Source organism: Rhodanobacter sp. FW510-R10, from assembly GCF_058781105.1.
Genome location: NZ_JBYSWL010000002.1, coordinates 55,770 through 112,196, shown reverse-complemented (window position 1 = coordinate 112,196; position 56,427 = coordinate 55,770). Strand labels below are relative to the sequence as shown.

The window sequence follows — 56,427 nt, the reverse complement described above, 5'->3', positions numbered from 1 at the left end:
GGCTGGAGCCTTCCTGGACGAGAACGGATCCATCTTCCTTCACCTCGATCTGAGCGTGCTGTCCAGACTGCCTGTTGTACAGCCTGATCATCACTTGCTCCCCGCGGTACCGAAGACCAGGTCGTACAGCGCGTGCACTGTGGCCTGTTCGGCGTCCGTGAGGACGGCGGTGTAGACCGGGCGCAGTGCGTACAGCGGCACATTGAAGCCCGGCTTCTCCAGGTACTCGAACGACGAGGTCAGATCGAGCCAGTCGATCAGGTTGCGCCGGCCGAAGTCCAGCGACAGGCGGTGCGTCAAACCCTTGCCGTCCGCGAAGCCCGACATCGGGTCAGCGGCCTTGTGGATCATGTCCATGAACCTCGCATAGCCGTTCACCACGTCGGCGTCCATCTCCGGATACAACTTGGCGATGAACTCGGCCTCCTTCTCTTTGCTCGCATGTTCCATCACGAACTTGAAGAAGCGGTCCAGCACAGCGATGTTTTGCTGCCGGGTGCCGGCGTATCCCCCCGCCCGGTCCTCCATGAACATGGAGTTGCAGGTTGCGAACACGCAGAAGCCGCGCTTGGCCACGATCACTTCACCCGTTTCCGGGATCGTGTAGCGGCCGCGGTCGATCAGGTCGTTGAGCGCCGCCAATTCAGCCGGCTGCGCCAGGTCGATCTCCTCGATGATGGCCGGATAGCCACCTTCGGCCGCCTGCCACAGCGAGCCCGGTTCGACGACGATGTCCCCGCCCACGAGTGTGCGCGAGTAGACCGAGTCGGCCGAGGTCATGTTCGGCCCCCAGCTCATGCGTGCTGCCGGGATGCCTTGGCGGGCGAGCCGCTGTTCGAGGTAGGTCGACTTGCCGGTGCCCTTGGGCCCCATGATGAGCAGGCCACGGCGCGGTGCCGAGGGAAGGCGCTCCCACTCGCGGTTCAAGCACACCGTAATCATCCGATCCAGGTCGACGTTGTCGAACTGATAGTCGGGATTCAGTGGTGCCAGGTGCGGGTGGGATTCGGTGCCGGTGTAGACGTACACGCCGTTGCCGGCGTAGGCGTCCAGGCCCAGCTTGCCGAGATCGGTGGTGGCGACCTTGTAGCGTCGCTGTTCGATCGCGTTCGCCTCGTACAGCTCGGGGAACTCGGTTTGTTGCGTGGCGAGGACGGCGTCGCTCACCGTGATCGTGTTGAGGGCGGTGTTGTACATGGGTCTCTCCAGAAAAAAAGGAGAGGCCGCCCCCGAGGGGAGCGGTCTCCCCGTTGGGGTGGTCAGACGGCGATAGCCATCTGGTAGGACTGACCGAAGATTCGGTCGATGATTTCGTCGATACCGCGTTCGAGCGGGTCAACGATGGTGGTTTTCAGCCTCACTTCCTTCCGTGCGTCTTCGGCATCGAACCCGAGAGCATCGACGCACTCACGAAAGGACAGCGGCGCCTCCTGATCGGAGAGGATCCACGCGACGGCATCCTCGTTTCCGGCTTCGGCATCGAGAATAGCCTGGCGCAGTACCTTCGCATGCGGCAGTTCCGCACCGTAGGCCTTCCTGATCCACAGACGCGCCTGATTGCGCAGGACGTCCGGGTCTTGCTGGCCAACATCGACCAGTTCGCCCGTTTCCGGGTCGGGAAGCTCCATCTTGAACAGACGGCAGCACTCCTCGAACGAGAAGGTTTCCGCTGGATTGCCGCGGAACATCCAGGCGATGATCTCGGCGGCTCGTACCGACTTCCGCTCGCACATCGCCCGCAAGGTTTGCAGGCTTTCATTCAGGAGGATGGAGTGCAGACGGTACATGCCGTCCTCGCTCCAGGTGTAGCCGTTGACCTCCTCTTCCTTTCGAGCGTGAGCCCGGTAGGCGATCTTCCGCGGCGTTGCGCGGAAGGAGAGCTTGAGGCGGTACTGGCAGCCCTTGACGCGCTTGGTCTTGGGCTTGGATTGGCGATCGCGTTTGGCCCGACCACCGTCACCGAACAGGAGAAGCTGGCAAACCTCTGCCTGCTGCTGCTCGGTGATGGTGGGGGTGCGGCTGCGTCGCGTCCGGACGGAGGCGACGATACGACGGGCGCGCACCACGACAGGCGTGCGCAAGCGTGCAGCCCAGCGGGCCGCAGTCTTGGTGAACATGGGTGGAACTCCTCTGGCGAAAGGCCGAGAGGAGTCCCCGGGCGGGGATCTCGTCCCGGCCGGGTGGGTGGTGTTGCGTGCTGACTGTGACCCTCAGCGTGGGTTTACCTGCAACGCAGGTAGGAACCGTATCGAGATCGCCAGAGGAGTGGGATTCGATGGTGTAGATGTATCACAACTGCGGGCAAAAAAAAACCAGGGGCATGAGCCCCTGGTCGGTTGGTGATGACGCAAATGACTTGCGTCGAAGGTGTCGCCCTCAGGCGGCCGCCTTGATCCCCTGCAGCGCCCCGTTTTCGTCGAAGCACACGATGAAGCTGCGGCCGGCGAAGCGGGGGGACTGGTCGGTGAGTTCGTTGGCACGCTTGAGGCGCATCTCCAGGAGGTGCTCCGGCGATGTCGCCACCAGTTCCGCGTAAGCGGCTTCCAGCTTGGCGACGTCGGCGTCCTCCTCGCTGTCCTGCCATACGTCGGACCCGTCGGTGAACGAGCTCAGCAGGCGGATGCCCTGGAGGATGGCCCCGGGCTTAGTGACGTGGATGACCTTTCGCCACGATTCCTGAGGGTCGGCGAGCACGAGCATGTCCACGTCATGCGCCTCGCCCGTGGCGACGTGCGTGATGCAGATGCGCTCGACGGCCGAACACCGGACGAGGTAGTCGGTCAGTTCAACCAGCTGCGAACGCCCTTCTCCGTCGATCTCTACCTGGAAGGTGTCGTCGTCCTGCACGTCGGTAGCCGTCTTCATCAGCCAGTGGTTCTGGCTGACGTAGGCGGTGGTCTCCCAGGTGAAGCGGTCGCTGGCAGCCGTCCACGCCTGCGCTACTGCACCATCTTCATCGGGAAGGAGTACCACGCCCCTGGCCAGGATTTCCTCTTGGGAGAGGACTCCGTCCAGCACGGGACGCTCGTCTTCGCACGTCGTCCAGCCCGGGCGGCGCTGCTGCCAGTCCACGAACCACTCGCCCAGGGCAAATGGCACGTCGTCGAGCAGCTCCTTGCAGTTCCACGTGGCGCAGTGCACCGCGTGCAGCTTCAGGAAGACCCGGGGCTCCATGGTTGCCTTGATGCGCCGCAGAGTCTCCTGCGCCGCCTCCGTCAGGCCCTCTTTGATGCGCCGGCGGGCGCCGGCGGCATCGACCAGGTGCAAGCGATCGGGGAGCCGTGCGCGGAACGAGCGATCGGCATGGATCACCGTCATGCTCCCCCGGTGACGATCGGCTTCCACCGGTAGCCCTTGGACGTAGATCGTGCCCAGGGCATCGGACAGGCTCAGGCGAACCTTGCCGATGCTTGTGGTGATGAACGAGTCGTCCACGGCGTGCGGTCGCGGCAGAAGCGTGCCGTTGAAGGCTACCGGTACCGGGAACCCCCGTGCCGCATTGGCAAGCAGGTTCGCCACGCGTGCGGACTGATACTCGCGGTTTGCGGGATCCACGCCTTGGGTCTTGAACCCGTACAGCGTCACCGTGGTCCCCGCTTCTTCCCGGGTGACCGGTACGACAGCGACGACGTCGCCGGCGAGCACGTGTTCGGTCATGGCAATGAAGCCCTGGCCGCTGTTGTTGGCCGTCCGCGTGGCGACCCGAATCGAATCGCATGCGTAGACCGCGGCAAGGAAACCCAGACCGAACGGCCGGTCTTCCTCGATCACGTCTGCTGTCCACTCGGATGTTGCCTTGAGCAGCAGCTGCTGCAGGTCCTCGATCCCGTGGCCGTTGTCGGCGACGGACAACGTCTCGCCGTCGAAGGTCACCTCGATGAGCGTAGCGCCAGCCCGGCGGGCGTTCTGGAGCAGCTCGCCGTAGACGCTCGCCGGCGAGAATGCCTCGCGGAGATTCTGGAACAAGGCCCGTTCGTCTGCCTGCAGTCGGATGGTATGGGTCATGATGGATTCCTCGAAGTGAAACGCCACGGCGCAAGGCACGTGGCGTGTGGGGGTGGTTGGTACAGGTAGGTTGCCGACACTTTCGCGCCGGCGAAGTTGTGACGCTTACGCCGCCCGCCGTTGGTAGTTAGGCAGAAGCGCATCGACGTAGCCCAGGTCATTGAGCGTGACCGAAAGTTCCGGGAAAGCGCGGGCCAAGGCATGCACATGGGCAAGCATCTGAATGATGTTGTCCGCGTCATTGTCCTGCGGCGTGAGCCGGATGGCCTTGCGTTCGTAGGAGTAGGGCTCGATGCGTCCCTCATTAGCGAGGGACTGGAAGAACGCCGTCTGGGTCAGTGCGTCATCGGCGCGATCCAGCACGACCTTGGCGTGCAACAGGGGCATCAGGCCGTCCCATCCGCCCGTCGCGTTGGTGAGCAGGCGGCGGTACTTCCGGATGTACTGCTCAGCGATGATGTCTCCTGATGGGCCACGTGTGCCCATGCAGACCCCGCCGCTTTCGGCGGAAGCCGACATGCTCGCGACGCGTTCCATCACGTCATCGTGGCCGCCCAGTACAGCCAGCATCCACGTGCGAGCCAGGACTTCGCGCTCGCGGCCGTCGATGCCCCGCTTCATGGTGGTGACGTTGGAGTCGCCACCTTCGACGAGGACGACGTAGAGCTTGGCCGGAACGTTCTCCGGGAGCTCGACGCCGGCAGCGACGGCGGTGGTATCGACGACGATCGCCGCATGGCGATATTCGAGAAAACTGCTCATGGTGATCTCCTGCAAGGTGATCGCCGAGCACGCCACACCCATGCGGGCAGTGATCGTGCCCGGCGAGGGGTGGTGGAAGGAAGGGTTAGAACAGCGACGCCATGGCAGGCGCCGTGATCTCGGTCAGCCGTTGCTGGCTCACCGGGTCGAGGGTGACGGTGGAGTGGCTCAGGTCTGCGATCTTGACCAGACCGAAGGCGTCCGTTTCGAGGTCGGCTCCGGACGCGGCCTGGCTAAGCGCCATGTCGAGTTCAAAACCATCGCCACGACGGGTCGGGGTCCAGCCACGCGCGGCAAACCATGCCTGGTCGGGGCCGTCCTTTCCGTCGTAGTAGGCAAACGAAGCGTGCAAGCGAAGGCCAGAGAGAACCTCTAGCGCTTCGCGTCCCGTGAGGGCATCGGCCAGCGCCTTGCGGTGCATGGCGATGTAGTCCTCCGGAAGGATCGCATTCCCGGCACCGGCCTCGCCCACCGTGAGGTAGCTACGAACGGTGTCCATGGAGCGATAGCAGAACGTCTGCATCTGTCGGTACTGCGGCAACGCCGCATGGAGCGTCCAGGTGGGTGCCTGCCCGGTCACCTCTTCGAGGAGGAAGCTCAGGCGGACGGCCTGCCCGGGGTAGGCAATGCTGTAGCCCATGCCGGGCCACAGCGCGTCGATCTCGTGCTCGAGATGCTGGACATCCACTCGCAGGTGGAGGTGCCGGCGCTCGATGCGTGGGGTCGTGTTTACGGTGTGCATGACGATTCCTCGGGGTAAGCGCCCGACGGACTCGCTGCCCGACGGGCAGGAGCCCGTGGGCGGGTGGTGGTGTGCCGACTGTGAGCTTCGGCGTAGCTTCGACCTGCAACGCAGGTGGAAAGGTCTTTCCCATGCAGAGCGCCGCATGGGAAAGACCTCTCCCGGGTGGGAGAGGTGCTGGGTCAATCCGTGGCCGGTTCCATCTCGGGGATCTGGCTGACGATCGCGTAGTAGGCCATCCACGCGTTGATCGCCGCCGGCGCCGCCGCGAGGGCCGCATCGGTGTTTGCATACGGGCCGTGCACGAAGGACGGGGCGAACCCCATCGTGCCCTTCTCGCGCGCAACCACGGCCATGTAGAGGCCGTGCGGCCGGTGGTCTTCTTCCAGGTACTGGGCGGTGGTCTTCACCTCCCAGAGCTGATCGCCCGTAGGTTGCCACGTGTCGTGTTGGTGGATCATGGTGAGTCCTCAGTGGACAGCCGCGTTGCCTCGTGGCTGAGTTGGGTTGCTGGGTGGGCGGCGTGTCGGTAGGCTTGGCGCCCCGCATGGAGGCCTGCCTTTTTGAAACGACGCGATGATGGGTTGCTGGAACTGGATGCCGCCGAGCGGACACTATTCGGTGCGTTCGTGCGACCTGACGTCCCTCCGATCCTGTCCGCTCAGGAACTGGCGCGGTGGATCGAAGAAGCGCGATCGGCGATGACACCGGCTACACGGCCCGATCACTTCATCGTGCTCGGGCTCATGGCGCAGCTGGCCGACGAAGCCGGCGTGTCAGTGCTTGCGGGGCGTTGTTAGCACCGGCGCAACTTGCACGCGGCACTCCTCGTACAGTTCCGGGCACTGGCTCATGATCTTGGGCGTGGCCTCCATGATCGCCATTACACGGCGGGCGATGCGGAGATCACTGCGCACCACGTCGATCAGGATGGCCAGGCCACGTTTGATGTCCGGCGTGTCGCCGAAAATCACCAGGATCATGGCCTCGGCCATTTTTCGCGTAACGGCGCCGTCGCTCCACAGCTCGTCCTGCCGCGGCTTGCGTTCGTAACTCATAGGATTTCCTTCTTGAACGACGGATCACTCCCCTGCGGGAGTGACCCGCGTGGGTGGTGGTGGTCGCTCAACCCGCCAGGTGTCGGGATGGGTTCCGTGCAAAGCGCAACTTGCCGTTGACGGCGCGCGTGAGGATCTCGCCCTCAGCGGCCTCGAAATACGACTGCGCCTTCACAGCCGTGGTCTCGCCGCGCAGGACATGCAGCACCTCATCGAGGGCGGCGTGTCGCTGCAACAGCTCGTCGTTATCCAGAGTCGTGAAGGAAGCAAAGTCGAAGTCAGGCGTCATAAGTGACATGGGGTATCTCCAGCTCGGCGTGCCGACCGAGTAAGAAAGATGGAACTCCCCGTGGCACGGCGGGGAGGTTGTGACCCGCCGATGCAGACGCATGCCCGCGCGGGCATGATCGTCCCGGCTGGCAAGGTGGTGAAACGCAATGAGCCGCGGCGAGGCGCCGTGGCAAAAAGAGGTGTTACTGGGTGGCTGTCTCGAAGGACAGGTTCGGCCGTGAGGTGGGCCTCGTCACCAGAGGGTGCTTGCGCACCGCTCGTAAAGCTGTCGTAACGCTATCCAGTCGGCCAGAACCTGTCAATGGGTTTTGGCGTTCCGCGCGACGATGGCTGTCAGCATGCGCTGGAGTTTGACCGGGTCGTCACCAGGGTGATGTTCCACCAGAGCAATCACGCCGGGGAGCTGGCGCATGCGCGGATGCGTGCGCGCCTTGGAAGCGAGATAGTCCGGGTCGTTCGTCATCCCCATCGTCTCGACCAGGATGCGTTTACGATCAGGGAGCCACAAGATGAAGTCGGGGTGGCAGGCGGTGCCATCGGCCAACAGTTCGGGAAACAGTGGCTTCTCCAACTGCACCTTCAGACCCAGCCCGTTCTCGCGCGCCCAGTACGTCATCTGGGCCAGCAAGAGCTCGGCGGTTTCGCGCTCGAGCGCGCTGTCCACCGGCAGGAGTACCGATTTACTCAGGCACGGGTGCGCGTAGGCGTTCACGACGACATAGCGGTTCTCGCCCTTGGGCTTGGCGACCTGCGCGATCGCCCAATACGGCCCTTGCTGCCCCGACGTGCGACCCGGCAGTTTGACGCTGCCTCGCACGCCGACAACGGCGGCGCGGTTCTCCGCGCCGCCCTGCCAGACCAGTTGGCCCTCGTTCGCCGAGACCCTGGCCACCTCGTGCACCACCCCGACGAACAGGCCTTGAGGCCGCAGGTTGGCCGGGAACTTCGCTTCCAAACCGGACATCGTGTGCAAGAGCCTCGGCAAAGCCGGCAGGTACGTGCAGCCAACATCGCGGAAGCGCAGTCCGGGTGCGACCTCGCGCCCACGCAGCGCATCGAGGCCGGCATACGAATCCTTGAGCCGACTGCGAGCGGGCTGGTCGCGCGCGGTCACAATGTCGTCGGGCGATACGACGGTGTAGTCCGCATCGGTCAGTGCGGTGAAGAGAAGACGCGCGATCGCAGGGACGTTGCTGGCGGTGCTGTGCGGCGCTTCGCCGGATGTCTTTGGCGCCGGTGCGGAGACATCGCTGGCCGGCTGGCGCAGGAGCAGCCAAGGCCCGGCCGCGGTACTGGCGACCGCCGTTGGCGCCGGCCCCTCGTGTTTTCCTTCCGCTTGGCTGGCTTCGACCCAGAACGGGCAATCGGCGGCGTGCGGCGTCTCGCCGTGGCGCCACACATGGATCTGTCCTTCCCGAAGGCGCGGCGCCATCAGCGGCGGCGGATCAGCATCCTCGCCGGCACAAGCGCAGGCCAGCCAGTGCTGGTGGTCGCGCAGATCCATCAGCGCCGTCGTGGCCGCCTGCCTCTCGTCATCGGAGGGGTGAGGGTCGTTGCCAAAGCAGCGCACGAGTGCAACGGTCACTGCGCCGGGCAAAGGGCGCAGAACCGCGTGGCGATCATGGACGTTGAGCGTGGTCATGGCATGCCTCGTAAATGACCTGGTTCCAGCACACCGACAGGGTGTGCTCGAAAAAGGCCACTCAAAAGAGTGGCGAAATTGGAGGTTCCAGACAACGGCGTTTTCTGTCGTCGCCTGGGGGTGGTTATCACTGCCGTTTACGCGGCGGGCGGACGATGAGGCCGTCGCGCGCGCCAGAAAGGCAGAAATTTTTGAACTCACATAGACTGCACGGGCTGTTATAGGCATCCAGGCTGCGCTTGGCGAATCGCTTCCGACGGATGTCGTCGGCGACCCACAGGCGAGACTGGATGTACTCCTCGATCTGCTCCGGCGTGCGGGCATCGACCAGGTGGACGGGGGCGATGACCGGGCCTTCGCCGCGCTTGCTGGTCGGCACGGGACGCTTGATCGCGTTCAAGAACCCTAGCTTCTCGACGCGCTCGATCCCGAGCTCTTCGGCATGCGCTTCGACGACCAATTGCTGGCCGGTCAGCTGTCCCGAGGCGATGGCAAACCCTTCCGGGCAATCGGCACTGGGCGTCTTCACGTCCATGATGCCTACCTGCCCTTCCGGTGTCATGACCATCAGGTCGAGGATCGCGGTGTAGACCACGTTCCTCGGAAGCTTCACACGCAGCTCGCGCTGGATGATCGGCTTGCCCTCGCGATCCAGCATGACGCTGAAACCCGAGTCCTTCCACCAATCGACGAAGCGGGTAACCAACAGCTCTCCCGTCTCGACGATGGCTTCCTGGCCCTTCCAGCGCGTGCTGATCTCAACCACGTGCTCGGAGGCCCATGTCGTATACGTCTCCGTGAACGCCGACACGACGTCGACGTCGTGGCCGTACACGTCCCCCACAAGGAAGGCAGACACGGCCTCGTCGAACGCCCTGCCGAAGCCAAGATTCACCGATTCCGCCTGCGACTGCAGGCGATCCCGATAACGGTAGGCGTACGCGGCAGGGCACTTCTCCATCAAGGTGCTGGAGGAGTGCGAGAGGTAAACCACATCCTCGGCCACCGGCAAGGTGGTCACGGATGTCTGCGGCGCAGTTGCTGCGGACATACTCATTCCTCCTCGGCGGTGGTGGTTGGCGTGGGCTTGCGGGTGGTGGTGCACAGCTCCCGATAGGTCACCCGCAGGTGCTCTGCCGAATCGAACTGTGCGGGCAGCGTGACGCCCTTGCTACGCGCGCGGGAGATCGCCTGTCGGACCAGCGCCGGCTGCAACTTGTCCCCGTTCAGAGCGGTGTCGCCCGGTTCGGGATCGGTGGTTGCCGCCGTTGCCGCTGGCGCTGCCGGCTGTGATGCCGCCGGAACCGCCGAGACGGTGGTTGCAGGCGCGGACGACGTGTCCTGGCTTGCCGGTGCATCCTTCGCATCGGCCGGGGCCAAAGCCTCGGCCTCGGCCTCGGCGAGGATCTCCTTTGCCTTCGCAGGCAGGTGTGCCGTGCCGCTTCCGATGGCAACCGCCGAAGCGGTGGTGGCCTTCGTTGCAGCCTTCTGTATCGCGGGAACGGCTACCTCGATCTCGCCCGAGGCACCAGGCAGGCCCAGTGCCTCGTACAGCCGCCCTCGGGCCAACGTCTCGCCTTCCTGGTGGGAAGACAGACTGTTGATGACCTTGAGGTAGCTGGCCGTGGCCAGCGTGCGGTTGTTGGGGTCGATCAGTCGCGCCGTGAACTTCACCGTCGGCTGGTTGGCCATCCGCTGTCCGCCCTGTCCGTCCGGCACAAGCGTGTCCGGATCAGGCAGATCGAAACCGCCGGATTCGGCCACCACGTCAATGCAGTAGCCATCGAGCGGTGAGAACTTCTCCAGCACGTACGGCGTGCGTTGATGCACGCCGAAGGACTGAACAGGTACGCCGTCCCGAAGCACCGGTTGGCCGGCACGATCGTAGATCGCGCGAACCTCGCCCTCAGCGGGTGTGATGCCTGCGAACAGGCCACGGGTAATTTGCATGGTGATCTCCTTGGTCGAGCCCAGGCGAACCTGGTGTCCTTACTCGACTGCGTGTAATGCCCGGACAGGGCGTATGGGTAGAAGGGTTACCAGCTGACCGGCTCGAAGTGCGTCTCGAAGCCGTCCTCCGGAATGCAGGCTGCCCGGTTGCGGGTGGCCTGATCATCCTTGCCGTCGGCGCGCGACGGACGGGATGGCCGCAGTGGTGTGTGCTTGCCGCCGTGCTGCGGCCGAGGGGCCTGAGCACGAGGTTCCGGTGCAGCTTGTCGTTGGCGCGACGGTTCGGGGGGCGGTGCGGCCTCGGCTTTGGGTTCCTCGGGAACCGGCGGCGTGACCTCCTCGGCGGGCGCCTCCACGAGCACGTTCACCGTGTGGGCACGGATGAACTGCCAGTAGCGGCGACCAGCGGGGCCGTCCTCTTCGTCGACGAGTTGCTCACCGACGATCAGGACGCGAGCGCCCTTCTTCAGTTTCTCCTCGAAGTAGGCATGCCCACCTTCGGATGCACTGAATTTGACGTTGAACCAGGTCACCCTGGTGCGGACGTCCCTACCGACGCGGTAGGACTTGCGGCAACCGATGCGAAAACGGCATCGGTACATGGGATTGGCGTCGTCTTGCGACGGTGCCAGGAACTGTGCGTCCTCCTTCAAAAATCCAGACATGGTGTGTGTGTTGGTGTCATTGATCGCGGTCATGGACCACTCCCAATCAGTCGGTGGCTCGTCTTGCGTCGAGCGGATGGTCTCTGCCGTCCCAGTAGAACAGCCCTGGTGACGACGAGAAGGTGATGCGGGAATTGAAGGCTCCCACTGGCCTTTTTGGTGGCGATTGCCACGAAAACCTGATTTCGACAACGTCGCTCCTCCGTCGCGCACGGTGCGCGCATGGAAAAACACCCGGCAGGGGTCACCTACCGGGTGTTTGGGGGTCAAGCGTTGCGCCTCGCGTCATGCGGCAGGCGCCATCGGCACGGTTTCGCGGATGTTCTCCATGAAACCGGCGCGACGCGCCCAGCGCATGATCGCGCCCGGCTCGATGCTCTTTTCCGAACGGCGGATCAGCTCCTCTGCCGTCGGTCGAGCAAGCCCATTGCGGCGCTCGTTGTCTTGCGAAATGACCATGATGTATCTCCGTCGGTTGAGGGGCCAAGTCCCCTCCCAAACGGCCGCAGCGCAGCGGCTTGGGAGGAGACTTGACGCCTCAAGACGAGGGAAAGGGATCAGCCCTGCACCGGGACACACGGCGTACCGTGTGTCCCGGAGTGGGTGGGCTACTTGCTGCAGCTGTCGACTGGCGACACGCCACTGGCTGCGGCATCGACGCGAGCGTCGATGGACGCGGTGTTGCCACGAGCGTAGGCCAGCACGCTAACCGTGCAGGAGACCTGATGATCCGCGAGGTCGCGAGCCGCCTTTGCACCGTGAACAGCTTTTCCCACGAGAGCAACGACGAACAGACCGAACGCAATACCGATGATGTAACGCATGGTGAGCTCCAAGCCCGCTGTGCCGAACGGGAAAAGAAAAAAACCTCCCCGTGGCACGTCGGGAAGGAAAAAAACTTCCCGAGCGCACATGCGTATCCCGAAGGATGACGATGCACCCTCGGGGTAATAGAAGACTGCGCAGACGTCGCCGTGATAAGCGCGCTGCCCGAAGGCATGATCTGCGGAGGTGTTGCGTGCCTGCGGGTGCCGGTGACCAAAGGTCACATCGGGCGATACGCGAGACAGGAGCACACCACGATCCACGCGACACCATCCGGAGCTGTCCGGGGTGCGAGGATCGAAGTACATACGTCGGGGGTCACGTCATTCCCGTGGGAATGGGCGCACGCACGCACACGCATGGCTGGCGAAGGCCAGGCTCTGATGGCAGCTGAGGCTGCTTGGGATCGCGCACGCTGGAAGCAGTGGCGAAAGACGTCGGCACGAAGGCCGTGAGTTGAAGCAGAGACCTGTGTCGAGCACAGGAACGGTCGGGATTAGAGAGTGGACCTCGTCACTCTATCGAGACATGCAAAGCATGCTCGTCAAAACGATGGGGTGAGGTTATGGGCTGGATCGCGTGGCTGTCAAGGGCTTTTGCGCGCGCCGGCGAAAATCGCGCGAAAGGCACGCCGCGACGCCTTCGATCTTGCGTCGCCACCGGAAACGGCGCGGCGTAACGCGGTCAATTTGCCACGGCGCACGGGTAGCGGCTCTCGACAATGGCCCTACCCTAGCCGAGGAGTACACCATGAGTACCGAGCAAGCCCAGGCGGCAGTGCCCGCCGACACCGCACCTGCGCGACCCACGCATGATCGAGCCGCCGCTGCCGCTGCCAAGCGTCGCCGCCGAGAGGACGAAGCCACCTGGCGCCCGGATCACTCGACACCGTTCTGGATGTACAAGCTCAACCTCAAGACGGACAAGGCGGCCTACGTCTACCACATGGCCCTGGTCAAAGCGCAGCAGTCCCTCTACTTCTTCTATCACACGCTTCCCGACAACGTGGACGTGGTGGCCGCTGCGGAGAAGGACATCGAAAGCCGCTTCGAGCTGATCGAGAAGCAGATGGGCGACGAGCTCGCACGCATCAGGGCGCTGGCTGACTCCGTCGCTGCCACGCCGCCGACCGCCTACACCAAGGTCGAAAGCTTCGAGGTTGCCATGTACACACCCGAGGCCCGTCGCTTCGCGAGCATGGTCGAAACCTTTGACACCTTGGTACAGACACTGGACGTGCTCTGGTTCGCCGCGGCGATCAATCGCCGCACGAAGAGCCAGCTGGTGCAGCAGTACCGCAACTTGCTGGTGGCGTTCGCGCGCGAGATCTACGTCAAGAGCCGCCGCGCAAAGAATGCGGTGCGCGAGAATCGCATGCTGCGTGACGCCGAGCGCATCGAGCGGGCCAAGGCCAAGATCGAGGGCGTCAAGCCGGTCGAGGCGGACACCGAGGTCGAGGCCCAGGCACTGGCCGTTGCCTGATGCTCAACGCCGCGCAGGAGCAAGCGGTTCGGATGCAGGGGCATTGCCTGGTCACGGCGTGCCCAGGCTCCGGCAAGACCAAGGTGCTTGAACACCGCGCGGCGCATCTTTTATCCGATCCGGAAGCCAACGTCCTTGGCGTCACCTTCACGGCCGAGTCGGCCGCCGAACTGGAGCACCGGATCCGCCAGCAGGTGCCGCGCGCCGGCAGCCGCCTGGTCACCGGAACCTTCCACGCGCTCAGCCGCAAGATGCTCCTCAAGGCGAACATCCGACTTCGCCTCATCAATGACTTTCAACAGACCGACCTTCTGCGGCGCGCCTACCGCGACACGATGGATCCGAGTCTGCAGATCACCTTCGACGACGCGCGTGCCTATGTCGACCGGATCAAGGCCCAGGTCGATCCGGTGCTGCCAAACCACGACCTTGAACCGTGCGTCGACATCTACCTGCGCTACCAGGAGTTGCTGCGCCAAACCGGCTCGGCCGACTTCGCCGACCTGATGCTTCTGGCAGTGCGCGGCATGCGCGACGGCAGTGTCCCGGCGTACAAGGCCACGTACATGCTGGTGGACGAGTTCCAGGACACCGACGCCGTGCAGTTTGCGTGGATCCGAGAACACATTCGCCAGGGGTCGGCCGTCACTGTCGTCGGCGACGATGACCAGTCGATCTACGAGTGGCGCTTCGGGATGGGCTACCAGGGCATGGAGGATTTCCGGCGCCTGACGCAGGCCTCGCACGTGAGTCTGGACACGACCTACCGTTGCGCGCGGGAGATCATGGAGCCCGCGGCGCGCCTGATCGCCTTCAACACCGAGCGCGTGCACAAGTCGCTCAACACGGCCAACAAAACCAAAGGCTCCGTGCAGGTCAAGCCGTTCGCCGACAAGGAGGAGGAACGCTCGGCCATCGCCCAGGCGATCGTCGCCTCTGGCAAGCCCGGCACGTGGGCCGTGCTCGCACGCACCAACGCGCAACTTGAGTTCGTGGAACAGTTCATCGCAGGCCGACTGCCCGTGATCCGTTCGGGCGGCACCTCGTTCTGGGAGCTGCGCGGGCCAGCGATGTACCTGTCGCTCTGCCGCGCGCTTTGCAACGGTGCCATGGGCGATCTCGATCCGGTCCTCAAGCGCTCCGGTATCTCCGAGAGCCGCATTGAAGCGATGCACGCTGAGTACCGCAGCCGCGAGGCCGGCGCCGTCCAGCGATTCCTCGCCGCCAAGAAGGGCGGCTCCTCCAAGGACCCCGAGGATCGTCTTCGCATCCTCATGAACCAGTGGCGCGCGATGCTGGCCAGCGGCGAGACGAACCTCGCGCTGCACGGCGTGGCCCACTACATGAAGACCAGCGTCCGTCTCTACGAGCGTGACCGCCGGCCCGAAGACCAGGTGAAGGACAACCTGCGCACGGACAACTGCGCGGCCGCGCTGGCGCGCATCCACGGATCGCTCCAGCAGCGCCTGCTCCTGCTCCAGCAGGAATCAAAGAAGGATGGCGAGGCGGTACGCCTGATGACCTTTCATTCGTCGAAGGGGCTGGAGTTCCCGAACGTCTGGATCATGGGCTGCGAGGAAGGAGTGATCCCCTCCAGCAACAGCCCGCTGGAAGAGGAGCGGCGCCTGTTCTACGTGGGTATGACGCGCGCAAAGAGCAGCCTCACCCTGTCCTATGTCATCAACGAGAAGGCACCGGTCTCCCGGTTCCTCAAGGAAGCTGACCTCCTCTGACGACTGGACGGCCGGGCGCCGGATCGGTAGGCCGGCGCCCTTGCTCGAAGTCAGGTCGGCACCACCCGTACCTGCAGGCGATCGTTCCGCGCTATCTCGATCATCGCGCGCGTGCCGGGCGAGGTACCGTCCCAGAACGCGACCAGATGCGAGGCAAGAAAGCTCATGTGCTGATTACGGATCATGCCGGCGGCACGGCCGTACCGATCCCAGTCGGCCGGCTCGCGCATCAAACTCAGCCCTCGATCGACCGCGTACCGCTCGCCCAGGGTGTCGGCGCCGCGCGCTCCGCCGCTGAGTATGATCGTCTCCTGGTCCAGCCGGGCCAACAGCCTGTCCAGCGACCAGGCAAGATGCGCCCCGTCGTTAAACGACCGGCTGCCGGCGACGATCACTCGTGCCGGCAGACCAGGGTCGAGCAAGCGCTGCCACTTGTACGGTAGTCGGCAGTTCGATGGCGAGTCAGCGAAAAGCGGCGCGATTGTCTCGTCGGGATAGCCGGCCAGGCCGCACCCGATCGCGGACACGTCAAACCGAAGGCTCGCATGCTCCCGGGCATAAGCCAGGAAGGCTGCCACCTCCGCGGCGATTGCTTTGACGGGAAGTACATGCAACGCCTCGTCCTTTGTCGGGATCGCGTAGCTTTGACCGGCCGGGCCGCTGCCTTGTCCCATGCGGGCTCCCCGCCAACGCGCCGCGAACGCCGCAGCGCCGCGACCATGCCTACCGGCCCGATTGGAACCGAATACGAGTACGGGATCGGCCCACCCGTGATTCACGGCGGTCGAGGTTGGCCGTGTACTTCCGCCGGCTTTGTCGGAGATCAGGTCGGAGCCTGCCACGGATGCTTCCTGTTGTGGTCTCGTGGGCGACCCACCGCCTGTGGGCGAGTCACTGTTCGCAACGGGAGTGTCAACGTAATGCAGCCTGATGCAAGGCAAAGAACACCACGGAACCGTGATGTCCTTGGTGCACCACCTTCGGCGCTAGGCCCGCTTCGCGAAATGCGCGATCGTCAGCCACAGGGCTGCGCTGATCCCCACGATGATGATCGGCGCCGCCAAAGGGTGGATCCGCATTGGCGAGAGCAACAGCAGGATGGACAGCAGAGGCAGCGCTACCATGGCGTGCCGCGCAGCCACGTAGAGCGTGGGGGACGCCATGCCGAACGTCAGCGCCTTCACCTTGCGCATGACCACGCCGTCCACGGCGCAGGGAATCGCCACCACCAGGGCGAACTTCCACCAAAGCCCCACCACGCAAAGGCGCACGATGAGCTGGTAGAGCAGCGACCAGGCGACGTTGAGGCGCGCCGCCGCCCACTCGCGAACCGGCTTGATGAGACGGTTGATGCCGGCATCGCCTTCGTCATGTTCCACGCCCGGCGTGAAGATCTGATAGGACGCCTCGATCACGCGCGAGTGGACGAACGTCGGGTACCAGACTGCCTTGGCGGCGGCCTCGGCCTCGCCGGCGGCAACTGCGCCCAGCACGGCATGCGTGCCTGCCCGCTCCAGCTGGATCTCCCGCTCGATCCAGCTTTCCTTCACCAGGGCAACGTAGAGGATCGCCCAAATGGTGACGAAGATCAGGCCCCACTTCCACAGGGCCAGTTCTCGTCCGGTGGCTGTCGAACTCACGCGGCTTCTCCCAGTCGGTGCTCGACGACGCGATGGCGCGCGTCGCCACTGACGTAGCGCATGTCGCGCGGATTGAGGACACGGTAGGCAATGGTTGCGGCGAACCGACGTGGGCTATAGAGCTCGTAGGCGTCCCCCTGCAGCACGCGCACGCTCGCCTGGCCATGGCGATCCATCCATTCCAGTAGCGGAAGGTCGGTGGTGGGGTTCCAGCGCTGCTCGTCCGTCCCGATTTCCAGCTCGAGGAGTCGGCTCACGTTCGCCACCAGGTGCGACACAAACACCGCGACAGCGACGTCGCCCTTCATAGCCGAGGCGGCCTGGACTGCATCGCGAAGGCAGTACTCCGCAACGCTCGTTCGGGTGTATGGATAAACGACTCCTGGCGGCACCAGCCAGACGAGGCGCAAGGCCGCCTCGTGGATGGTCGGCATGCGCTCAAAAAGATCGTTGGCCACATCCGTCATGCGCAGAGCGTCCATCAGGGTGTCGAGCATCGCGCGCGCGTCGTCCGGCGGCGTGATTGCGGTCGGGGCGATCTGTTCCTTGCTGAGCATGGGGTCTCCTTACGCGGCCTTCGCAGGCGCGGGATCATCGTTGAGGATGGGAATGCGGCCCTTGAGCAGCTTTCCGCCGCTGACTTGAGCGAAGAACTCGAGGTTGGGCAGGCAACCCAAGAGATCGGGTGACACGATGGGTACCTCGGTTTCCTTCATCGCCTCAGTCAGCTTGTAGCCGAAGGCCCCGGGCGTATCGGACTTCGCGTCGGTCGCCTGCGAGTACTCGATGTGGCGCACCATCGTCTGTGGGAACGTCTCGGCGATGTATTCCTGGGTACCGCCGTCGATCGTGCGCAGCACAATCTTGTTGTTGAGGTTGCCCAGCACCATGCGCGCCTTCGCCTCGCTGCCCACCTTCGCGGAGAAGTCGGCGAAGGTCTGCGTGGCAACGATCAGGCGAATCTGAGAGCCGCCGGCCTTGTTGAGAAGCTGAATCATCTTGTCCGAACACAGCTCGGAAGCTTCGTCGATGATTAGCGTGACGGGGCGCAGCTTTTCCTTGGGGCCGGCCGCGGTGCTCGACGCCGAGGGCTCACCCTTCGCGGTCAGAAACTTGATGAACTCGGCGTTGTCCTCGTAGTTGTAGCGGTCGCCCGACACTGACGTCATATCGGAGATGAACATCGAACCGATGGCCGACGCCACCATGGAGTCGGACAGACTGTCCAGGCCGAGGTAGCAAACCTGGCCGTTGCGGATGATGTTGGCAAAGTTGGTGATGGGCCGGCGATCGTCCAGGTTGCTGGTGTCCGGCGAGAGCAGGTCACCCAGCGTGCCGGCGGTGAGCATCGTAAGCACAGGGGTCAGGCTCGCGGTCATCTTCTGCTGATGCGAGCGATCGTGCTTGAGGTCGCTGAGCAGGCCTTCGATCACACCGCTCGGGGTCAGGCGCTGCACCACGGACAGGTAATAGTTATCGTAGGCCACTGCCAGGCTCTTATCGTCCTTGCTTGCCTTCAAGAACTGCGCGGCCTCCTTGCGCCAGTCCGGGACATGCTTGTCGAAGTGCGCCTCGCACGCTCGCGCCACCAGCCATTCCGGACCGTTGTCGACGAAGCGCTTCAGCAGCCGGAGCGTGGGCTTGGCATTGAGGAGCAACAGGCCTTCGATCAGGTTCGTGAGGATCATCCACGAGTGGGCCGTAAACGGGTCGGCACCGGTCTCGGAGGGAATCAGCGATGCGATGCGCGTTGCCAGCTCGGTGGCGCGATTGAAATTCTTGAGCGGATCGAGGCGCCAGCAGTGCTCTGGGAAGGCTGGGTGGAAGAAGACGAAGTCGTTGCCCTTGTTGTGGCGCAGGCACGCGTGATACGCAGAGGTGGCCAAGCCCTTGTCCCCCTTCGGGTCCCAGATCAGCACGGCCTCATCACGCGCCACCGCCTGGTGGATGATCGTGTCGAGCATGCGGCTCTTGCCTGCGCGAGTGGTGCCCACCAGCAACATGTGACCGGCGGTGTGACCGATCGGGATCTCGATGCGCCGTTCGTTGATCGCACCCAGGCCGTGTATCCAGCCCTGGCCGAGTTCCTCGTCCGACGGCGGGATCAGCTTCGCGGGATCGCGCCGACGGATCGTGTGCGCCATCTGCGCCTCTTCTTGCGTCCACGGGAATCCGTACCCGAGGAAGATGCGATCCTTCCGGGTGGCGATGATCCCGTCCAGTTGGCTGCGCGACATGAAGGACAGCGGCAGGCCTGACAGGTGCTTCTGGATGGCCCGCATGCGTAAAGCGCGCTTTCCGCGCAGGACCGCCATGGCGAAGCAGAACAGCGTGAAGGCGATGAACGCTGGCGCACGCAGGTCCGTGGCCAGCCCCATCAGGGCCGTGATGACCCCCGAGGAGCCCCATGCGGCCGCCGAGTAGTACTCGTAGATCGGGCGGAACGGATCCTCGAAGGTGAAGGCGGCAGCGCTCATCGCGTGATCTCCTGGACGGATACATTGGCCGCGGCAGCCTGCTGGTCGAGCGCTTCGTTGTAGGCGGCGTTCTTCTGCAGGGGGGTGGTCGACAGATCCCCGCCCGCGCCGGGACCGCGACTGTCGACCAGGTAGGCGTTCTCTGCGCCCATGAGGTGCAGCTGAAAGATGGTCGATACCAGACCGTGTTGCTTGGCGAAGTCGCGAGCGAGCTTGCGCCACACGGTGGCCTCGGCCGCCTCGGGCGCGATCATCCGCTCGGCCAGCGTCTTCTGGGCGTACTGGCCAAAGGCCAGACGGAAGTGAGGGCTGTCGGCGGCCTCCAGCGCGGACTTGCTGCGGATCAGCGCGGAGATGTGTGCCCCGATGTATGGGCCGAGCGGGAAGATCGCGGTCGTCGCACCCTGCCCCGTCGGGATCACCAGCGGCAGCAGCAGCCGCAGCGCCTCGGTCACCTGCGTGGAAAACCGAATGGCGTTCACAGTGGCATCGCCGACGCGGATCTCCACCGTGCCGCGTGTCGGCGTGCGTGGATCGCGCACGATCCAGCCCAGCTTGTCCCAGATGGCGTGCAGTTCCGCCGGGGGGATGCCCAAGCCGTCGACCGCCTGGCGGAAGCGCGCGTGCAGATGGCCGTCCTGCTCGAACACGTCTCTACCCTCTTTCAGCTGTCCTTGCTGGACGCGGTTGGCCATGGCAACCAGGTACAGGCCGCCCGGCGAATGACCGCTCTGCTCAAACCAGTCCTGCGCCCGCGCGGCGTTCGCCGGCGGCCAATCCTTGGCGGCCGCATCGGCGCGAGCTTGCTTGAGCTGCTCGTCGCGAAGGTCACCCTCCAGCTGGCGATTGCGCAGCACCATCGGCTCCTCCTGCAGCACCGTCGTGTCCGCCTGGCCTGGCGCCTCCTCCTCGAAGCCGTCCATGGGTTCCTCCGGGAGCGGAATGTTCGCCCCCAGCTCAGCACGATCCTTCTTGGTCCCCTTCTTTTCTGACTTTCCGTTCGCACGCTGGGTCGGACTGCGACGCGGCGCCGGAGAGGCCGATCCGTCCTCGTCGGCGGGGGCCGCGATAGGCTCGTTTGCCGGCGGCGTCGCGTCGGCTGCGGGTGCTTCGTTCACCAACGAAGGCGCGCTGTCGGGGGCGGGCGTCGCACCGGGGCCGACTGCGGCGGAGGTTGCCGCGGTCGGCGCTGGCGCGACGCCAGCTCCCGCGTTGCTGGGTACGGCAGGTGCGGCCGTGCCGCCCAACACGTTGCCCTTGGGGTCCAGCAGCTGCACCGCCAGCGCCGTTGGCGGAACGATCGAGTTCGGAATCAACTCCTCGCGCGTGAACAGCATGCCGGTGACCGGCACCTGGATGGATTGCCCGCGATCGCTGACCGTCACCTGTGCCTGCCAGGTCATGTACGTCGTGCCATCGGGCTGGACGTTGGGTTTGAGGAAGCCGTGGTCGTTCAGGATTTCGAGGATCTTCATCGGCTCGTTCGGAATCGACGTCTCCCCGGCGTCGCGCAGCGCCTGGATGGCCTTGACGGCCACTGCCGGGAACGCCACCAGAAGGCCTTCGGTGGTCCGATAGATCCCGGCGTCGACGTTGTTGACGATCCACTCGCCTATCTCGATCTTGTCGTGGATCGCGCGAACGATGCGTGCGGCCACGCCGCGGGAACCGCCTTGCCCGCTGGAGGCCTGGCGCGTGCGGGCGTCCTGGATGTCTCGGGACACGCTCGCGCTGTCGGCGCTTTTGATGATCGCGGCCAGCGGGTTGCGTGGGTCGGAGCTGCCGGACAAGGCCATCATCATGGCGTCGACCGCTTCCTGACCGTGGTAGTCGCCCAGCCAGACCATCGTGGCCGACGGAATAACCCGGTAGACCAGGGCCGCAGTGAACGCCTCGTGGCGCTTGTGCCGGGCTCCGGGACGCCAGTGGATCTGGTAGTAGTCCAGCCGGTGCTCCTCCAGCCACGTGAACAGCGAGCAGGTGTGCGGGTTCCAGATGAGGTCGCCGGAGCCGTCGATTGCGCCGACGTCGACGAGCGGCTTGCCCATGTCGTGAAGCATCGCGCCAAGCATCGCCGCCATGCGCCAGCGCGGCTCCAGGTGCTTGCGCGTCGATGGCGGGTGGTCGAGGGCGAACACGGTGGACTCGCACTTGAGGGCGGCGTAGAACGCGCACTCGATGCCGTGCCGCAGCAGCCCGCCCTGGCCGCAATGGTGGTGAGCCTCGGAGGCAGGCAGTAGATGGACGTAGGCCGCGTAGGACTCGATCGCCGGCAGCAGCAGCGCCTGGAAGTCCTCGTGGGACATGCTCGATGCGCGCTGCAAGTCGTCGATCAGCGCGCGCTGACTCTCCAGCAGGATCGCCGGTGGCACGGCCGGCACAGCGAGACCCTTGTCCGGGTAACTTGGGATCGGCACGCCGTTGAAGTGTGGCGCATTGGTGGGTGGCGTGAAGGGGGCCACCGGCGAGCCAGCTGACGGCGCCGGGGCGACCGTGTGGACCGCCACCGGGTTGGTGCTGCCGAAGAGCTTCCTGATTGCTTGGAACACGATGTCACCCACGTTAAGCACGTGGGTTCATTGTCCGGCGGCGACTTCTCCGTCCGGTTGCGAAAGGCCCGGTTGTCAGTCGCGGGTTTTGGCATCCGCTCGCAGTTGCAGGAGCAGCACCGGATCTTCAATCTCATATTCGCCGGTTCGACCGGTCGGCGCGACCAGGCCGCGCTTAGCCAGCTTGCGCATTGCGCCTTGCACGCTGCTCGCCTTCACTACTTGGCCCGCCATGCGTTTCGACATGAAGCCCAGACCATCGGCGCCGTACACGCTCGGATGCTTCGGTTCGGCGAGTAGCGCCAGCACCGCGTGGTCGAGCGGCCGCAGTCCCTCGAGGGCGATATGGGCGCCAGCTTTCTCGCGGGCGGCTTGCCACGAGTCCAGCGCTTTGACCACGTTGCCGTCGTTCGCGATCAGGAGAGTCAGCACCAACTCGTTGAGGTACTCAGGCGTGCCGCCCAAGGCGACAAAGGCGTCCCGCAATGCCTTTCGGCTCACGCGCGCACGCGAACGATCGGCAAGGAACGCGAGCCGATCATCGACGAAATCGTTGCCCAGTGCCGGCAGCGGCAGCGCCATTGCCGATTCGAACAACGGAGCGCGCTGAATGCGAAACATCTGGTTCAACCCGTCGCGGGACGAGCCGGTGTAGAAGACGAACAGTGTGCCGGCGAGCTTCTGTAGCGCTGTCCGAAAGGCGGCCACGAAGTTCTCCCGCTTCACGCCGGCGAGCGCCTGCACCTCATCCAGCACCAGCAGGGTTGGCTTCCCGTCCACGACGGCCGCCAGAGCATGCGCGAGACGGTTCTCAAGTGCGTCCTCAGCCTCGAATCCCACGGGAACCATCGTAGACTCGACGTCCGCCACCGGCGTTTTCGCCCGCGTCTTGATTTTGGCCAGCTTGAGCTTGCGGCGCCAACCGGACTGCCGCTTTTCCAACTCGGCTTCCAAGGCTTCCACAAGGGCGAGGTCGGGCACGTCGCGGCGTGCCCACAAGTCGATGTAGATGGTCTGCCAGCCAAGCGTCTCTGCCGCGAACGGAAGCAGCTCGTGCTTCACGAAGGAGGTCTTGCCGTGTCGGCGCGGCGCGAAAAGAGTGACGCCTTGCTTGAGTCCACTTTCATAGACCTTGGCCACGTCCTCCAGCAGCCCGGTGCGCGGAAAATAAGGCAGGTCGACGCTGATACCCATGCTGATTAGCTCCCATTAGACTGGCGACGACTAATTATACACGTCGCGTATAACAGTGACTAAAGAAGAAAAAAGCCGCCCCCGAAGGGACGGCCGCCTTTCCACGGCGAAGGTGCGACGGGAATCAGAAGATGCCGCTCACGCTCTGCGCCAGCCCGCTGATGATGACCGGTTCGGCGTCCTCCCACTTGAGGTTCACCTTGTTGGCGGAGGACAGGACGCGAGTGCGGTAGCGCTTGAAATTGGACGTTTCGTCGTAGCTCACGTGCTCGCCACCGGACGCGCCCTGCGAGAGGTCCTGATCGCCGCTGACGTGCACAGTGGCCTTGGTGCGCTCGGAGATCTGGATGTCGACGATGGCCGAGTAGTAGACGTCCTTGACCATGCTGCCGGCGATGAAGTCGGCTGCACCTGCCGCCAGTCCGATGGCACCGAGGCCGCGACCGCCGATGTTGTTGTTCAGCACAGCCGCCGCCGCAACGCCCGTCAGCGCGCCGTCGAGGGGCGAGCCAAAGCCCCCACCAAAGCCGGCCTGCGAGGCCGTCTGGCTGCTCTGACCGACCTGCAGCACGTTGGCCTGCAGCATGAAGTGCGCCTCGTCCGGATTGGTCACCACGTGGTAGCCGCGACGCTCGATAGCAGACTTGACCTGGGCGTCGAAGTTGAAGCCGGGCTTGTCCGTGGTGTTGCGCACTTCGACATAGATGCTCTTGTCCGCGGTCGGCGTCAGGAACACGCTCTCGGACATCTTGTTCTGCACGACGAGCTCGTGCTTGCTGATCGCCACCTGCGTCGCGGCGCAGCCGCCGAGGATCATGAGCGCGCCGAGCAGCGCAATGGAGCCGAGGATCTTCATGGGTTTCTCCCTGTGGTTGAAAGGTGCAGCTCGCCGTGGCGAGTGGTGGTGGTGTGGGGTGCCCGCGACGCCATCCATGGCCCCGCAGACGATGTGCTTCCAGCCGGCCCTCCGTGGACACCTGTGCCGATGCCTTCGCCGGCATCCGGCCGCAGCTCCTGCCGCGTGCTGGTGCCGTGCCCCTTCCGTGTGGGCGCACTTCCTGCAACATCCCTATCTCGACGGCCAGTGCCGCTGGGCTCCCTGCCCGCGTTCAAACCTTCACACGCGATTCGGGGGTCACCAAATCACGGGATGTTCTGCAATGAAGCGTCAGTTGCCCTGCGCCCTGATCCGCGCCATGGAGGTCTGGACGGTGACGCTCCCCAGTCGCGCGGCGACCTGGTACCACTGGTACGCCCGAACCGGGTTCTGCGCGACGCCGCCGATGCCGTATTCAGAGAGCGTGCCCAGATTCTCGGCGGCGGTACGGTTTCCGCCGTTGGCAGCGCGCACCAGCAGCTGCAGCGCCTGGAATGGATCGCGCGCGACGCCGGAGCCGTTCAAGTACATCGTGCCCAGGTTGGCGATCGCGGCGACGTCGTTGAGATCGGCCGCGCGACGGAACTTGTCCACTGCAACGGGATAGTTGCCGGCACTCATGGCCGCCATTCCCTCCCTGTTGAGCTGGCTTGCGCTCAGCGCGATCACGGTGGGGCTTTCCTTCGTCGCCGGCACCAGCTGCACCGTCGCCGCGGCGCGGGAGGCGGTCAGCTCCGCGCGAAGGGCGGCGATCTCGGCATCCTTCGTCGCCAACTCCTTTCGCAGCCGCTCGATGATCTGCGCATCGGTGGGCGACGCAGCGCTGCGCGTCGGCACCACCGCCCGCGGCAGGGTTGCGGGCATCGCCCTCGCCTGCGCGGTGTGTTTCTTCGCCGCCGGCGCCTTGGTCAACGCATGCCTCGGCGCCGCGCGAACCCCCGCTCTCGTCGTCGGCTCATGGACCGTGCGCGCCGGCAGCGCGGTGACAGCGCGGGCCACCGCAGACGGGACGGCGTCCTGCGCGGGGCGCGGCCCCTCGCTGGGTTCGAGACCGGCCCACGGAGTACTGCTGCCTCCGACGCCATCCATGGTGTCGGTGACCATCGGCGCCCGGATCAATGCAAGGAATGGGTCAGCTCGGGCCGTTCGGGCGTAGACGGCCGGAATGGCCAGCATGATGGCGAGTGCCAGGCGGGACGTGGGCATTGCGGTCGATCCAGTAGCAACGGATCGGTAAAGGCTAGGCGTCGCTGTCCGGCACGGCGCTGGAAAAGGAACCCTTTTAGGGCGCGCGTTTTCTGGCTCCGTCGGTCGCTCCGTCCGGGCCGGACATGAAGTGATCCCAGATCGCGCTCACGTCCTCGATCAGCTCGACCGTCAACGGCGCGCCGAACAACAGCGTCTCGTCCGCGCCCGACTGGGTAGAAGACTCGGCGCCCAGGTCGCCCGTGCCGCGGATGCGCAGGTCGGCCTCGGCGAGCTCGAATCCGTCGGTGGTGCTGACCACCACCTCCAGGCGCTCACGGGTCTTGGCGGACATCGGCTCGGGACACCACAGGTGACAGTGCCCGACGCCGCCGTTGCGCGCCACGCGCCCGCGCAGCTGGTGAAGCGTCGTGATGCCATAGCGGTCAGGGTGGACGACCACAATGTCGTAGAGGTTGGCCACGGAAATCCCCACTTCGACCACCGTCGTCGTCAACAGGATCTGCGCACGCCCTTCCTTGAGGTCGTCGATGCCGGCGCGCTTGGCCTCGTTGTCGTCTTCGCCCGTCATGGCACGAACCCGACCCGGGTACATGGAGTCCCAGCGGGGGAACGCCTCCTCGATGCTGTGCCGATCGTCGATCTGGCCCGCTGCCTTGCCCTTGGACCTCTTCTTTTTGCAGTCGTCCTCGGACTCGCGCTTGGGGTACACGACCATGATCGGTCGGCCCGCGTCGATCGCGGCTTTGACGTGGGCGAACATCGGCGCGCCGCTTCCCTCCCACAGGTGCGTGTGGATCTCCTTCTTCGCGTGCGTCTCGCGCATCTGGAACACGGCCACTTTGCCGAATCGGATGAGCGCCTGCGTGCGTGGGATGCAGGTGGCCGACATCTCCAGCAGGTGCGTGCGCGTGGTGACGTAGTGCTCGCGCTGGCCACGCGACCACCGTTGCTGCTCGTCGACCACCACCAGCGCAAATTCGCCCAGCGACCGGGTGAGCACGGCGCTTGTGCCCACGACCACCGTTGCCGCAGCCGCCTGGGAATCGTCATGCCCATCGGCCACCAGGACGCAGGGGATGTCAGGGAAGATGCGTTGGAACTCCTCCGCGAGCTGCACCGCCAAGGGATACGTCGGAGCCATGATGAGCGTGCGGCCACCGGCGTCGGCCGACGCGGCCGCCAGCAGCTCGGCCACCCAGCTCTTGCCCGTACCGACGTCAGCGGCCAAGACCGCGCGCATGGCGACCGGCTGCGCAAGCTCCTGCGCGATACCCTTGACGGCGACACGCTGGTCGCTGGTGAGTTGGCCAGGAAAAGCGGAGGCGCGACTACTCAGTGTCGCCAGAACCAGTGGCGCCGCCGGCTGCGGGTCATGACCGGACTGCGAACGATGGATGGCGCCAAGCGCGGCCAGTTCGAGGTAGGCACGACGTGCATGGTCGGCATAGGCAAGCGACTTCGGTTCGTGGGTCTGCCAGATCACGTCCTCCAAGGACCATCCCTCGCAGCCCACTGCAGCCAGCAGGTGCTGCACTTGTGCGATGGGTTCCAGGTGCCTGGCCACATAAGCCGATGCGTGCTGGACGTTGCCGGGCAGGAATGTGCGGACGATCGCCCGCGTGCGCTCGCGGTCAGCACCCCGACCGGGATACAGCGGACGCACTTTGCCCAGCCAGTGCAGATCGACGTTCTCCTTGCACGTTAGGCCCAGCTCGCCGCGCCACTCCTTGCCGACCACGAGCATCAGCAGCTCCGCGCCGCGCAAGATGCCTTCGCCAAGCGCAGGGTCATCCCCAAACAGCGTCACACGCCAGCGCTCGCCGGTGCGGTCAGATACCAGAAATGTCACGCGAGGGATGCCGCGTCCGGCTCGGGTGGGCGCGTCTACCGCGTGGACGTGGACGGCACACGGGACGCCTGGCTCAACGTCGCGCAGGTCGGTCAATGGCTCGGTGAAGTCGTCGTAGGACGTCGGCAGCAGCAGGGGCGGGTGCCAAGGCCTGGTGACACCAAATGACGAGAGCACGGCGAGTGCCGTGCTTTCGTTTCCCTGCGATCCCTTGGCCACGCGCACTACGCCTTGAGCTTCGCGTCCCCGCCCCCGCTCCGCTCACTCTCACGCTTCGCCGGACGGCGCCGGTTCGGAGCGCGCCGGCCGAGTCCGATCAAAGCGCCCACCACGAGGACACAGAGGACGACAAAGACGACGGTGAGAATGAGTCGGAGCATGGTAGTGGGTACTTGGAATGGCTCGCGTGGATGGCTTTAAGATGTGCGCTAAGTGACTGATCTAGAACGGTATTTCATCATCTGAGAAGCTGCTATTTCCTGCGCTGGCATGGTCATTGCCGCCATAGCCGCCGCCATTGCCGCGGCCCTGATTCTGGTTGCCGTTCCGGTTGTCGTAGCGACCCTGACCATTGCCCTGATTGCCTTGGCTGCCGCCACGGTTCTGGTTTCCGTTCCCGCCGTTGCCATTGCCGCGCGACTGCCCACCGCCGTGCCCGCGCTGCTGGCCGTTGCCCTGCTGACCCTGCCGGCCGCCGTCGTGATCCCCGTCGTCCTGGCGATCCTGACCGCCGCCGAGCATCTGCATTTCGCTGGCGACAATGTCGGTGGAGTAGCGCTCGATGCCTTCCTTGTCGGTGTACTTCTCCGTACGCAGCGAACCTTCGACGTAGACCTGCCGGCCCTTTTTCAGGTACTCGCCGGCGATTTCGGCCAACTTTCCGAACATCTTGACGCGGTGCCACTCGGTGCGTTCCTGCTTCTCACCGCTCTGCTTGTCGGTCCACTGTTCGCTCGTGGCGACCCGAAGGCTGGTGATGGCGGTGCCGCTGCTGGCGTAGCGGGTTTCGGGATCGGCTCCGAGGTTGCCGACGATGATGACTCGGTTGACGCCGCGACTGGCCATGGTTAACTCCTCTGGTTGGTTGGATACGGTGTCGGTCATAGGGGCCGTTCGACACTCGCAACAATCGTGAATCATCTTCGCGCGCCTCAAACTTGGGCCGCGTTTTGAAACCACCCTCTTATCTCGCTGCCTTTTCTTCCCCGATCAGCCAGCAGCCGCACGCTTTGCACGCGCACGCCGGGCTGCCTTGGGTGCCTCGTACCCGTAGAACGACCACGCCACCGGGTCGATCATCATCGGTCGCGTCTGGACAAAGGGCGTCGTTTCCACGAAGTAGCCGTGATGGTCGAGCGACCCTTTGCGCAGGAGCGTCCACAGGAGTGCGATACCCAGTTGGGCGACCTGTTGGTTGATCGGGAACTCTTGCCGCGTGATCGCTTCGGCCATCGAGCAGGACGGCTCCTCTCGATCGGCACGCTCCATTTGCGAGAGCTCCGGATACAGGTCGAACACGTTCGGAAGGCGCTCGCTGGCCGCCGGCTTGCCAAGGTGGCCGAGGCAAACCTGCCCCTTCGCCGCACCGTTGCCGAAGTCAGCCCAGAGCGCCTCGCTGGGCCGCTTTGCCATGTGGCTCCCGATCTCAGCGCGCAGCAGTGCCTTGTCGGTGCAAATCACGAGGAGGTCAGGGGTTCGGACGTCGCCGAGGCTCTTGGGCTTGAAGTAACCGTGGCTGGCTTCCCAGTCGAATCCGAACGCCATGTTGATCCGGTGGACGAGGCAAAGTGCCTTCGACAACCCAGTATCGGACGCATAGAAGCGTTGACGGCCGACGTTCGATTGGCTAACGCGATCACCGTCCACGAGCGTTACCTCGAAGCCAGGATGTCCGAGCGCCATGACGGTATGCTGGAGTCGCGCGAACGCCTCGGCGAAGTGGCTTCCCGTGCCGCCGACGCCGACGATCATCACGCGGGGGCGGCGCGTGCCGCCGACCAACGAGGCAGGAATGGTGAAGGAACCCATCAGAGGCAACCCAAGTCGGTGAGGCGCTCGGTGTCGAGCGCAATCAGATACGGCGCGCAGACGAAACGCACCACCCACGACAGGCTCGCACGCGATTGGCAGCGCCCAAGAACGACCGCTAAATACGGGCCGGGCCGGGCTAGGTCACCGGCGTCATCGGTAGATGAAAAGAAGGCGTCGTGCGCGCCGTGGCTGTGCATGTCCACCAGCAGCGTGTCGTCCTCAAAGTCGTCGCGGTACGTGATGTGGGCACCAGAGGAGGAGATCGTCTGCGGACGATGAAGGAGCCAGCCGTCCTCGCCCAACACAATGCCGCTGGCCACTTCGCTGTCGCCACCGGCCAGCGCCAGCTCGACCAGCTTGCCGATCCAGTTTCGATCCAGCCGACCGCCCGCCGGGGTGAGGAACTCGCTGCACGCGCCGTTGGGCGTGTCCGCGCAGGCCAGCCGCAGGCGCGCATGGAGCGCGGAGCTGCGCACTTCCAGATACAGGCCATCGGAGGCCACGAGCAGGCGCTTGCAACCCACTGGAAGGTCAGGCAGCGCGCCGAAGCGCGGTACTGGCACCGTGGGGAACGCGGCCTGCAAAACTGCGTCGCGAGGATCGACGGCTGCGCTCACGCCCGACCGCCTTCGGCGATCCACGCGCCCAGCGTGACGCCCGTATCTGCCGCGCGCCTGTAGGGGAACGCATCGACCACGCCATCGCGCGCGCGCCAGAAGGCTTCCACGTCCATCGGCTCTTTCGCGCGACCACGACGAAGCGCCGTCGGGTTGTTCGAGTGCGTGAACGCCGTCTCGAAGATCACCGCCTCCCAGCGGTCCATTTCCTCCACCGCCGGACCCACCGGCAGCATTGCGTTGCCAGTGCAGACCGATGTGTCCTGGTAGATGTTGGGCAGCGTCGAATGGAGCAGGCGCGTGGTGGCATCGGGCCTGCCCTCGCCATCGAACGTGGCCACGGACAGGCTCCGGTCGGTCACGTGGAAGATCAGGTTCGGCCAGCGCGTCACAATCACGGAGGGCTTGCCCTCGGTGTCGCGCAAGTACATCGGGCGTACCTGCGAGGGTTGCCACCAGACCAGGCGGGTTGCATCGCAGAACAGAAGATGCGCGGGGAACACCTGCATCGGGGCTGGGTCTTCGCGGCGCGACAGCAGCAGAAGCTGGACCTTGCGCTCATCCTCCGGCGTGATCGGCCGACCTGCGCCGATAACCGGCGCGCCCTTGATGGTATCGACGCGATGGGCGGTAACCACTTCGAGGCTGTTGGAGTGCGCGCGGCTATGGAACAGCAGTGCGAAGGTCGTCTGAATCTGCCCGACTCGCCCCAAGGAGGCGTCGGTCACTGTGTCAACGAGAGGACGTGGCATCGTTGTACTCCTGAACGTAGGACAGCGCGGCGGACGCCGCTGCGACCTGCATGATCCCTTCCTTCGCCACAGCCAGAAGTTGTGCAGGGTCTTGCGCGTCATGGGCCGCGAAGAACACAGCGCTTTCGCTGGAAGCCTCTTGCAACTGGGCCTCGTACATCGACGCCAGCCCGGCGTGGCGCGGCAATAGCGCGCAGAAGTGCTCCTGCCCTTCGGTCGAATAGAAGGTCTGAGATCGGGCACGGCTGCGCGTTGAACGGCGCGGTCTTGCCGGAAGCGAATCGGCGATCCCGCGCAGCCGCGCGACCAGCGCCGTCCTTTCCGCATCGCCGGCCAGCGCCGAGTCCATCGCCCTCGTGTCCATCGCGCGCGCCGCCCGGTCGTGCTTAGCGTGGCGCAGGAACGTCGCGGCCACATCGGGAAACTCCTCGGGCGCGAACCAGCCAATCTCCTCGATAGCCCACTCCATGGCCTCCGTCTCAAAATGGGGCACGTCGCCGTCCCATGTCGCCGTGCGACCCAGGTCGTGAAGCGCCTCAGTGAGCATGCCTCCCAGATAGCCATCTGTATCGCCACTGGAAACGAGTAGGCCGCACTTGGAGGCTGCCGAATCCCACGCGTGACAGAGCGCACCGTAGAACGCCGGGTCGGTCGCCGGGTCGGCCATCAGATCGACGCAAGGCCATGCGTCGGTGATTGTGACGACGCCATCACAGTCCTTTCCCTCGTCGAACAGCTGGTCGATCCCGTAGACCTGACCGGACGCTTCCTCCATGGCGCGCAGCACCGATGCCGGCGCGAGCGTGTAGGCGCAGCGCGCCGACACGGGCGGAGACAACCCCATGCCGTCCACAACGGCGTCAACCATGCGGTTCCAGCCGGTGACCACGAGCCGCAGTATGTCCGGGGCGTTCCGGCTCGCGTTGAGCGAATCCAGTTCCTCGACCGACACGTAGCCTTCGGACAGCAGCGCGCGGCACCACACCAGCAGAGCTTCAATGGTCGGGCGCGACAAGAGGCTGCGAGTGGTGACACTTGCCAGCGCCTTTCCCTCAACGGTGGGCGCTTGCGGCAGCGCGGCGCAGTTGGCGAGCAAGGCCAGCAGCCCGCCCTCCCCGCTTGCAAGCGCCAGCTCGACCTGGCCGGGCGTGACGCGGCCCGCACGCAGGCCATGGATCGCCCGCCGCGCCGCCGCGCCGCGCGCCGCGCTTCCCAGCCCGTTGGCCAGCGGCGCGAACGCGGCACGCGTGGCGACGAGCGCGGACTTGCTGATGCGTGGGGGCGACCAGAGCGTCATCGTCAAACCATCGGCAGGTAAGCGGAATCGACAGCGGCGGGCGCGCTGGTGGCGGCATGCCGCGTCAGCTCGAACACTGCCTTCCAGCGGTCGGACGTGGACACGTCCTCGTTGGTGCCGGCCCAATGCCGGATGCCTTCGATGGCCTTATCCGCCGCCGCTCGCTGGGCGCGCGAAGGGCGCGACGCGCCCTTGGTGTGGACAGCCGGCTTGAGTACCGGGTAGACGAGGTAGTCTCCTTCGTTCGTCGGCTCCCCGAGCGTCGCTTGCGCGAGGAAGCCGTAGCTGGGCACGTACAGGGCGAGGACTTCGGACGGCGCCAGGCTCGGGTCAATGTCCTCCAGCACAGTCGCACCAAAGCGGAACCGGCGCTGCATGCGGGTAATCGTGGCGACGTCGCTCATGCCGCTTCCTCCTCGGTGTCCGCGTCATCGGTGCCTTCGCTCTCGACGAGGGTGGCCGCTGCGGCGGTGGAGTCGGCGGCTGGCGGCGGCGCATCGGCCGGCAAGCCGAACATGTCGCCAGTCGGAGGCGGGGCCGGTTGAGGCTTTGGAGCTACCTTCGCCGGCGCGGTCTTGCCCTTGGCGGCTTTGGCTTTCGCTGCGTCCTTGGCCGCTTCCTTGGCTTCGTCTGCACGCTTTTTGGCATCGGCGTCGGCAGCCGCCATGCGGGCACGCAGCGCGTCCAGCTCGTTGAGCTTCGGCTCGCGCAGTGACTGGAACTGCGCCACCGCGTCGGCGAGCGCCTGATCGAGGTCGGCGCCAGCGGGAAGCGCAAGCGTAAAGGGCGCGGCAAGGAGCGCTTGTAGGTGGGCCAGCTCCACGTCGTCGGTGTCGGCGTCGATGCCTTGCAGACTCGGCGTCACCAACAGGCGGAAACCGCCCTCCTCGGTTGCGGTCAGTCGGAAGGTAACAGCCGATTGGCCGCGCAGGACTGGCTTGAGGGTGTTCAAGAAGGTCATGGTGTTCTCCGTGGAATGTGCTTCTATTGGAGCGTAGGGCGCCGCGCGCCAAAGAAGCCGGCGAAAGTCCTCACGCAGCGAGGCGGCTTTCGGCTTTGAACTTCAACTGGCCGATGGCACAGTCGGCATCAGACACGTCATCGCGCTCGCCCTTGTAGACGGGCTGGTAGAGCGAACCTCCCCGGTATGCGTATAGATACAGAACCTCTACGTGAGCTGACGCCGCCGGAATGGGATGGTTCGGCGGAATCGTCACGTTGCCCACGTCCACCCACGACTCACCGTCGAGCATTTCGATGGCGACGCTGCGCTTGGTCGCGTGCGGTGCTTTCACGCGCACGGTCGCGGACTCGACGAACTTCACCTTGAGGCAATCACCGTTGCCCGCGCTGCGTCCGCCTGCATAGGGAGCCGATCCGCACTTGAACACCACGCCCTCTGCGCCGGCGGCGAGCAGGGCATCGTGGTTGGCGCGCTTGGAGGTCGGGAAGGAGAACGCCGGGCTAAGCGTGACGTGTTCGACATGAGGCAGCACCAGCCCTTCAAGGGTCGCGTAACGACGGCGGAATCCCTCCCCGCGCATGTCCTCGCCATTGAGCATCAGCAGGTCGAAAATGAATAGCCGATCGCCGACCAGTTCCGCGTCGAGGATCGTTTCCCCGTCGCCGGTGAGCGCGGCCTCGGCAAAGGCGGCGACGCCGGCGGGCACGTCCAGCAATCGGCCGCGCTTGTTGCGCAGGATCGCCACGCCTGCCATACCCGAGAGCAGCGCGCGCACGCCATCGTGCTTTTCCTGCATCAGGTAGGTGCGCCCCTCGATCAGGGTGTCCGTGTCAAGCGCCGAGGGCGCGGCCAGCTGGAGGTCAACCTCCAGCCGCGGACGTGCTGGAACAGCCGACGCCAATGAGGCGCTGGGGGCGGCGGATGACGCGCTCGCCGCGCCGGTGCGGCGGATCACCTCGTAGCCCTTGCGCTCCTTCTCGCGCACGATCTTTTCGCGTTCCCGCTCGGCTTGGGCAAGCGTCAGGTGTTCGAACTTCGCCGCCGATGCGCCCGAGGTGCCGATGCGCCCGTAGCGGGTGACGACCTTGTAATCGTCAGCCTGGCCAGACTGCTCCAGGATGATCTCGTAGAACTTGGAGCTGCCCCCCTTGAAGCACTCAAGACGGATCATATCGGTGGCGTTGGACATGGCGCGGACCTTTGTGGTGGAGACCTATCCACCGTCTCACGCGCCCTTGCGATCAAAACTTGCGACAGGTTTTACTGGCCCCGGTACAGTTCCGTGACCAGCGCCCCGCGCGCATTCCACCCGGCGCCGTAGACCTCGCCGTCCTGGCGATGCAGAACGCGATCGAGGTAGATCACGATGCCCTCGCCTTCGCCAACGCGCCCGAGGATGCGGGCCGTGTCGACACCGGACGTGCCACGGCGCTTGATGGAGACCCACTCCGGGCCAATGCGTACCGATCCGACGACTTCATGCTGCATGCTTCAACCTCTGGCGGAACTCATGGGACGTCTGACCGCGCATCGCGGATAGGCCTTGCACAAAGCGTTCGATGATGGTGTCCAGGTGGGTAAACTCCTCGTCGCCCTTCTGCGGGGCCAGGAAGTCCACCGCCGCGCCGGTCGCGTCTGCCTTGAAATCGAGCATCATCGCCTGATAGGTGTCGAGGCTTCCCGGAAGCTCCAACGTCTCGAACAGGGCGTGTCGCGTCTGCTGCGGGCGCAGCATGCGGTACCGGGCCTGCTGCTCGGTCTTGGTGGTCCACGAGCGCGCCGCGAAGATGCCGCGCGAGGCTTCGGGAATGTTGAGTCCCGTCTGGACGACGCCCAGCGTGGCCACCATGCACGCGACGTCGCCGCGCCGGAAATCATCTCCCAATGCCCGGTTGCGCTCAGTAATCGAGATCTTGCCGTGGAACGGCATGGCCGGGACGCCCGCCGCATTGATGTGCTTGGCCAGCAGATCTGCAAGGCCGGGGTTCTCGACATAGACGATCGTCTTGTGTCCATCTCGGACGTGGGTCACGGCGCGTTCGATCGCGTAGCGTTGCTTGCTGGTCAGGGTGGCGTAGAGGCCGAACCCCTCCACGCCGTGCTGCGGGAAGTTCCCGGCCATAATCAGCGCGCCGATACGCGCCAGCAGGGCGACCAGATTGAGTTGCTTGCCGTTGTGCACGGCGTCGGCCCGCGCATCGCGATACCACTGGGTGAACTCGTCGGCCACCGTCAGCCAGTAGGCCAGGTGCTCGGTGTCCCACGGCACGACGTGATGAACCACTGAGTGCGGCGGCGTGCGGACGTAGCGCGCAACTTCCGGTTCCTGGGCGACGCGGCGCTTGATGAAAGGAGCCACCCACGCGCGCAACTGGGCCAGGCCCTCGACCTTGGGCACTTCGCGCTTGGCGCCGGAGCGTAGATCCTCCGCAAACTCGTTCGTGACCCACTCGGTGACCACGTGGCGCTCGCGGAATACGTCCACACCGCGGCGCGCCGGCAGCATGCTGGCCAGCAGCACCGGTTCAAGGAAGGCATGAAAGCGGCCGTAGGGCTGGATGGCCGTGGCGTCACCGCCGGCCCACTGAATCAGCGGAAGCAGGTCGCGCGGCAGGTTGGCGCACGGCGTGCCGGTCATGCCGTAGCGTCGGCGCGGGCTGACAGCGTGGACGGCGCGCGTCTGGGCCGAATCGGGGTTGCGCAGCAGATGCGCCTCGTCGCAAACCATCGTGGCAATGCGCCGGCGCAGAAGGCTGGCGTAGGTGCGACGCGGGTGCGCGCGGTTGATGGGCATGCGCAGGCGGCTGTAGGCGATGATGTTGATACGGCGCAGGATCGTGCAGTCGTCTGGGGACAGGATGACCTGGTAGTCCTCTTGCGCCACGCCGACCTCCGCAAGCTCCGTCAGCAGCTCGCCCACCAGATGCGCCTCGACACAGATCAGGTTGCGACGGCCGCCGGCCAGGCACAGTGCAATGGCCGTGCGCGTCTTGCCCAGTGCCATCTCGAAGCCCACCACGCCGCCGCGCGCCATGCGCAGCTCGATGACGTCGCCCAACTGGTACGACCAGCTCGCCACGCGATCGCCGCCGGTCTGCGCGAGTCGCGCGCGCCCGGCCTTGGCCATCTCGGGGAACACGACCTCGCGGCTCGGGTGAATCTGAGCCCAGCCCGGGCCGGTGCCCATGGACTGGGTCTCGAACGCGGCGAGGAACGCAGGTTCATCCAGACTCAGGACCTCGCCGGTGGTCGCGTGCGTCGCCGTGAACACCCCACCGTCGGCGGTGAACTCCACTGCCTCGCCCTTGGCGAAGACGCCAGAGCCCCAGCGTAGCGGGTTGCACTGGATCGCTTTGCGCGCCGTTGCGCAGACCGGACCCTGCGTGGGCATGCCCTCCACTCGCGCCATGCGACCGAGCGGGGTGCGCGCGCGCGCATCGTGCCGGGAGCGCCAGCGCAGGTAGCCGACAATGCCCGGGTCGGGCAGCACGGTCGCACCCGCGCTGCGGATCACGTCCAGGAAATTCCCCCACGCGGCAATAGGCTGCTCCTGCGTCAGGTAGTTCTCCAGATCGAGTTGACCCTGGCCGGTGAAGCGCACGCCGCGGGGATAACGCCCCTCCTCGGGCAACCGCGGCGGCAGCTTCTTGCGCAGGATCGCGTTCATCACGCGCGCATGGGTGAAGCCACAGGCAAAACGCAGATGGAGCTTGCGGCCGCTGTGGGAGATCCACACCCGTGGGTCGCCCGTGACCGGCGTCGTGATCGCCGGCGCCGAGCTGTGCACCGTGGCGGGCCGTAAGGTGGGTCGGACCTCGGATGTGTTCGGGCAGGCCAGCGCCATCGGCGGCAGCGCCGCGTCCAATGATGGCAACGTCAGGATAGCCGCCGCATCGCCCGCCGCGTCGCCAAACACGGCCACGCTTACGTCGACATCGGTACCCTCCTCGCGAAACGAGCCAACCGGCAGGCGAAGCACCGCACGCAGGCGCCCGTCATCGAGGTCCGATCCGGACAGCGTTGCTGCATACGTAGTCGGCAGCAGCGCCACGACCACGGCGCATGCGGCCAGCGCCCGTTCCAAGGCGTACGCATGGCTGACGGCGGCCGTGTCCGCGCCAAACTTCCCGAGCGTCGTGGTGAATCCAGCCTGCAGCAGAGGGGATTCAAGGTGGATCGAAAACGGCGGGTTGATGAGTCCGACGCCCCATCCTTTGGCGCGCTGCTCGGGCAAGTCCAGCGCCTCCATGGTCAGCTGAAACCCTGCCGCCTCGGCCACGGCCATCAGGTCCGCGATGCTAGGCTGGTGGATGTCGGCGCCTCCCAGTTCGTGCAAGTCAGGGTCGGCGAAGCGCAGCAGGCTGCCCGTGCCGACGCTGTTGTCCAGAATCGACACGCGGGCGCCGGGGCGCCGGGCCAGGGCGTCGGCCATTGCAGGCTGCACCACGCGCCACATCAGCGCGGCGACTGCCTCTGGAGTGAAGAACTGGGAAAGGTGGACCTGCCGCGCGGCATGCAGCCCAGCCAGCGAACCGGGCCGATGGGCGCTCGATCCGAGGCTGCGGCGTTGGCGCAGCGGGGCGTACCAGGAAGAGGGAGTCGGGGGCGTCTGAGTCATACCGCCATGTATGACAGCCGCTCACACGCCCTAAAGTTGAACCCACTTCGGACGGTATTATGGAAGGCCCGGGGTCACCCATTACATGCCCACCACTATCTCCCGCTCCCAACGTCTCCACGGCAACCTTCGCGCCAGCATCAGCCGACTGCGCCATTCCGTAGTCGACGGCGCTCGTGTCGCGGAGAACCGCATGGCCCTCCTGGGCACCATGGCCGTGGTGTCCCAACCCCTGTTCTACGTGGTCTTCGGGGTGCTGTTCCCCCAGCCCCATGAAAACGGGTGGTTGCGCCTGGCCATGGCTCTCCTCGGTCTGCCCATCGTGTTCGAGGCCTCGATTCCGAGGCGCTGGCGCACTTACCTGCCCGTCTACTGGCTCATCTACATCACCGTGAGCTTCCCTCTGTTCAGCACCTACATGGTGCTGATGAACGGACTCACCGCGGTATGGCTTGCCTACCAGATCACTTGCCTGCTCCTGGTATTCATGCTTTTCGATGTACGTGCCAGTCTGGTGTCGGTGTTCGTCGGTTGCGGACTGGGCGTGCTCCTGAACATCCTTTTCCACCACTCGGAAGTTCCGTACCACACCGTCGGCCCTATTGCCGCCGTGTGGCTTTTCGCCGGCGTTGGTGCCGTGTTGTGCGACCTTAGTCGCGTGATCGCCTGGCGTGTCCGTACGGACAGCATGCGGTCAGTGACCTCGACCATCGCCCATGAGCTACGCACACCGCTCGCCTCGATCCACCTGGCCGCCAGTGGATTAGAGCGCCACTTCCCCGAATTGATCGCTGGCTACGACGCCGCTATCGAGGCCGGCCTCATCAAGCCACGTATGCGGGCGCGGTCGCTCGCAGTGGTCCGCGAGCTGGCCGACACCGTGGCGTCTGAGGCCGAGCACGCGCAAGTCACCATCGAAATGCTTCTGGCGGCCGCGCAAGTAACTAACCAGCAGGCGATGAGCAGGGTCGATGCCGGGGCAACGGTCGACGCTGCCATTAAGCGCTACCCCTACGGTTCCACCGCCGAAAAGGACCGCGTGAGCTTCACCGTCAGTGCGAATTTCACCTTCCTTGGCTGGGGGCCGGCCCTCACCAACGTGATCTTCAATCTGATCAAAAACGCGATCCACTACACGGCCAAGAAGCCCGGTGCGACCATTGTCATCATGGTCGATCGCCTTTCCGAGAGCCGTGGGCGAATCGTCGTCTGGGACAGCGGACCGGGCATCTCGCCCGGAACCCTGCCCCTGGTGTTCGAGAGGTACGTATCCGGCAGGGGCCGCCCCGATACGGCGCTGGGCATTGGATTGGCATACTGCCAAGATGTCGTTGGCAAGATGGGCGGCACCATTTCCTGCACCTCCCACGAAGGCATCTATACCCGCTTCACCGTCATCCTACCCGCGCTTCAAGAGGACGCCCCCAGTGCTGCGTAATCTGCCCTCCACGGTTCCGCCTTTCTATTTTCCGACCCGTGTCCTGCATATCGACGACAACGAGACCTACCTGAAGGTCATGCGACCGCACCTGGATGTCACGCTGGAGAGCTTCTCCTCGGCGGGCGAAGCGCTGGACCAGATTGCGTCGGCCGAAGGTACGCCCGGTATCCTGCGCTCACTGGTGCGCCGGCGCGCGAAGGGATCTGAAGCCGAGCTTGTGCTCGATGTACCCATGATCCATCAGATCATGTACGACCCGCGCCGCTTCAACATCCCCTCCGTCGTGGTCGCCGACTACGCCATGCCGGAGATGACCGGGCTGGAGTTCCTGTCTTCCTGTGCCGAGAGGCACGTCGGGCGCATTCTGCTCACCGGCCAGGCGAACAAGGAAACCGTCATCCAGGGCTTCAACGACGGACTGATCGACCACTACATCGAGAAGTCGTCGACAACCGCCATCGACGATCTTTCCCTGGTGATCGACCAGCTGCAGTGGCGCTACTTCGCTTCGGCCTTCGCCTCCGTGGCCCAATCCTTGTCGCGCGACGACTTCGGTTTCCTGTGGGACGCACAGGCCTTCGGGGCGCTCCTCGGGCTGCTCCCGTGGGAGGCCTGTGAGATGTACGTCCACAATGCCCCCAACGGCGTCCTGTTTCTCAACGAGGAAGCGCAGGGCATGTTCGTCGTCGTCTACTCGCCCTCGTCGTTGCTCGCCCTTATGGAGGCGGCGGAGGGAGCGGACGTGTCGGCGGAGGACATCTCCCGCATGGGATCGGAAGAGTGGGTGCCGGTCTTCCATGAGGGCCACGCATCATTCGTCCGCGGTCAGGTGAACTACGAGATGATCCCGGTCGAGCCCCTGCGCACGGCGGACGGCACCTACCTTGTCGGCGTGCTGGAGGACCTGTCCCGCTTCAAGCTCGACCAAGTGACCTCTTACGGGGCGTGGCTTGACCAACACGAAGCGGGTTGACCGAGGCGCCAGCGCTCAGCCGCCGGAGCCGACGAACGTGCGCCGGTCGAACGTGCCGGTCCAGATGCCCTTCTTCTTGAACTTCGCATCGGACTCGTCCGCCCGGTAGTCGCCGGTGATGTCGGTATCGGCGACTGCCCATCCCTCGCGCACCAGCAGGGCGCTGACGTCGAACAGGCCGACGAAGCACTTACCTACCATACGGCCGAGCCGATCCGTCCCCTTGTCGAAGCACGCAACCTCGTAGCGGCCGAGCGCTCGCCGCAGGGCGAGCAGACTCTGCTCGCCGCAGTACCACTGGACAGATCCGGTCAGGCAAGGGACCCGCGCGTCAGGCACCGCCACGCCCCACAGCACGACCTGGCGTCCATTCAGCATGAAACTGTTGGCCGACACCACGGACGGCAAGCCGAGCGTCGCACCACGCTCAACATTCGCACGCGTACGCTCGTTGGTGATGTCCTCTTGGGTCGGGCGCTGGGGCGATGCCTGTTCGGGTGCACGACGCGGCTGTGCGGGGGCAGGCTCGACAACGCTCCGGAAGGCGCGGCCCACCGCGGGCGTGCCCTCGAATCGGTCGAGCAGCTGCTCATCGGCGGCGACGACACCACCGGCGCCCTCCTCGACCGTGACCGATTCTCCGCCCCAACGCTGGTGGGCGATGAAGGCAAAGATGGCCCCGGAGGCCAAGAGGACGGCCATGAAGAGGCCTCGATTCTGCGGTTTGGTGGTCTTGGCCATGCGTAACTCCCGTGATGTCCGTACAGGGTAGGCATGGAGGCACCGCAGGAATTTGCAAAACGTGCTGAAATGAACCCTACTTTTCCGGACCAGAGGGGCCGGTGCCTGGGTCATCCTGCGTTCCATCCCTGATGGACGCCATCGAGAGCCGACACGCATGTCCCGAAACAATCATCTTCGCGCCAAGCCGGCCGACCACCCATTCGAGGTGCGTCTGCCCGTGCCAAACCCCGCCGAGTCCTACGCCTTGGCGATGACGACCGCCCACTTGGCGCACGCCGCCCATCTCGGCGAAATCCTGTCCTCTCTCGACGTCGACAAGGATCTGACGCGCCGGCTCGCGCTCGAGATCGACTCGCTCGTGCAGCAAGCCGACCTCCAGTGGCGGACGTTCCTCGCGCGTTCGTGCGTGACGGTGGCCGAGTACGACGCCATGGATGCCATGGGGCCGCCCCAGACGATCGCCATCGACGAGAACGGCCTGCCCGTCGCCATCTGGGAATCGGTCACCCCCCGCGAACCGGCAGATTGGCCGCCCGGCCTGACGCTCGCGGTCGCGCGGCACGAGACAACCTTTATTCCGACCGTCCCGTTTCGTCAGGTCAACCTTGCCTCGCTGCCGCCTGGTGTGGCGGTCGTTCGCATCACCGACCCGCGTCATGCGGCGATGTCGGCGCTGGACGAAGTATTCCGCGTGCTTTGGCATGACGTGGATGTCCACATGCGCGATGCACTTCCCGCGATTGCCTGGCGCAGGCTCGCGCACCTGGCGGCCTTTTACACGAAGGCCGCCAAGCTCTCCGGCGAGGGTCTGGGTGATGACGAGTTCCGCGAGTGGGATCGACGCCTACGTGAGGACACGCCGGTCGACCAAATGGCCCGCGTGATCGCTGAGGGCGCCTTGACGTCGCGTGCACAGCACGTGGCGGCTCTGCAGTTGGTTGCGCGGTTCATTGGTCGAACGATGGACGAACACCAGCAGGCAGCCTTCGAGGGCGACGAGACCGACTGGATGGCGTCTACGCTGATCACGCTGGATCGTGCGCGTAGCAACGTCGATGTCGCGATGCAGGGCTATAACCTCGCACTCATGGCCTTCGCCGGCGTGGCGTCGGAGCGCGCCTCGGCCATGGCGATCACGCGACCGGTGCCACACGGGTTGCCCGTATTGGCCATCGTTCCGGAAGGTGCGTCGGTGGCCACCATCGCCGCCAGCCGCGCACTGCCATCGCCGGACGCGTCCTCAGCCGCGCCCCTCTCCCACACGCGCGCCGGCGTACCCGCGCCTTCACGCGGTGGCGAACGCTCGCGCCGCCGCCCCCACAAAGGCTAGGGGCGTCCCTACTGTGTGATCCGCCCCTCGGTCACGGGCTGGTTATTCCCCAGCCCGTAGCCATTGGCACGTTTTGCGAGTTCGGCGTTGATGCGGGCCTGGGCAATTTTCAGAACCTCCAGCGGCGTGCGCCCAGCCAGGACCTTCTGCGCGCCGGCGATCAATCGCTCGGGAGGCAGTTTGTCGACGGCAATCTTCTGCGCGCGCATCTGCTCGATGGGCAGGCTCGCCACCATCAGGATGCGCACGGCCTTCTGGAAGGCCCTGGCATCGTCCTCGGGCAGGCTCGACGTGATCGTGTTGATCGAATCAACCATGGCGTCCAGCGACGAACCGTCGATCCGCATCGTCTGCATCGCGTCGACCACCCGTGGCGTCACCGCATGACCGACGTCGAACGCGGCGTTCGCTGCCTCGATGTCGCTCGCGCTCTGCGCGATCGTTGCATCCGAGGCGAATCCGAGTCCGGTGGCGTCGCCGTGAGCAACACCGGCAACCTCGCCCGTCCATGGCGATGCCGGAATCGGCCGCTCCTCCCGCTGCGCCGTGGCTGCGTCGCGCTGCCCTTCAATCGACTCGGACGGCTTGAAGCTCACCATCATGGCCGCCGCGACCATCACCGCCATAACCACGCCAACGACAACCCTCGGCGCCTTGGATTGGGTTTCCATCTTCTGACTCCTCTTCACTGAATGGTCTGCGCCGCCTGGATCTGGATGTCCACGGTCGTGCGTCCTCGGAAACTGTTGGCAGCCAGCTGGTAGGTGGCCAGCACCGCCTCGCCCACCTGTACGGGAACGGCGCCGCCCGGGGTCAGGGCGCGAAACCAGATGCCCGAGTGGATCCCGTAATCGCTGCGCAGCTGCAATTTAAGGTGACTGCCGTCGCCGACTGGCTTTACCTGTTCCACTACGAACCGGTCGGTAAACGCCGCCGGTTCGAACTCGCGGCCGTAGGGCTCCAGCGCGTCGAGCTCCTCGAGCACGGACTTGTCCGGTGCGCGACCGAGCGACCCGTCGCTCCAGGTCACCGGCCCGAAGCTCGCGGGGTCCGCCTGCGCCGCCACCGCCGCACAGAAGGCGTCCTGGAAGCGCACGAGATCCTGCTCAGCCAATGACGTCCCGCCAGCCCCGGCGTGACCGCCCCACGAGAGCAGCAGGTCGGGATGGGCCTTAGCGACCGCAGCCAGCGCGTGGCGCACGTGGACACCGGGGACGGTGCGCAGGGAACCGGTCAGGACACCTGGCTTTCCCTGCTTCGGGGACAGGCAGCACGTCGGCCGGCCGAACGCCTCGACGATCCGTGACGCCGTGATGCCGTGCACGCCACTGTGGCCGTCGGGCAGATGGATCACCAGTGCGGGCATGCCGGCCTCGGCCTGCACGCTGGCGACGTCCATCGCCACCGCCGTCATGGTGCGCTCGACTCCCTTGCGTGCCTCGTTCTCGCGCTCCAAGAGGGCTGCGAGATAGTCCGCCTGCTCTTGCTCGGTTGTGGTCAGGAATTGCAGGGACGCCAGCGGGTCGGCCATTCGCCCGCGCGCATTGATTCGAGGCCCGACGCCGTGAGAGATGTCCTTGGTGGAGAAGGGGCCTTCCTTCTTCATCACCTTGCGCATCGCCTCCCACGGTGCGCGGGTCGAAGCATTGATGAGGCGCAGACCGTAGCGGATGACGGCGCGATTGTTTCGCGAGCGCGCCAGCGACACGGCGTCTGCGGTGGTGCCCACGGCGCTCCAAGCAAGCAGGGGCGCCAGCGTCGGCGTATCCGCCGGCAGGTGACCACGTTGGATGAGGCGCTGGCGCACCGCGCACATCGTCAGCCACATGACGTGCACGCCGGCGATCAGCGGATCGGAGAACTTCGAGTCTTCGCGAGCGGGGTTCACGCAGGCCAAGGCCGACGGTGGCCCCTTGCCTTCCACTCCGTGGTGATCGGTGACCACCATCTGGAACCCGGCCTCCTTCAGTCGAGCGATACGTGGCTCGTCGCCACTTCCCTGATCGCCGGAAACGCACAAGCACGGCCGCGGGAGATCGCCGATCACGCGCTCGACGAACGCATCGGAGACGCCGTACCCCTCGCGCTGGCGATGGCTCTGCAGCAGCACAATGCGCTCTGCCGGCACGCCGAAGTATTCGGTCAGCGCCAGCAGGAAGACCGCACCGGCGTCGGCGCCGTCCGCGTCGTGGTCGAACACGCCGGCAAGGTGCATGGAAGGATCCATCACCGCGTCCGCGATCGCGTTCGCCGCGACGTCGATGTCGGGCAGCTGATCCGGGTTGTCGAGCATGCGCACGCTCGGTTCGATGAGGTGGCGGATCACCGGCACATCCGCGGCAATACGGGCCGCGATGATGCGGGCCTGCAGCTCGGTGAATCCCTCCGCGCGCGCGCGCGCAAGCAGGTTCTGGTCAATCGGGCGGTCGCGAATCTGAGGCATCATGGTCTTCGTCTCGGTCATGCCATCTAGCATCGCGGCACGCCGGTCACCGGAAAGATCGGTCAGATCTCTGCCAGGTCCTCCAGGTCGCAGCGCAAGCGGGCGTCGCGGACGGCCGCCTTGAACCCAGCGCTCGGTTTGAAGACGGGAATCCGGGTACTGGGAAGCCACACGGGCTTGCCTGTGCGCGGGCTCTTCGCCTGGCGCCCCGGCCAATCCTTGGAGAGGAACTGGCCGAACCCGGCAATCTGCACGGTACCGCCCTTCGCCACGTGGGTTGCCACGATCTCTGCGAGTGTGTCGATGATGGCGATGGCCGATGCGCGGCTCATGCCTGTGTCGGCCTTGAGCCGGTCGGCGAGTTCTGATTTCGTCACGTCGTGGATCTCGGGGCGGGACGGCCTCCTGCGGTCCCTCAATCGTTCTGCTTAAACTGCCGCCGCGTCAGCGCAGCGGGACCTGGTCGTAGCCGAGCTGCACGGCGGCGAAGCTCGCCAAGTGCAGAGCTTCGGGTGCGTCCTCGACGTCCACACCGAGCTGGCGTGCCCATGCAGCCAGGCGCAGCTGGTTCGCTTGAAGGTATTCACCCGGCCGCGGGCGAAGCCCATCGGCCACGTGCGTGGCGATCGCGGCATTGTTGATCGCCGCGACTTCCTGGCCATCGCGTTCGAAACGCAACCACAACCACGTGCGCACGCGACCGTCGGAGCCGTTCTTGCTCCCGGCGTCGACGTAGATGACGTCGACTTTGGGAAGCAGGTCCCCGAGTCGATCCAGAGCATCGGCGATCATGGGATGCACTGCTTCGCGAGCGTCTCCCACCGGCGCCACGTCGACGGACGGCGACGCGGCGCCCTCGGCAACGCACCACGAGCCGCGCGGATTCAACTTGAAGAGATCCCGGCCGGCCCAGTAGATGTCTTTCGCCACGCTGTTGGGTAGCGATGTCTCCCTGCTCAGACGCTCGATCGAACGATCCTCGTGCAGCACATGCGGCGTCAGGTCGACGCGCGTGGTCTTGTTGCCCGAGGTGCGCTGGAGAACGAGCGCGTTCTGGGAGCGATTGGTGATGTCGCCGGCGACGTCGGTGCTGACGGAGAGGAGCCGCGGAATGCTGGATTGAATGACCCGCAGATGGGCCATGATTTGGTGGTTGGGATACACGAACATTCCTTCAGGGGGTCGCGGCCAGGCGCGATACACGTCGAGCGATGGCTTCCTCGATTCGCTCGAGGTAGATGCGCTGCAGGGCTGGGTTGGGTGAATGGTAAAGGGCAATGGCCTTGACCTGCGACTTGCTTCGCTGGAGTCCATCCTTGTAGAGCCATCCTTGAACCAGGATGTTGACGCACAGGTTGTCGCGCAAGACGTCCTCGGAGATACCGCGCGCCGCCAGCTTGTCGAGGTGGCTGGAATTGATCTGGGCCTTGCCGATGTCGTACGTCCCGTTGCGATTCGGTTTGGAGTTCTTCCCCACCTCACCACCCTCGACTTCCAGGATGAGATACAGCGGCAAAGGCTGGATGTCGAATGCGGCGGAGGCCTTGGCGACGCAGGCGCGGACACGTGGATCGTCCTCTGGGAACGGTCGCTGGGTCGCGTTCGGTCTGGCCTTTGCGAGGGTCCTGACCCGAATGACCGCTGGGTCGGTCGCCGCGGCGGGCTCTGCTGGGACCACGCGCTGGAGCGACGCCGGCGCCGGGTCGCCCATGCTGATCGTTCGGATTGAGGCGCCATTGGCGCGTACGCCCGGCATCAGCACGAAGCACAGAAGGCTCAAGGCCATCGGGGCTATCTTGCGTCGGGTCATCCCGGTCATCCTCCTCTCCTTTTCTCAATCGTTGTCGTCGCTGGACTGAACTGTAGGGGCTTCTCGGGGCGTTCCCCGCGGGAATAGGGGCCTTTGGACAACGTCCTTTCCCAACTACACCCGGCCTCGGCCTTTGGGCGATTTCCACCGCTGTCGGAGCTCGTCCATGCTCTCGTCGAGGGTGGCGTCGACCAGGTCGATCAGGAAGCACGCGCGCACCGTGTCGTCGTCCATCAGCGACTCGTCGAAAAAGTCGGACGGGAGGTTGGCCAGATAGCGATCGAAGTAATAGCGCCCGGCGACCGTCGTGAAGTCGTGCTCGACGCCGGGTTCGTCGTCGGGAATGACAATGTGGGCAATAACGATTCCGTCGCGGACGATGTCCGCGGCCAGGCCGGGACGTTTGGCACGCGGCATGTAACGGATGTTGATGGCGCTGTAGGGTGCAAATCGTTGGGTGGACACGCGGATCTCCTGGGGACGGTTGACGGGCCCAGAACATCACGCACGTTTTGCGGACAAAGTTGACGCGGGTTGTCTCACGATTCGCGACTGTGGACCGAACCGTTCGAGAGGTGCCCCCGGAAGAACCCGATGGGTACCGAGATCCACGATGGCACCGCGCGTCCGTTGAGCAAGCCTGGCTCGAACTTCCACCGCGAGACCGCGGCGATCGCCGCCTCGTCGATCTGGGGTGACACGCTCCGTGAAACGCTGATGCCTTCGGGGAGGCCGTCGGGACCCACCAGGACGATCAGCACCACCCATCCCTCGGCGCCCTTCTCACCGAACGCGTTGAGTGGGTATTGCGGCGTCTCGGTGACGCGGAAGGACGCGATCTCGCGTGGCGGCACGTCCGGCCGCTTAAGGGGCGCGCTGACCAGGTCCTGTGGCCGCGCGGCCACGCGCACTGGGCGTCGGCGCGGCTGCACCGGCATGCTGTGTTTGGGCGGTGGAGCGTCAGCGGCTGCACGTGCCGCGACGGGAGGCATGGCCGGCGGTTTTGGCGTCTCTGAAGGCCGCGGATTGTGGTGGAGGATCGAAACGATGAGTACGTCGGCGCGCCCGGCCGGCGGTTCGATACGCGGTGCCGCCTGGTGCATCGGCAAGGTGGCGTAGATGACCAGGCACGCGTGCAGGAACAGCGCGATGGTCCAGGCGGCGATGCGACTTGGTTTCATGACGGCACGATAAGGCGACCGTCAGGGCACGCGGGGGCGAAACCGACCCTGCAACCGCCGCCGTTTCAGCGGGGCTTGCCCGCGCAGGCCGCCTATTCTGGCCATCCGCCGCGCGCCAAGGCCGGCGTTCCCTCACCCCCATAGGACGGCCCATGCTTACCTTCACACGTCTCGCTCGTCGCGCGCTTGCCTGCGCCTTCGCCCTCACCGCTTCGGCGGCCGCGTTCGCCAGCGGTCCGTCCACGCCCACCGACCATGCCGCGATCCGCGACACCGTCCGCGCCATCAACGACAAGGCCGTGATCCGGTCGATCGACGACATGCCGATCGCCGGATTGAAGCGCGTCGTGGCGGACGGCTCGGTTCTCTACACCACGGATGACGGCCGGTACCTGTTCTATGGCGTGCTGCTCGACACGAAGACCCATCGCAACCTGACCGACGAGGCCCTGGGCGATGTGCGCCTGGAGCTGCTCAAGACCATCCCTGCCGACGACAAGATCGTGTTCTCGCCGCAGAACCCGAAGTACACGGTGACCGTGTTCACCGATACCGGCTGCCCCTACTGCCACATGGTGCAGCAGAACCTGCAGGGCTACATGGATGCCGGCATTCGCATCGAATACGTCCCCTTCCCCCGTGGCGGTAACGCGTCGCCGGAGATGGCCACCATGAAGTCAGTCTGGTGCGCGAAGGACCCCAAGGCTGCCTACGCCACCGTGGTCGCCGGCGGAAAGGTACCCCCGGCCGATTGCGCGCGTGGCGCCAGCATCGAGAAGATGTATGCGCTGGGAGACAAGCTTGGCATCGAGGGCACGCCTGCGATTTACGATCAGACGGGTCGCCAGCTCGGTGGCTTCCTGCCGCCGGCGGCGCTGCTCGGCAAGCTGCAGCAGGGCGAGAAGGCCCAGAACGCCGTAACCTCTCGCTGAGCCCACTCGCACCACGAACAAGGCCCGCAACCTGCGGGCCTTGTCGTATCTGGAATCGCTATGCGTCTTGAATCCGCCTTCGTCATCAACCTGCGCATCGGCATCGCAGTCCTCGCCGGCGCGTGTGCCGGGCTCCTCGCACGCCTCCTGATGGACAGGGACGTCCAGGCAAGTCTCTCCATCGGATCACTTGTGACCGCGGGTGTACTTCTGGCTTCCTACTTCCTCGTGCCGGCCCGATCGGACGGATAGCGCAGCTCGCGCGTCTCCTCAGCGGCGCCTGCGGCTGGACGACCGGCCACCCTCACCCCGCTCGACGCGGCACGCTGGGACCGCCGACTCCGGTGTCCACGTGGTTACGCGGCCTTCCACATCGGCGATGCACTCGTCGATCGCCTTGAGTCGCTCGTATCGCCCACTCGTGAATCCTTCGGTGTCCAGCTTGTTCCTGCGCGTGTAGTCGTCGATCGACACCAGGGTGTAGTCGAACTGCGCATCGAGCGGCAACTGGTGCATCACCTGGTTCACGAGCGGCGCGGTGGCAATGTTGCAGCAGGTGAACTGCAGCAGCGTGGGTTGCTCCGGCGGAATCGGTGTACGGTCGTTGGACTTCTCCTCTGGCCCCTTCAAATTGTCGTCGAAGACGACCTCGCCCGACGGCAGCGTCACGGTCAGGTGGAACACAGGATTGTAGACGTCCAGCTCCGTGTGGTTGACGAAGGTGAAAGCAAATGTCGCGTGATCGTCGACCCCCAACGCACCTTCGGCCGGTGGCACAAAGGCGGGTTTGGGCCACTCGAACTGATCGACCGTGAAGCGCCCGGTCTGTTGCGCCCGCGAGCGGGCCAGGTCAAGAAGATCCCTGTCCAGCTGAAGGGTTCGCAGCAAGGAGGCGTTGCGCACCGGATCGGGTGCCAGCGGATCCACGGTGGGCGCGTAGACTCGATTGTCGCCGCTCCCCAGCGTGCGCGTCGTGAAGCGGATGAACTCGTCCAGGCGCATACCGACCACGGCCTCTGCGGACGGCAGCTCCGCGCGCGGGTGGGTGATGAAGGCCTCAACGAATGCCTCGCGAGCCTTGGTCGCGCTGGCCACCTCCCGACGTGGCGCGCGCTTGATCGCCGCGTCGATCGCCGCCTCCAAGGTCTGGCCGTCGCGCTGCTGGATGCGCGGTTCACTCTGGCACCCTGCCAGGACAGCCACCCCGAGCAGCATCAGCACACCGGCGCGCCTCACTGGCCCAGCTCCACGCGATTGCCATCACCACCCATGCCCTGTCGCGGCCCGCCAGCGAGGATGGTGCGTGTGCCTGTTCGGTCCGGCGGCGACACGAATGCTTGGGCCTCCAACGCTTCGATGATTTGCGCGGTGCGGTTGTACCCGATGCGCAAGGCGCGCTGGAGCGACGAGATGGACACCTTGCCGGTGGCCAGCAGCACCTGCTTAGCCGCTTCCAGCGTTGCGGCGTCGGTATCGCCGCGAGGGGGCACCACCGGTGCAAACGCCAGCTCGGCCGTCTTGTTCTCTTGCACCGCCTGGTCGAGAACAGCATCGTCGCTCGGCCGCGCCAAGCCGAAGATGGCGTCCAGCTGGTCGAGCAGCTCGCCCACTTCCCCGTGCACGAACATTGCACGCGCCTCGGTCTCCAGCTTGAGGTCGCCCTCAGCACGCTCTGCCGCCGCCTGGAGATCCTCCATGGCCACGTCGAGGAAACCGAGCTTGCGCACGACCAGTGCTTCGTCAAGCACGAACGACAGCCGGTCTCGGTAGACCAGGCCAAGCTGCGTCACCTGCTTGCCGCCGCGCAAGTGCTCGCGCACTTCCTCGCTGTCCAGGCTCTCGCGCCGGCCGCGCCACACCGCACCCTTGCTGCTGGAAGTGTCCTTCAGCTCGCACTCGTCGCCCAGCGACCAGCCCTCCGGCAGCTTGCCCGTGGCCAACCAGTCCGTGAGGGTGGCGCGCACGGGTCTTTCCGGTGACATTGGAAGCGCAGGAAAGGTGCCCAGCGCCTCGCGAACGCTCGTCAGGAATGACTCCGCACCCTTGCGGCTGGCGCTGTCCACGCACACGAACCCGCGCTTGAGGTCGATCCACGCGTCGGTGCGTCCGGGCTGGATGAGCGCACGTGGGAGCATCTCGGTAACCAGATCCTCCTTGAGGCGCTTTCGTTCGCGCGCGCCGACCTTGCGGCCTTCCTCCTCCTCAATCTTGACCACCTTCTTCTTCAGCGCGCGACTGACGACAGACGCCGGCAGGAGCTTTGACTCGCTGGCCAGCGCCAGCAGCACCGCGCCGCCCACCGTCGTTGAGAACTCGCCCTCGGTCCCGGTCGGACTCACGAACCCGCGTGTGTGGACTTCCAGCGGGCCGCACTCGCGCAGCGGAAACTCAGGCAGCGCCTCGGGGAGGCGCTTGAGGTCCTTTGCCACGGTCTCGGAGATACGAAAGAGGGTGACGTTCTTCGGCATCATCGGGTGTCTTCTCCAGTCATCATCTGCCGCGTAGCACGGCGTAGTTCCAGTTGGGCAAGGCCCGGTGGGGCCCGTCGTAGCGCGGAAGCACCGAGGGCGTATTGCCCCGCGGCTTTCCGGTCGGACGCTGCCTGATCGTGTCGGGTACCGAGCCTGTGGGCTCGGCCGCGGCTCGGATCATGGCCAGGCGCTTGGCGCGTGCCGTGGTATTAGGGTTTGAATCCATCGAGCTAGTGTCTCCGTTGAGTTAACTGACGGCCCGGCGAAATGCCGGGCCTGGTCCCTGCCCTTTCTGGCGCGCGATCAGTGGCCGGCGAAGTATTCGGGGGCGTGCTCCACGCAGAACACGTTCAGCGCCTGCACGTGAGCAAGGGGGAAGTGGTACTTCACGGCCGATTTGAACAGCCTGATCTGGACACCGGCGACCTCGCCGCGGAAGTCTCGCGCGGGTTCCCAGTTGCGTAGCTCCAGCTCCCGAAGCACGTCCCGGACATCTTGGCGGACGTCCTCGGCATCCACAGACGGATTGGCGAAGGGCAGGCACGTTGCCAGCGCATTGAGGTGCTCGCTCACGGAACTCTGGGTGTGGAAGCCGTAGCGTGCCGGCGACCAGAAAACATCAACGCTCGCGCCTTGCTGCAGGATGATTCGCCCCGAGACCGGCGTAGTCGCCTTCTGGTAACGCAAGCCGAACACTCGTGCGAACTTCAGCGCCGCTTGCTGGTGCGCGATCTCGCTCGCACGCGGAGCGAACCGCGCCAGCAGTCGCTCGACCAGATCGACGCAGGTGAAGGGAGCGCGTTTGGCTAGCGATACGTGGGTGAAGTAGTACTCACGGAGGTCGTCGACATCCAACGACAGGGGCGTTTCCGATGGCGACAGCACCTGGCCGACCCGCTCCACCATGCGGACGAAGAGCCGGGACGGCACGCAGTGCATCCCGTCCGATCGGGCCATCGGGTCGAATCGGGTGAACGAGGCACAGCGGTTCTCCGCCAGCTCACTGGTCACGCGATCGACAATCGTCTGCAGGTCGGCGTGCGACGCATCAAGCATCCGCGCTTCGGCGAGCAGCAGCTCACGCGGCGCGGAAGCGGCGCCCTCCTCCGGGAATGTGATTGAGCCTTGGGTAGTCTCGGTTGAGTGCATATCCGCTCCTGACGCTCGGTGAAGAATCGTTCCACCGTAGACGCGGATCGCAGGGCTCGAAGTTGGCCCCGGAAACAGCGAGGGCTCGCGCCACCACAGCACGAGCCCTCCCCGCCGCCTCCGATGGCGACCGATCTTCCGTGTTGTGCGGGCTTGACCGCTCCGTGCTTCCACCACTGGCACCGTCCCCGGCGCCCACCTGCGATCAAGCTATCTCGGTCGACGGCCGCCTCCAAACCTGGTCACGCAGCGCGGCGAGCCGCCGACCGAAAGCTAGGCGCGTGCTCGCTCAGGAAGGCGTTGATCTGCGCCGCCAGCTCGAGGGGAATCAGGAACTCCACCTTTTGCTGATAGGCGCGCAGCTCGATCGGCCCGATGGGCCCGTAGGCATGGCGCTCGGGCGCCCAGCGATTTAGGTTGCCCGCCGCCACCATAACGCGGATGCCGTCGGCGATCCGGTTGGCGATGCCGCTGTCGATCGTCTGCACCACGTCCTGCAGCGACCGGCAGGCCTCCACGAGTGTCCGGTCGTTGGAATAGGTCAGTCGGCCACCCCAACTGTCGAGGTGCATGCGCAACGCCAACACGATGCAGCCGCGACGCTGCACCGGCTCGGCGCCGGCAGACAGATCGAAATGCCTCACCAGACGTTCGGCGGCCTGGCTCAACACCATCGTCGTGGCGCGATCGGCGAAAGCCTCATGAAGCGCCTCGCCCAGCTCGATACAACTGAACTCCTCTGACGGCATCGCCTGCGAATCGTCGAGGTAGCGGCCCAGAATGTCCTGGTAGCCGGTCAGCTCCAACGGCTGCGCACCGGCCAGCTCGACGCGGATGACGCTGACAACCTGGTCGGCCGTCCTGCGAGCGAGTCCACGGAAGGCCTTGGAGGGGTCGTTCGAGTAGTGCCTGAACGGACGCAAAAAGATCGGGCACGACTCATAGTCGTACGTGTCGGCCTCCTGCGAAATCGCGATCAGCTGGCGGTAGCTGGCAGCAGCACGCGCATAGGTGGTCTGCAGCTCTTCCAGAATGCGGCGGGTATTCGGGTGCATGGCATGACTCCTCGGGGTTGCCCCAAGGATGTCCGAGAGGACGGCAGATCGAAGATCAAGGACACTTGGCACGATCTTTCGCCGGCGTTGCCCGAGACGCGAGTTGCCTCGTAGCTACGACGCGAGCTGGCGCAAGAGCCGGTCACGCTTGCGCACAGGCTCGACCTTGTTCACCCACGCTCGAACCGCCCAGGCGTCGCGGGTCCGGATCGTGAGACCCCTCGCGTTCCAGTCGCGGATGGCGGCATCAATCTCGTGGTACTCCTCCCTCATCGCCAGGAGATACTTGAGCTCGTGATCGGGCGGTACTGCAAACGACTTCGCAATGTCCTCGCGCCTGACCTGCGTAGATTCGTCGTGGAGTGCAGCAACCACGGCCCATATCCCGCAGGCGAGCGCCGCAAGCACCGCAGCACCGACAGCCATGCCCGGGGCGTCGCTGAACCATGCAGCAATCGCCGCCATCCCCACGATGTACATCGTCGTCTTGGCGATCGCCTTCTGGCGGAATCCGCCCATGCGAAGCACCCGGCAATCGGGTGATCGCCGGAGCGCGCGCTCCTCCGCTTCCGCCGCGACGTCGCTGAGTGGTTCATGTGTGAACTTCATGGTGTTCTCCTTGGTGTGGTGGCGGGTAGCCGATGGGGTTAGGCGTGGCGCTTGTTGCGGCCGAACTGTTCGGCCAGGACGCGATCGAGGCAGCGCACGGAGCGCGCATCCGGGGCGGTAGCCATCGCCAAGGCGCGTTCGCCCGCCAAGCGTTCCTGCTCGAGCGTTCTTCGAGCACCGAACGGCGCGCCCTCGGCGAGGAGCCGCGGCGTCTTGGCCATCGCTACCGCGAGGATTTCGATCTGCGCGAATGCGCCGTCAGGACGCGCCGTGGCGAGGTAGCGAATATGGGTGAGGATCTCGCTCAGTTGGCCAAGCGCGGCGGCATCTTCGGCCGTCAGTTCGACGCCGGCCGGCGCCGACGGCTGCAACGGGCCGTCAAGACCCGGCAGCTGGGGGTAGTCCTGGTGGAAGGACGGTTCCTGGGTGGTCACATCCGTCATGGCATTGTCTCCCCTTGCGCCTTCGCGATGGCCTCGTTGCTCAAGCCCGCCTGATAGGTGGAAAGATCGAATCCCGGCGTCCGGCATGGACCGGCGCAGCGCAGCGCCCACCGGTAGGCCTCTTCGGTCTGGCCCAACTCTTTGGCCATCCTGACCGCGCCGAGCGCGGCCAGCGCGTCGCCGGCAGCGAAGGCCGCGGCATAGAGCTGTAGTGCCTGCGGGACGTTGCGTGGGCGGTCGGTACCGCTCGCGTGGATGTTGGCGGCCGCGTGCAGCATCCAGCGGTCGGTGTAGATCGGTTGCGCCTGCCGTCCGATGGCGGCCTCGGCGGCGATGAGCACCTTGTCGACGTTCTCCGCGCGCAGGTCCGCAAAGCGACTCGGCTCGTAGATCGGCGCATCGCTACGCGCCGGATCGGGGAACAACGCGGCAGCGGCGACCAGATTGCCCTGGCCCAGCGAGTCACGGAGCCATCGCCGCTCCAGTTCAGAAACACGCTCGCGTTCGTGAGGCGACTTCGCCCGGGTGGCCTCCAGCGCATCGCGCTCGGCGTGTTGCAGGGCGGTAAAGTTCTCCCATGGATCGCCGCCACGGCCGATGGCGGCGATCGCAGACACCAGTGCCTTGTCCGCCCGGTAGTTAGCCACCGCGCCGCGCGCCCACGGATAGGCGACGCCGGCGGCGATCAGTACAACGGCCGTAACGAGCGCAGGCCACGCCACAGGTATGCGCTTGGCCTTCGTCGGCGTTTCCGTCATCACGGCGGCCTGCGTCTTGGACATGAACTCATTTCCTCTTGAAGACGGCGCGGTGGCAAGCCGCGCCGGTGTCGTTAGATACGCATCGGCATCACGACGTGGCGGATGGACGAATCGCCGGTTCCGGTGACCAGCAGGCTCGTCGATGCGTCGCGTACATGGATGCACGCCGATTCGCCGATGAAGGCATCAAGCGCGTCGGTCAGGTAGTGGTGGTTGATCCCGAAGTCGAGCTTGGGCACCGTCGTCGTGGCGATGACCTCCTCGTTGGCACTGCCGCTGCCTTCAGCCTTGGCGTGCAGCTTGATACCCTCGTCGGTGAAGGACAGGCGCAGCGTGTTGTACTTGGACTCGGCCAGCAGCGCGGTGCGACGCACCGCCTCGAACAGCTCACCTGCCCCCACCGTGACCGATCCGGCGAAGTCCGTCGGAATAACGCGTTCGAAGTCGGGGAAGGTTCCCGCCACGAGGCGGGTGGTCAGGGTCGTGTCGCCCACCACCACGCGAACTTGCTGCTCGCCGGCCTCGATGCTGACCAGGGCATCGTCCTGCGGAAGCAGGCTCACGATCTCGGCGACACCCTTGCGCGGCACGATGACCGCGAGGTTCTTGGCCACGCGCTCGGGCAAGGCGACCTCGCCCACCGCGAGGCGATGGCCGTCGCTGGCAACACACTCCAGTTTCGCGTCCGTCGCCTTGAACAGCATGCCGTTGAGGTAGGTGCGCACGTCGCCCTTGGCCATCGCCACGCTCACACGCTCCATGACCTTCCGCAGTGCGCGTGACTCGATGCGGATCAACTGGGCACCGGCGAGCTTCATCGCCTCGGGAAACTCGGTCGCCGGCAGCGTGGCGAGCGTGTAGCGGCCCTTGCCGCAGGTGATGGCCAGCTTGTTGGCCGACAGCTTGACCGTGACTTGGCCCGCGTCCGGCAAAGCGCGAACGATGTCGATGAGCTTCTTGCAGGGCACGGTGACGGCACCATCGTCGATGTGCTCGGCGACGTCGCCGACGCTCTGTAGTTCGACCTCCAGGTCGGTGGCCTTCAAGGTCAAGCGACCTGCCGTGTTGCTCAGCAAGACGTTTTCGAGGACCGGCATGGAGCCGCTGCGCATGGCCGCGCCGGCCACCGCAGAGATCTGGCGCAGAAAGGTCGTGCGAGCAATTCGGAAGTGCATGGCTGTCGCCTCAGTGGGTGTTGAACCCAACATAGACGCGCACGGTCGATCCCGAAGTCCGCGCCATTTCTGCACGCATCACGCCGCCCTCGCCGCCACGCCGGCGTCACCCAGAAGCGAGCCGGTGACGAGATACGCCTGCACGTGCGCAAGCACCCGCCGGTCAGTCAGCAGCCCCTTGTGCGTCACCGGCAGACGAATGTGTTCCGTCAGGCCGGGCCATGCGGTTTCGTCCACGCCGACGATTCCGTCGTTGCGCCCTTCCAGTGTCCCCACCAGACGACCGGCGGCGTGCGGGCGCTCGCCTGCGATCATGGCGATGTGCGCGGGAACTCGCGGGAAACTCAGGCCCTCGCACAGTCGCTCAGCAGCGGCGCCGAGAAAGGCGCGACCGGCGCGATACTCGGATACGCGCCTTGCCTGCGCGCTGCCGCGTAACGGCGCACCCAGGCACACGATGCCGCGCACGCGCTGCGTAACCGAGGGATGCCTGCAGGCGCTCACGGCCAGGACACCGCCGTAACCGTGTCCGATCAAGACGATCGGGCGACTGGCCTCGCGGATGACTTTCTGGACGCGGGCTTCGATGACCGCCACCGCTTCGTGGCGACTGTAGGCTATGCGCCCCGTTCTATGCCCTCGCGCCATGACGGCGTCGGCAAGCGCGTCCATCGACGCACC

Annotated in this window: 58 protein-coding genes (2 of these 58 running past the window's edge); 7 read left to right on the top strand and 51 right to left on the bottom strand. The window is 65.4% G+C overall.

Annotated features, from left to right (window positions below; genetic code table 11):
* From AC3WJB_RS15775 to AC3WJB_RS15745, 7 genes are all read right to left on the bottom strand, one after another.
* Positions 1–91, bottom strand: the 5' portion of a protein-coding gene (locus AC3WJB_RS15775; RefSeq protein WP_068098654.1) for a hypothetical protein. Its footprint begins 566 nt before the window's first position; the window shows 91 of its 657 coding nt (coding positions 1–91); it begins with the start codon at positions 89–91; its stop codon lies beyond the left edge, outside the window.
* A complete protein-coding gene (locus AC3WJB_RS15770; RefSeq protein ID WP_068098656.1) occupies positions 91–1,197 on the bottom strand; it encodes an AAA family ATPase in 1,107 nt (368 codons plus the stop codon). The genes AC3WJB_RS15775 and AC3WJB_RS15770 overlap by 1 nt, the downstream gene beginning before the upstream one ends.
* 62 nt (positions 1,198–1,259) lie before the next feature.
* Entirely contained in the window at positions 1,260–2,117 is an 858-nt protein-coding gene (locus tag AC3WJB_RS15765) for a hypothetical protein (protein ID WP_068098657.1), read from the bottom strand.
* A gap of 259 nt (positions 2,118–2,376) precedes the next feature.
* Entirely contained in the window at positions 2,377–4,005 is a 1,629-nt protein-coding gene (locus AC3WJB_RS15760; RefSeq protein ID WP_153037834.1) for an ATP-binding protein, read from the bottom strand.
* Positions 4,006–4,110: 105 nt separating this feature from the next.
* Positions 4,111–4,767: a hypothetical protein gene (locus tag AC3WJB_RS15755; protein WP_153037836.1), complete on the bottom strand. Its 657-nt coding sequence runs from the start codon at positions 4,765–4,767 to the stop codon at positions 4,111–4,113.
* 85 nt (positions 4,768–4,852) lie between these two features.
* Positions 4,853–5,509 (bottom strand): hypothetical protein, encoded by a 657-nt coding sequence (locus tag AC3WJB_RS15750; RefSeq protein WP_068098663.1) that lies wholly within the window; start codon positions 5,507–5,509, stop codon positions 4,853–4,855.
* A 182-nt stretch (positions 5,510–5,691) separates the two neighbouring features.
* Positions 5,692–5,970 carry a hypothetical protein gene (locus tag AC3WJB_RS15745; protein ID WP_068098665.1) on the bottom strand — a complete coding sequence of 93 codons (279 nt, stop codon included), beginning with the start codon at positions 5,968–5,970 and terminating at the stop codon, positions 5,692–5,694.
* A 102-nt stretch (positions 5,971–6,072) separates the two neighbouring features.
* Between AC3WJB_RS15745 and AC3WJB_RS15740 the strand changes: the two genes are divergently transcribed.
* Positions 6,073–6,309, top strand: coding sequence for a hypothetical protein (locus tag AC3WJB_RS15740; RefSeq protein WP_153037837.1), 237 nt, complete (start codon positions 6,073–6,075; stop codon positions 6,307–6,309).
* Here the strand turns inward: AC3WJB_RS15740 and AC3WJB_RS15735 are convergent.
* The 8 genes from AC3WJB_RS15735 to AC3WJB_RS15700 form a co-directional block, all read right to left on the bottom strand.
* Entirely contained in the window at positions 6,286–6,567 is a 282-nt protein-coding gene (locus AC3WJB_RS15735; protein WP_068098667.1) for a hypothetical protein, read from the bottom strand. The genes AC3WJB_RS15740 and AC3WJB_RS15735 overlap by 24 nt on opposite strands.
* Before the next feature lie 67 nt (positions 6,568–6,634).
* Positions 6,635–6,865: a hypothetical protein gene (locus AC3WJB_RS15730; RefSeq protein WP_068098669.1), complete on the bottom strand. Its 231-nt coding sequence runs from the start codon at positions 6,863–6,865 to the stop codon at positions 6,635–6,637.
* A gap of 291 nt (positions 6,866–7,156) precedes the next feature.
* The gene (locus tag AC3WJB_RS15725) at positions 7,157–8,500 is read right to left on the bottom strand and encodes a DUF8535 domain-containing protein (RefSeq protein ID WP_153037838.1); all 1,344 of its coding nucleotides are present in this window, start codon (positions 8,498–8,500) and stop codon (positions 7,157–7,159) included.
* Between the two features lie 127 nt (positions 8,501–8,627).
* Positions 8,628–9,551: a PD-(D/E)XK nuclease family protein gene (locus tag AC3WJB_RS15720; RefSeq protein ID WP_068098673.1), complete on the bottom strand. Its 924-nt coding sequence runs from the start codon at positions 9,549–9,551 to the stop codon at positions 8,628–8,630.
* A gap of 2 nt (positions 9,552–9,553) precedes the next feature.
* Positions 9,554–10,450, bottom strand: a complete 897-nt coding sequence (locus AC3WJB_RS15715) for a hypothetical protein (protein WP_153037839.1) — start codon at positions 10,448–10,450, stop codon at positions 9,554–9,556.
* Between the two features lie 86 nt (positions 10,451–10,536).
* Positions 10,537–11,148 (bottom strand): hypothetical protein, encoded by a 612-nt coding sequence (locus tag AC3WJB_RS15710; RefSeq protein WP_068098677.1) that lies wholly within the window; start codon positions 11,146–11,148, stop codon positions 10,537–10,539.
* Positions 11,149–11,400: 252 nt separating this feature from the next.
* The gene (locus AC3WJB_RS15705; protein ID WP_161487746.1) at positions 11,401–11,574 is read right to left on the bottom strand and encodes a hypothetical protein; all 174 of its coding nucleotides are present in this window, start codon (positions 11,572–11,574) and stop codon (positions 11,401–11,403) included.
* A 149-nt stretch (positions 11,575–11,723) separates the two neighbouring features.
* Entirely contained in the window at positions 11,724–12,203 is a 480-nt protein-coding gene (locus tag AC3WJB_RS15700) for a hypothetical protein (protein WP_153037840.1), read from the bottom strand.
* Between the two features lie 487 nt (positions 12,204–12,690).
* Between AC3WJB_RS15700 and AC3WJB_RS15695 the strand changes: the two genes are divergently transcribed.
* Positions 12,691–13,422 carry a hypothetical protein gene (locus AC3WJB_RS15695; RefSeq protein WP_153037841.1) on the top strand — a complete coding sequence of 244 codons (732 nt, stop codon included), beginning with the start codon at positions 12,691–12,693 and terminating at the stop codon, positions 13,420–13,422.
* Positions 13,422–15,155 carry an ATP-dependent helicase gene (locus AC3WJB_RS15690; protein ID WP_068098684.1) on the top strand — a complete coding sequence of 578 codons (1,734 nt, stop codon included), beginning with the start codon at positions 13,422–13,424 and terminating at the stop codon, positions 15,153–15,155. Before AC3WJB_RS15695 ends, AC3WJB_RS15690 begins: the two co-directional genes overlap by 1 nt.
* A 50-nt stretch (positions 15,156–15,205) precedes the next feature.
* Here the strand turns inward: AC3WJB_RS15690 and AC3WJB_RS15685 are convergent, their stop codons facing one another.
* The 19 genes from AC3WJB_RS15685 to AC3WJB_RS15595 all read right to left on the bottom strand — a co-directional run bounded on the left by AC3WJB_RS15685 (position 15,206) and on the right by AC3WJB_RS15595 (position 37,229).
* Positions 15,206–15,934: an A1S_2505 family phage non-structural protein gene (locus tag AC3WJB_RS15685; RefSeq protein WP_439653837.1), complete on the bottom strand. Its 729-nt coding sequence runs from the start codon at positions 15,932–15,934 to the stop codon at positions 15,206–15,208.
* A gap of 207 nt (positions 15,935–16,141) precedes the next feature.
* Positions 16,142–16,795 carry an IncC plasmid conjugative DNA transfer DtrJ family protein gene (locus AC3WJB_RS15680; protein WP_068098686.1) on the bottom strand — a complete coding sequence of 218 codons (654 nt, stop codon included), beginning with the start codon at positions 16,793–16,795 and terminating at the stop codon, positions 16,142–16,144.
* Positions 16,792–17,352: a hypothetical protein gene (locus AC3WJB_RS15675; RefSeq protein ID WP_068098688.1), complete on the bottom strand. Its 561-nt coding sequence runs from the start codon at positions 17,350–17,352 to the stop codon at positions 16,792–16,794. The genes AC3WJB_RS15680 and AC3WJB_RS15675 overlap by 4 nt, the downstream gene beginning before the upstream one ends.
* 9 nt (positions 17,353–17,361) lie before the next feature.
* On the bottom strand, positions 17,362–19,272 hold the full coding sequence (gene traD, locus AC3WJB_RS15670; RefSeq protein ID WP_068098689.1) for a conjugative transfer system coupling protein TraD: 1,911 nt from the start codon (positions 19,270–19,272) through the stop codon (positions 17,362–17,364).
* Positions 19,269–21,821: a MobH family relaxase gene (mobH, locus tag AC3WJB_RS15665; protein WP_492683308.1), complete on the bottom strand. Its 2,553-nt coding sequence runs from the start codon at positions 21,819–21,821 to the stop codon at positions 19,269–19,271. Before mobH ends, traD begins: the two co-directional genes overlap by 4 nt.
* Positions 21,822–21,896: 75 nt before the next feature.
* Positions 21,897–23,015, bottom strand: coding sequence for an ATP-binding protein (locus AC3WJB_RS15660; protein WP_068098693.1), 1,119 nt, complete (start codon positions 23,013–23,015; stop codon positions 21,897–21,899).
* Positions 23,016–23,139: 124 nt separating this feature from the next.
* Positions 23,140–23,871, bottom strand: coding sequence for a complement resistance protein TraT (locus tag AC3WJB_RS15655; protein WP_068098695.1), 732 nt, complete (start codon positions 23,869–23,871; stop codon positions 23,140–23,142).
* 312 nt (positions 23,872–24,183) lie between these two features.
* Positions 24,184–25,098: an SEL1-like repeat protein gene (locus tag AC3WJB_RS15650; RefSeq protein ID WP_082824030.1), complete on the bottom strand. Its 915-nt coding sequence runs from the start codon at positions 25,096–25,098 to the stop codon at positions 24,184–24,186.
* A gap of 76 nt (positions 25,099–25,174) precedes the next feature.
* On the bottom strand, positions 25,175–27,169 hold the full coding sequence (locus tag AC3WJB_RS15645; protein WP_153037842.1) for a DEAD/DEAH box helicase: 1,995 nt from the start codon (positions 27,167–27,169) through the stop codon (positions 25,175–25,177).
* A gap of 222 nt (positions 27,170–27,391) precedes the next feature.
* Complete coding sequence (ssb, locus tag AC3WJB_RS15640; protein WP_407071458.1) at positions 27,392–28,054, bottom strand: single-stranded DNA-binding protein; 663 nt, start codon at positions 28,052–28,054, stop codon at positions 27,392–27,394.
* A gap of 105 nt (positions 28,055–28,159) precedes the next feature.
* Entirely contained in the window at positions 28,160–28,978 is an 819-nt protein-coding gene (locus AC3WJB_RS15635; protein ID WP_068098704.1) for a PRTRC system ThiF family protein, read from the bottom strand.
* Positions 28,978–29,598 carry a PRTRC system protein A gene (locus AC3WJB_RS15630; protein ID WP_161487748.1) on the bottom strand — a complete coding sequence of 207 codons (621 nt, stop codon included), beginning with the start codon at positions 29,596–29,598 and terminating at the stop codon, positions 28,978–28,980. The genes AC3WJB_RS15635 and AC3WJB_RS15630 overlap by 1 nt, the downstream gene beginning before the upstream one ends.
* A complete protein-coding gene (locus AC3WJB_RS15625) occupies positions 29,595–30,326 on the bottom strand; it encodes a PRTRC system protein B (RefSeq protein ID WP_068098709.1) in 732 nt (243 codons plus the stop codon). Before AC3WJB_RS15625 ends, AC3WJB_RS15630 begins: the two co-directional genes overlap by 4 nt.
* 4 nt (positions 30,327–30,330) lie before the next feature.
* Positions 30,331–31,647, bottom strand: coding sequence for a hypothetical protein (locus AC3WJB_RS15620; RefSeq protein WP_068098712.1), 1,317 nt, complete (start codon positions 31,645–31,647; stop codon positions 30,331–30,333).
* A 2-nt stretch (positions 31,648–31,649) separates the two neighbouring features.
* Positions 31,650–32,051 carry a PRTRC system protein C gene (locus AC3WJB_RS15615; RefSeq protein ID WP_068098714.1) on the bottom strand — a complete coding sequence of 134 codons (402 nt, stop codon included), beginning with the start codon at positions 32,049–32,051 and terminating at the stop codon, positions 31,650–31,652.
* Entirely contained in the window at positions 32,048–32,599 is a 552-nt protein-coding gene (locus tag AC3WJB_RS15610; protein WP_492683303.1) for a hypothetical protein, read from the bottom strand. Before AC3WJB_RS15610 ends, AC3WJB_RS15615 begins: the two co-directional genes overlap by 4 nt.
* A 79-nt stretch (positions 32,600–32,678) precedes the next feature.
* Positions 32,679–33,800 carry a WGR domain-containing protein gene (locus AC3WJB_RS15605; protein WP_082824032.1) on the bottom strand — a complete coding sequence of 374 codons (1,122 nt, stop codon included), beginning with the start codon at positions 33,798–33,800 and terminating at the stop codon, positions 32,679–32,681.
* Positions 33,801–33,871: 71 nt separating this feature from the next.
* Positions 33,872–34,099 carry a hypothetical protein gene (locus AC3WJB_RS15600; protein WP_068098717.1) on the bottom strand — a complete coding sequence of 76 codons (228 nt, stop codon included), beginning with the start codon at positions 34,097–34,099 and terminating at the stop codon, positions 33,872–33,874.
* The gene (locus AC3WJB_RS15595) at positions 34,089–37,229 is read right to left on the bottom strand and encodes an SNF2-related protein (protein ID WP_082824033.1); all 3,141 of its coding nucleotides are present in this window, start codon (positions 37,227–37,229) and stop codon (positions 34,089–34,091) included. Before AC3WJB_RS15595 ends, AC3WJB_RS15600 begins: the two co-directional genes overlap by 11 nt.
* A gap of 193 nt (positions 37,230–37,422) precedes the next feature.
* On the opposite strand from AC3WJB_RS15595, the gene AC3WJB_RS15590 reads away from it, so the two are divergent.
* Together AC3WJB_RS15590 and AC3WJB_RS15585 are read left to right on the top strand one after the other, a co-directional pair.
* Positions 37,423–38,667 carry a sensor histidine kinase gene (locus AC3WJB_RS15590; RefSeq protein WP_068098719.1) on the top strand — a complete coding sequence of 415 codons (1,245 nt, stop codon included), beginning with the start codon at positions 37,423–37,425 and terminating at the stop codon, positions 38,665–38,667.
* On the top strand, positions 38,657–39,643 hold the full coding sequence (locus AC3WJB_RS15585) for a response regulator (protein WP_068098721.1): 987 nt from the start codon (positions 38,657–38,659) through the stop codon (positions 39,641–39,643). Before AC3WJB_RS15590 ends, AC3WJB_RS15585 begins: the two co-directional genes overlap by 11 nt.
* 15 nt (positions 39,644–39,658) lie before the next feature.
* Here AC3WJB_RS15585 and AC3WJB_RS15580 read toward each other — a convergent pair whose 3' ends face one another.
* The gene (locus AC3WJB_RS15580; protein WP_068098723.1) at positions 39,659–40,384 is read right to left on the bottom strand and encodes a thermonuclease family protein; all 726 of its coding nucleotides are present in this window, start codon (positions 40,382–40,384) and stop codon (positions 39,659–39,661) included.
* A 247-nt stretch (positions 40,385–40,631) separates the two neighbouring features.
* On the opposite strand from AC3WJB_RS15580, the gene AC3WJB_RS15575 reads away from it, so the two are divergent.
* Positions 40,632–41,717 carry a hypothetical protein gene (locus AC3WJB_RS15575; RefSeq protein ID WP_492683298.1) on the top strand — a complete coding sequence of 362 codons (1,086 nt, stop codon included), beginning with the start codon at positions 40,632–40,634 and terminating at the stop codon, positions 41,715–41,717.
* 8 nt (positions 41,718–41,725) lie between these two features.
* On the opposite strand, the gene AC3WJB_RS15570 is transcribed toward AC3WJB_RS15575, so the two are convergent.
* The 7 genes from AC3WJB_RS15570 to AC3WJB_RS15540 all read right to left on the bottom strand — a co-directional run bounded on the left by AC3WJB_RS15570 (position 41,726) and on the right by AC3WJB_RS15540 (position 47,151).
* A complete protein-coding gene (locus tag AC3WJB_RS15570; RefSeq protein WP_153037843.1) occupies positions 41,726–42,388 on the bottom strand; it encodes a DUF6694 family lipoprotein in 663 nt (220 codons plus the stop codon).
* 14 nt (positions 42,389–42,402) lie between these two features.
* Positions 42,403–44,181, bottom strand: a complete 1,779-nt coding sequence (locus AC3WJB_RS15565; RefSeq protein WP_068098728.1) for a single-stranded-DNA-specific exonuclease RecJ — start codon at positions 44,179–44,181, stop codon at positions 42,403–42,405.
* Positions 44,182–44,222: 41 nt separating this feature from the next.
* On the bottom strand, positions 44,223–44,537 hold the full coding sequence (locus AC3WJB_RS15560) for an HU family DNA-binding protein (RefSeq protein ID WP_153037844.1): 315 nt from the start codon (positions 44,535–44,537) through the stop codon (positions 44,223–44,225).
* Between the two features lie 67 nt (positions 44,538–44,604).
* Positions 44,605–45,363 carry a hypothetical protein gene (locus tag AC3WJB_RS15555; protein ID WP_492683295.1) on the bottom strand — a complete coding sequence of 253 codons (759 nt, stop codon included), beginning with the start codon at positions 45,361–45,363 and terminating at the stop codon, positions 44,605–44,607.
* Entirely contained in the window at positions 45,335–45,979 is a 645-nt protein-coding gene (locus AC3WJB_RS15550; RefSeq protein WP_369488116.1) for a lytic transglycosylase domain-containing protein, read from the bottom strand. Before AC3WJB_RS15550 ends, AC3WJB_RS15555 begins: the two co-directional genes overlap by 29 nt.
* A gap of 105 nt (positions 45,980–46,084) precedes the next feature.
* On the bottom strand, positions 46,085–46,435 hold the full coding sequence (locus AC3WJB_RS15545; protein WP_153037848.1) for a hypothetical protein: 351 nt from the start codon (positions 46,433–46,435) through the stop codon (positions 46,085–46,087).
* 74 nt (positions 46,436–46,509) lie between these two features.
* Positions 46,510–47,151: an energy transducer TonB gene (locus AC3WJB_RS15540; RefSeq protein WP_068098735.1), complete on the bottom strand. Its 642-nt coding sequence runs from the start codon at positions 47,149–47,151 to the stop codon at positions 46,510–46,512.
* A gap of 152 nt (positions 47,152–47,303) precedes the next feature.
* Here AC3WJB_RS15540 and AC3WJB_RS15535 point away from each other — a divergent pair, with 152 nt between their 5' ends.
* Positions 47,304–48,083: a DsbC family protein gene (locus AC3WJB_RS15535; protein ID WP_068098737.1), complete on the top strand. Its 780-nt coding sequence runs from the start codon at positions 47,304–47,306 to the stop codon at positions 48,081–48,083.
* 270 nt (positions 48,084–48,353) lie between these two features.
* Here the strand turns inward: AC3WJB_RS15535 and AC3WJB_RS15530 are convergent, their stop codons facing one another.
* The 9 genes from AC3WJB_RS15530 to AC3WJB_RS15490 form a co-directional block, all read right to left on the bottom strand.
* On the bottom strand, positions 48,354–49,304 hold the full coding sequence (locus AC3WJB_RS15530; protein ID WP_153037849.1) for a hypothetical protein: 951 nt from the start codon (positions 49,302–49,304) through the stop codon (positions 48,354–48,356).
* A gap of 11 nt (positions 49,305–49,315) precedes the next feature.
* On the bottom strand, positions 49,316–50,554 hold the full coding sequence (gene rdgC, locus AC3WJB_RS15525; protein WP_082824038.1) for a recombination-associated protein RdgC: 1,239 nt from the start codon (positions 50,552–50,554) through the stop codon (positions 49,316–49,318).
* Between the two features lie 303 nt (positions 50,555–50,857).
* On the bottom strand, positions 50,858–51,703 hold the full coding sequence (locus AC3WJB_RS15520) for a hypothetical protein (RefSeq protein WP_068098742.1): 846 nt from the start codon (positions 51,701–51,703) through the stop codon (positions 50,858–50,860).
* 242 nt (positions 51,704–51,945) lie between these two features.
* Entirely contained in the window at positions 51,946–52,758 is an 813-nt protein-coding gene (locus tag AC3WJB_RS15515; RefSeq protein WP_068098743.1) for a hypothetical protein, read from the bottom strand.
* Between the two features lie 114 nt (positions 52,759–52,872).
* Positions 52,873–53,367 (bottom strand): hypothetical protein, encoded by a 495-nt coding sequence (locus AC3WJB_RS15510; protein WP_068098744.1) that lies wholly within the window; start codon positions 53,365–53,367, stop codon positions 52,873–52,875.
* Between the two features lie 38 nt (positions 53,368–53,405).
* Positions 53,406–53,810 (bottom strand): hypothetical protein, encoded by a 405-nt coding sequence (locus AC3WJB_RS15505; RefSeq protein ID WP_068098745.1) that lies wholly within the window; start codon positions 53,808–53,810, stop codon positions 53,406–53,408.
* Positions 53,807–54,592, bottom strand: coding sequence for a hypothetical protein (locus AC3WJB_RS15500; RefSeq protein WP_068098746.1), 786 nt, complete (start codon positions 54,590–54,592; stop codon positions 53,807–53,809). The genes AC3WJB_RS15505 and AC3WJB_RS15500 overlap by 4 nt, the downstream gene beginning before the upstream one ends.
* Positions 54,593–54,642: 50 nt before the next feature.
* Positions 54,643–55,746, bottom strand: coding sequence for a DNA polymerase III subunit beta (dnaN, locus tag AC3WJB_RS15495; RefSeq protein ID WP_161487750.1), 1,104 nt, complete (start codon positions 55,744–55,746; stop codon positions 54,643–54,645).
* A gap of 78 nt (positions 55,747–55,824) precedes the next feature.
* Positions 55,825–56,427, bottom strand: partial view of an esterase/lipase family protein gene (locus AC3WJB_RS15490; protein ID WP_068098750.1) — the 3' portion only. Its footprint extends 60 nt past the window's final position; 603 of the gene's 663 nt are visible here — the last part of the coding sequence; its start codon lies off the right edge, out of view — the gene reads right to left on this strand; its stop codon occupies positions 55,825–55,827.

Coding starts and splice junctions, on each gene's coding strand:
- AC3WJB_RS15770 (WP_068098656.1), bottom strand. CDS start 1,197: ATGTACAACACCGCCCTCAACACGATCACGGTGAGCGACGCCGTCCTC.
- AC3WJB_RS15765 (WP_068098657.1), bottom strand. CDS start 2,117: ATGTTCACCAAGACTGCGGCCCGCTGGGCTGCACGCTTGCGCACGCCT.
- AC3WJB_RS15760 (WP_153037834.1), bottom strand. CDS start 4,005: ATGACCCATACCATCCGACTGCAGGCAGACGAACGGGCCTTGTTCCAG.
- AC3WJB_RS15755 (WP_153037836.1), bottom strand. CDS start 4,767: ATGAGCAGTTTTCTCGAATATCGCCATGCGGCGATCGTCGTCGATACC.
- AC3WJB_RS15750 (WP_068098663.1), bottom strand. CDS start 5,509: ATGCACACCGTAAACACGACCCCACGCATCGAGCGCCGGCACCTCCAC.
- AC3WJB_RS15745 (WP_068098665.1), bottom strand. CDS start 5,970: ATGATCCACCAACACGACACGTGGCAACCTACGGGCGATCAGCTCTGG.
- AC3WJB_RS15735 (WP_068098667.1), bottom strand. CDS start 6,567: ATGAGTTACGAACGCAAGCCGCGGCAGGACGAGCTGTGGAGCGACGGC.
- AC3WJB_RS15730 (WP_068098669.1), bottom strand. CDS start 6,865: ATGTCACTTATGACGCCTGACTTCGACTTTGCTTCCTTCACGACTCTG.
- AC3WJB_RS15725 (WP_153037838.1), bottom strand. CDS start 8,500: ATGACCACGCTCAACGTCCATGATCGCCACGCGGTTCTGCGCCCTTTG.
- AC3WJB_RS15720 (WP_068098673.1), bottom strand. CDS start 9,551: ATGTCCGCAGCAACTGCGCCGCAGACATCCGTGACCACCTTGCCGGTG.
- AC3WJB_RS15715 (WP_153037839.1), bottom strand. CDS start 10,450: ATGCAAATTACCCGTGGCCTGTTCGCAGGCATCACACCCGCTGAGGGC.
- AC3WJB_RS15710 (WP_068098677.1), bottom strand. CDS start 11,148: ATGACCGCGATCAATGACACCAACACACACACCATGTCTGGATTTTTG.
- AC3WJB_RS15705 (WP_161487746.1), bottom strand. CDS start 11,574: ATGGTCATTTCGCAAGACAACGAGCGCCGCAATGGGCTTGCTCGACCG.
- AC3WJB_RS15695 (WP_153037841.1), top strand. CDS start 12,691: ATGAGTACCGAGCAAGCCCAGGCGGCAGTGCCCGCCGACACCGCACCT.
- AC3WJB_RS15690 (WP_068098684.1), top strand. CDS start 13,422: ATGCTCAACGCCGCGCAGGAGCAAGCGGTTCGGATGCAGGGGCATTGC.
- AC3WJB_RS15675 (WP_068098688.1), bottom strand. CDS start 17,352: ATGCTCAGCAAGGAACAGATCGCCCCGACCGCAATCACGCCGCCGGAC.
- traD (WP_068098689.1), bottom strand. CDS start 19,272: ATGAGCGCTGCCGCCTTCACCTTCGAGGATCCGTTCCGCCCGATCTAC.
- AC3WJB_RS15660 (WP_068098693.1), bottom strand. CDS start 23,015: ATGGGTATCAGCGTCGACCTGCCTTATTTTCCGCGCACCGGGCTGCTG.
- AC3WJB_RS15655 (WP_068098695.1), bottom strand. CDS start 23,871: ATGAAGATCCTCGGCTCCATTGCGCTGCTCGGCGCGCTCATGATCCTC.
- AC3WJB_RS15650 (WP_082824030.1), bottom strand. CDS start 25,098: ATGCCCACGTCCCGCCTGGCACTCGCCATCATGCTGGCCATTCCGGCC.
- ssb (WP_407071458.1), bottom strand. CDS start 28,054: ATGACCGACACCGTATCCAACCAACCAGAGGAGTTAACCATGGCCAGT.
- AC3WJB_RS15635 (WP_068098704.1), bottom strand. CDS start 28,978: ATGGGTTCCTTCACCATTCCTGCCTCGTTGGTCGGCGGCACGCGCCGC.
- AC3WJB_RS15620 (WP_068098712.1), bottom strand. CDS start 31,647: ATGACGCTCTGGTCGCCCCCACGCATCAGCAAGTCCGCGCTCGTCGCC.
- AC3WJB_RS15615 (WP_068098714.1), bottom strand. CDS start 32,051: ATGAGCGACGTCGCCACGATTACCCGCATGCAGCGCCGGTTCCGCTTT.
- AC3WJB_RS15605 (WP_082824032.1), bottom strand. CDS start 33,800: ATGTCCAACGCCACCGATATGATCCGTCTTGAGTGCTTCAAGGGGGGC.
- AC3WJB_RS15600 (WP_068098717.1), bottom strand. CDS start 34,099: ATGCAGCATGAAGTCGTCGGATCGGTACGCATTGGCCCGGAGTGGGTC.
- AC3WJB_RS15595 (WP_082824033.1), bottom strand. CDS start 37,229: ATGACTCAGACGCCCCCGACTCCCTCTTCCTGGTACGCCCCGCTGCGC.
- AC3WJB_RS15590 (WP_068098719.1), top strand. CDS start 37,423: ATGGCCCTCCTGGGCACCATGGCCGTGGTGTCCCAACCCCTGTTCTAC.
- AC3WJB_RS15580 (WP_068098723.1), bottom strand. CDS start 40,384: ATGGCCAAGACCACCAAACCGCAGAATCGAGGCCTCTTCATGGCCGTC.
- AC3WJB_RS15570 (WP_153037843.1), bottom strand. CDS start 42,388: ATGGAAACCCAATCCAAGGCGCCGAGGGTTGTCGTTGGCGTGGTTATG.
- AC3WJB_RS15565 (WP_068098728.1), bottom strand. CDS start 44,181: ATGACCGAGACGAAGACCATGATGCCTCAGATTCGCGACCGCCCGATT.
- AC3WJB_RS15550 (WP_369488116.1), bottom strand. CDS start 45,979: ATGACCGGGATGACCCGACGCAAGATAGCCCCGATGGCCTTGAGCCTT.
- AC3WJB_RS15540 (WP_068098735.1), bottom strand. CDS start 47,151: ATGAAACCAAGTCGCATCGCCGCCTGGACCATCGCGCTGTTCCTGCAC.
- AC3WJB_RS15535 (WP_068098737.1), top strand. CDS start 47,304: ATGCTTACCTTCACACGTCTCGCTCGTCGCGCGCTTGCCTGCGCCTTC.
- rdgC (WP_082824038.1), bottom strand. CDS start 50,554: ATGATGCCGAAGAACGTCACCCTCTTTCGTATCTCCGAGACCGTGGCA.
- AC3WJB_RS15520 (WP_068098742.1), bottom strand. CDS start 51,703: ATGCACTCAACCGAGACTACCCAAGGCTCAATCACATTCCCGGAGGAG.
- AC3WJB_RS15515 (WP_068098743.1), bottom strand. CDS start 52,758: ATGCACCCGAATACCCGCCGCATTCTGGAAGAGCTGCAGACCACCTAT.
- AC3WJB_RS15510 (WP_068098744.1), bottom strand. CDS start 53,367: ATGAAGTTCACACATGAACCACTCAGCGACGTCGCGGCGGAAGCGGAG.
- AC3WJB_RS15505 (WP_068098745.1), bottom strand. CDS start 53,810: ATGACGGATGTGACCACCCAGGAACCGTCCTTCCACCAGGACTACCCC.
- AC3WJB_RS15500 (WP_068098746.1), bottom strand. CDS start 54,592: ATGTCCAAGACGCAGGCCGCCGTGATGACGGAAACGCCGACGAAGGCC.
- dnaN (WP_161487750.1), bottom strand. CDS start 55,746: ATGCACTTCCGAATTGCTCGCACGACCTTTCTGCGCCAGATCTCTGCG.